This window comes from Pedobacter sp. L105, assembly GCF_009765875.1.
In the GTDB taxonomy this organism is placed as follows: Bacteria; Bacteroidota; Bacteroidia; order Sphingobacteriales; family Sphingobacteriaceae; genus Pedobacter.
The window spans coordinates 230,687-288,357 of sequence record NZ_LMUP01000006.1; the positions used below are offsets into that span (position 1 = coordinate 230,687).

Consider the following 57,671-nt stretch of genomic DNA (forward strand, 5'->3'; position numbering starts at 1 on the left):
ATCCGGATCAGGCCAAATACAGATTATATGCTGCACGTATTTGCTGAAAGAAGTAATGACAGCAGGTTTGATAAAACTTTTCAAACTACCTGGATAGCGAATACAGCTGGTGTGGTTACGCCAAGAGGAGCATTGACCGTTAGTGTGGATACCGCGATATGGACACCGCCATTTGATCCCGGCGCAGCCAAAAGAGCATCTTTTAAGGGTGTTATTTTCCTGCCACCGTCAATTGCGGGTACAACGGCAAATGCCTATACCCCAATCATATTTCCATCGATGAAAAAATATGACGACCCTAACCGGGCTGCTGTGAATGATCCTTCAACACGCCCTTTTGTGCTGGCCAGATTTGCCGATGTATATCTGTTGGCTGCTGAGGCTTACTTTAAGGCTGGTGATTCTCAGAAAGCGGCAGACATGCTCAACATATTACGGTCGAGGGCTGCTTATAAAACAACCAATACTGCGGCCCAGAATACGGCAGCAGTGACGGCGATGCAGGTCAATGCCGGTCAGATAACAATTGATTTTATACTGGATGAGCGTTCTAGGGAAATGTATGAAGAATGTACCCGCTGGTGGGATTTAACACGTACACAATCTTTAGGACACAGATTGCAGTTGTATAATTCGGAAGCTTACCCGGGTTATTCGGCATCTAGTCCACCGGATGCTTATTCGCTTCGGCCAATACCTGTTTCATTGATCAACCTGGTCACCACAGGCCCGGCCTTCCCTCAAAATCCGGGATATTAATAAATTTATAAAACATCAGCAGGTATAAACCTGCTGATGTTTTGTTTTCGTGGTTTAACCTTATAGCTGATTCCTATGAAATCAAATTTTAAAGGTATTGCTTTTTTATGTACAGCTTTTTTATCTATAGTACAGTTTAGCAATACCGGGGGCAGGCTTAATCCAAAAGGGCGAGTCTTTACCATAAGGAGGGGCGTCCGGCCTTATCATTTACAACCGATAATCATTAACCAAATCAGATGAAATATGAAAAAAATCTTTTTCTGTTATCTGCTCTCTTTTCCTATAGCTGCCCTTGCGCAGAACGGAGCAGCCGTATCCGGAAACTATCCGCCGCCAGTTAATTTTACAGCGGCACAAGACCATCAGAACATGATGGATCAATTGGGAATAAAGGCTTTAAGACCTGGTCCTAGTGGTGACAATTCTGCACCAAACCATGCCAATTATGATGAATCTCTGGCTAATCCCTATCCAAATCTGCCTGAAGTACTGATTTTAAAGAATGGTAAAAAGGTAAGTACAGCTGCGGTATGGACCAATCAGCGGCGTCCTGAAATCCTGGAGGATATGGAAAGGGAGATATATGGGCGTATCCCCAAAAATGTGCCCAAAGTAAGCTGGCTGGTTCAAATAAAAGAAAAAGAAATGCTGGGTTTTACACCGGTTATCGCTACCCAGCTGGTTGGACATGTAGATAATTCAGCTTACCCCCTGATCGATGTAAATATAAAGATGACCCTGGTTGTCCCTGCCAATGCAAAAGGCCCTGTTCCGGTATTGATTATGTTTGGACATAGTGCCCTTCCGGCACCGGCGCAACCCACAGAAGAAAACCTGGAGCGGATCAACACGGCAATGAAAGAATTGCTGGTTAAAAATGATCCGGGGTTAAAGGCTGTTTTTGAGCAGTATCCAGCTTACCATCCTATCCCTTTGCAAGTGCCCGCTTTTGGAAGTTTTTCTGCGCCGAAAGGGCCGGCAGGAGATCCGCCATCCACACAGCAGCTGATTGCTGATGGCTGGGGATATGTACTCATTGACCCTGCCAGTATACAGGCCGACAATGGAGCTGGTTTAACCAGGGGGATCATTGGGCTGGTTAAAAAAGGGCAGCCGCGTAAGCCAGACGCCTGGGGGGCTTTGCGTGCCTGGGCATGGGGAGCTGCAAGGGCTTTGGATTATTTGGAAACCGATCCTGCAACAGATGCAAAACATATAGGCATTGAAGGTGTTTCACGTTATGGAAAAGCTGCATTGGTGACGCTTGCTTTTGAACCACGTTTCGCTATGGGCCTTATTGGTTCATCCGGTGAGGGAGGGGCTAAGCTAAACCGGCGTAACTGGGGCGAGGCTTTGGAAACGTTAACGGATTTTGAATATTACTGGATGGATGGTAACTTTATGAAATATGGTGCTTCTGATGCCGTTTTTGGCAGCAGGACGGCTAATGACCTGCCGGTAGATGCGCATGAGCTGATAGCTTTGTGTGCACCACGCCTTACGTTTATCAGTTATGGTTCGCCCGGTAACGGAGATCCCAAATGGCTGGACCATCAGGGAAGTTATATGGCTGCTGTAGCTGCCGGTCCGGTATTTAAATTGCTTGGGGCAAAAGATCTGGGGGTATCCAATGATTACCATACGGAGAAAATGCCTCCCGTAAATGTGGGTTTACTGGATGGTCAGCTGGCGTGGCGGCAACATGATGGCGGACATACCGATGCACCGAATATGAAGTATTTTATCCAATGGGCCGATCAATTTATTGGGCATAAGAAATAGCATGAATTAAAACCTATGAATTTTAAATACCTGATTTTTCCTGTTCTTTTGATTTCTTCCTTCCTCACGAAAGCGCAGGAAACACATGTATTGACCAATCCTGTTCTCTCGGGCTTTTACCCTGATCCCAGCATTTGTAAGACAGGAACTGATTATTATTTAGTGAACTCAACATTTGCTTATTTTCCCGGTATCCCTGTTTTTCATAGTAAAGATCTCAGTCACTGGAAACAGGTGGGCAATGTGATCAGCAGGCCTTCACAAATGAATTTTCTGGGTGACGGTGTGTCTCGCGGATTATTTGCCCCGTCTATCAGTTATGATAAAGGAACTTATTATGTAGTTTGTACACTGGTAGATCACAAGGGGAATTTTGTGGTAACAGCAACAAATCCTGCCGGGCCATGGTCAAATCCGAAATGGATACCAGAAGTAAATGGGATAGACCCTTCCTTGTTTTTTGAGGGCGATAAAGCTTATATCGTTTACAATAGCGACGCTCCCGATCGTAAACCTTTATATGAAGGTCACCGAACCTTGCGGTTATATGAACTTAACCGGAAAACACTGAAAGTTAAAGGTAAAGAGATCTTGCTGGTAAATGGCGGGGTAGATATCACCAAAAAACCGGTATGGATTGAAGGGCCTCATCTTTTTAAACATGAGGGTTATTATTACCTAATCGCTGCAGAAGGAGGAACGGGAATGGATCATTCTGAAGTTGTGTTTAGAAGTAAAAACGTTAAAGGGCCTTTTCTTCCCTATGATAAAAATCCGATCCTTACCCAGCGCGATCTAAGCCCAGGACGTGAGCATCCCGTAACGTCTACCGGTCATGCTGATTTTGTAACCGGGCCTGATGGTAAAACCTATGCCGTTTTCCTGGGGACAAGGCCTTATAAAGGTGATTATTATAACACAGGGCGGGAGACCTTCATTTCACCGGTAAAATGGCTGAATGGATGGCCGGTAATTACTCCTGAACATACCGCTATTAAAGACAGCTATCCGGTTACTTTTCCTGCTGTACCTCAAAAAGGTGCTTTGCCGATGAATGGTAGTTTTGCCTATACCATCTATTTTAAAAAAGTACTGAGTTCTCAGCTACTATTTTTAAGGACCAATAACGAATCCTGGTATAGCTTAGCCGAAAAGAAGAACCAACTTACCATGAAATTATTACCGGCCACCTGCATGGGTACCGGAAACCCTGCATTTATTGGTAAGCGGCAGCAGCACGCCATTGCATCGGCCACTGCGGAAATGGATTTTAAAACGCTTAAAGAAAATGAAAAAGCCGGTTTACTGATCTTTCAAAATGAATATCATTTTTACTACCTCTGCAAATCAATTGATAAGGGGAAAACTGTAATCCAGCTGTACAAAGGAAATGAAGCCGGTAAAAACATGGAATTGATTACACAATCATCATTGAACGGAGGAAAAGATAAAATTGAGTTGCGTATAGATATCAATAAGGACCGCTGCAGTTTCTTTTATGCAGAGCAGCAAGAAGATTGGAAATTGTTAAAACGTAAGCTGGATGGTAAGTATCTGAGCACGAAAGAGGCAGGCGGATTTGTAGGTTCGTTATTTGCACTGTATGCTACATCTTCGGGCGAAACTACCAAAAATAAAGCCGGATTTAGCTGGCTGAAATACAGCGGACAAGACGATTTGTAAAAGTATAATCCATAAAAAAGAACCGTTCTCTATATTAGAAAACGGCCCTTTTTTGTAGTTGTGACTACCAGAATATACTGTAAAGTGCTACAATCACACCTACGATCAATAAAGCACCAACCGCAAAGCCGGGGCTGGTTTTGAACATACTCCTGTCGATTTCCAGTCCTTTAGGGTTAGGGCTGTTTCTGTTTTCAAACAGACTGATCACGATCATCGAAACGATACAGATACCAAACACAAAACCCATCCTGTCAAGGAAAGGTATTTCATATAACATACTCCCATCTTTTTGCTCTACCAATTTAGAAAACCCGGAAGCGCTTAGCCATTGTAAATTGGCAAAAGAAGGCAGGATTTTAAAGCCTACAGACATCAGGAAACCGCCAATTGTAGCAAATAATGCTGCATTTGAAGTTGTTCTTTTCCAGAAGAACCCTAAAATAAACATGGCGAAGATACCCGGCGAAACGAAACCGGTATATTCCTGAATAAACTGGAAACCTCCTTTTTTGTCAATCCCCAGCTGCGGGGCAATAATAATACCCAGGATCATAGCAACAATTACCGTAATCCTTCCCACAATCACCTGTTTGTTTTCGTCCGCATCTTTGTTGATCACTTTTTTATAAACATCCAGCGTAAAGATGGTAGCAATACTATTTGCTTTACCAGCTAATGAAGCTACTATGGCTGCGGTTAAAGCGGCAAAAGAAAGGCCTTTTAAACCGGCCGGCAGTAGGTTCAGCAATACCGGATAAGCCGAATCTGCATTCAGGGAACCATCTTTCATCATATCCAGACGGAAAGAGCCGGCTCCTTCTTTGTACAATACATAAGCGGCAATACCAGGTAAAACAACGATGACAGGCATCAGTAATTTCAATGCGGCGGCGAATAACAAGCCGCCCCTGGCAGTTTTGAGGTCTGCACCCAACGCCCTTTGTGTGATGTACTGGTTACAGCCCCAGTAGTTTAAGTTGACGATCCACATCCCGCCGATCAGTACCGATAATCCGGGAAGATCCATATAATGCGGATTTTCTTTGTGGAAGATCATATGGAAATGGTCTACAGCTTTCTCTTTCAGCAGACCCAAACCATTTAATACACCGGACGAACCAAAGTGCGTGGCCACCAGCTCCAAAGCCAGATAGGTAGTTGCCAATCCTCCAAGGATGAGGAAGAACACCTGGATCACGTCTGTATAACCAATAACTTTCATTCCGCCCAGGGTGATAATTACCGCAAAAACGGATAGGATATACATACAGGCCGTGGTGTTGATTCCTGAAATACTATTGATAGCCAGCGCACCAAGATATAAAATAGAGGTTAGGTTAACCACCACATAAAGCAACAGCCAGAAGATAGCCATGATCATGGCTACCGTGCTGTTGTACCTCTGACCCAAAAACTGGGGCATGGTGTATATCTTATTCTTTATATATACCGGAATGAAAAACGTAGCTACAATGATCAGGGTAGCCGCGGCCATCCATTCGTAAGTAGCAATAGCCAGACCCATGGTAAAACCAGAGCCGCTCATCCCGATAAACTGCTCTGCAGAGATATTGGAAGCGATCAGGGAGGCACCAATGGCCCACCAGGTTAATGAATCTTTTGCCAGGAAGAAATCTTTTGAATTTTCTTTCTGCGCCTGCTTTTTACGGTACACCGTCCAGCCGTAGAGGGCTACGATCAGGAAATAAACCAGGAAAACGACATAGTCATACTTGCCTAATGAATTCATAAGCTAAGGTTTAAATATATCTGTTAACGATGTTTTCCAGAAGTTCCTGTTTGCCGCTTAAAGTTTCAGGCTCACCTTTTTCAATTGCATAATTGGCCAGATCTTCAAGGCTCAATTTACCATTTTCAAAATCTTTACCTGCACCGCTGTCATAAGAAGCATACCTCTCTGTTCTTATTTTTTTATAATCAGATTTCTGCAAAATGTTATCCGCAGTGATCAATGCCCTTGCAAAAGTATCCATACCGCCGATATGTGCATGAAAAAGATCGGCTGCATCGGTTGAGTTTCTTCTGATTTTTGCATCAAAGTTGATCCCACCGCCTTTTAAACCACCGGCTTCTAAAAAGATTAGCATGGTTTCTGCCAGTTCATTGATGTTATTCGGGAACTGGTCGGTATCCCAGCCATTCTGATAATCCCCTCTGTTGGCATCCATAGAACCTAAAAGCCCTGCATCGGCAGCTACCTGTACTTCATGCTGGAAAGTGTGACCAGCCAGTGTAGCATGGTTTACTTCCAGGTTAAGTTTAAAGTCGTCCATCAGATCGTATTTACGCATAAAGCTGATTACTGTGGCTGCATCATAATCGTACTGGTGTTTAGTAGGCTCACATGGTTTTGGTTCAATTAAGAACGTACCTTTAAATCCTTGTTTACGTGCATAATCTTTTGAAGCATGTAAAAATTTTGCCAGGTGTTCCTGCTCGCGTTTCATATCTGTATTCAGCAAGCTCATATAACCTTCACGGCCGCCCCAGAATACGTAATTTTCTCCGCCAAGGGCGATCGTTGCATCTACTGCAAATTTAACCTGTGCAGCACCATGTGCCAGTACGTGGAAATTAGGATTGGTAGAAGCACCATTCATATACCTGCGGTGAGAGAAAAGATTGGCTGTTCCCCATAATAGCTTTACGCCGCTGGCTTCCTGTTTTTGTTTGGCATATTCCACCAAAGTCTGCAGGCGTTTCTCATTATCTTTTACATCATTGGTATAATCTACCACATCTACGTCGTGAAAACAGTAAAAAGGAAGGTTCATCTTAGTTAGAAACTCAAAGGCGGCATCCATTTTATCTTTTGCCCTTTCTATGGCATCAGATTTTTCATTCCATGGGTGGATAATGGTTGGCTCTCCGAAGGGATCTCCTCCTGTAGCCACAAAAGAGTGCCAGTAAGCACCTGCAAAACGCAAGTGGTCTTTTAATGTTTTTCCCGCAACAATTCTGTTCTCATCATACCAGCGGAAAGCCAGTGGATTATCTGAATCTGCACCTTCGAATTTTACTTGTCCGATTCCTTTGAAGAATTCTTTTTCTCCTGTAATTACATTTGTCATATCAGCTATATTATATTTTGGATTAATCTTGTTTGTTTAAAAAACTGAGCCAGTCCTGGTAAACTGTTTCATAGGTTTCTGTATCTGTTGGTTCTACCAATTGCAGGGGTTTGATATTGCTGAAAGCTTCAGCAGGTGTTGAAAATGTTCCGGCACCAATACCAGAACCTAAAGCGGCGCCAACGCTGCCGTCATTCTGATACAATTCTACGGGTACGCCCGTGCTGTTCACAAAAGCTTCCAGGAACAGGTCGCTTAAAAAGAGATTGGCTTTTCCTGCACGGATTACACTGGGGTTAAGACCGTTGGAGCGCATGATGTCAAATCCGTAGCGGAAGGCAAAAGCAATACCTTCCTGTACACCGCGAAAAAGATGCGCTTGCGTATGCAAGTTAAGATCGAGGTTCTGAAAATGGGCGCCAACGATCTTATTGTTGAGCATACGCTCGGCGCCATTGCCAAAAGGCAATACACGCAGGCCTTCGGCTCCTGTTTTTATCTTCCCGGCTTCGGTGTTCATAGCCTCATAGGTCATGGACGAACCAATTAAATTCTTTGTCCAGCGGTTTAGACTGCCCGTTCCATTGATACAGAGCAATACACCGAGGCGTTTCTCTTCTTCTGTATAGTTCACATGCGCAAAGGTGTTAACCCGTGATTGTGGGTCATAAGTCAGCTGATCGCTAACGCCGTAGATCACACCAGATGTGCCTGCTGTTGCGGCAACTTCTCCGGGCTGCAGCACATTTAATGACAGCGCATTATTCGGCTGATCACCTGCTTTATACGTAACGGGTGTTCCCTGCGCCAAACCTGTCAGCTGTGCAACCTGTGCGGTTACCCTGCCATGTTCGGCAAAAACAGGTTTTATTTCCGGAATAATCGCATAGTCAAAACCATAATAGGTCATGAGTTCAGCAGATAAACTGTTGGTCTGGAAATCCCAGAAGATGCCCTCCGACAGTGCAGAAATACTTGTTGTAATAGCAGAAGTTAACTTCATGGCAATGAAATCCCCGGGCAGCATGATCTTGTCGATCTTTGCAAACAGTTCGGGCTCGTTATTTTTTACCCAGGCCAGCTTGGAAGCCGTAAAATTACCGGGTGAATTGAGCAGGTGGGAGAGACAGAAGTCATGTCCCAATATTTCGAAAGCATCATTTCCTAGTTCTACAGCACGGCTGTCACACCAGATAATACTATCTCTCAATAGCTGTTGATCTTTATCTACCAGTACCAATCCATGCATCTGGTAAGCAATGCCTATAGAAGTAATATCATGGGGATTAAAAGTTCCTGTTTTTTTGCAGCGTTCAAATGCGTGCAGCACATGATCCCACCACATCTCTGGTGACTGTTCGGCCCAGCCGGGATGTTTTGCAGTGATCAGGCTTTCTTCGTCGGGATACTGTGCTGAGGTGATTACCTGCTGTGTTTGCGCGTCCACTACAGCTACTTTTATCGAAGAAGTGCCGATGTCTATTCCTAGTAATAACATATTTATTTTTTTTGTTATTGCAATTGTTAAGTTTATACTGGTTATCGGCAACTAATTTAGCTTAATAATTTTAGTATGCAATCGATTGCCTGATTATTTTTTTGCATTTTTGTATTTATAATGAAACGTCAGAAAAGAACTACCATCTACGATATTGCCCAGCGGCTTAATTTAGCGGCCTCATCTGTGTCCAGGGCATTGAGTGACAGCCCCAAAGTTAATGCCGCGACCAAAGCCCTGGTATTAAAAACTGCCCTGGAAATGAACTATCAGCAAAATGCGATGGCTTCAAATTTAAGAAAAGGCAATAATCCAACCATCGGCGTAGTGGTACCGCGTATCAATCAGAATTTTTTTTCCAATATCATTGCCGGGTTGGAAGAGGTGACTTATAAAAAAGGATATAACCTGATCATCTGCCAGTCGAACGAATTGCATGCCCGCGAAGTAGATTGTGTAAACGCACTGATTAACCAGCATGTAAGTTGTATCATTATTTCTATTGCTGCCGAAACAGGAGATCACAACCACCTGCAGCAGGTGCTCGATCATCATATCCGGCTGATCCAGTTTGACAGGGTAGTAGAAGAACTCGATACTTTTAAAGTGATCAATGATAATGAACGTGCTTCTTTTGAAGCCGTTACCCACCTGATAGAACAAGGATACAAAAGAATCGCCTTACTGGAAGGGCCGCAGGATATCAATATCTTTCGCCAGCGTAAAGAAGGATATCTCGCCGCGCTGAAAAATAATGGCTTTCCGATACTGGAAGAACTGATGTGTGAAAATGCCTGGACGAAGGAGTTGGGGGCGGTCGCTACTGTTCAGTTACTGAATTTGCCCGAACCTCCTGATGCCATATTTGCTTCTACTTCTGATTTTTCTGCTTTGGGTGTGCTGGAAGTAGCTACCGATAAGGGGATCTCTGTCCCTGACGCTTTGGGGATCTGCGGTTATTCCAATGAACCTTTCACAGAAATTACCAGTCCTTCTATTACTACGGTAGATCAGTACAGCGTGAGCATGGGTAAAACTATCGCTAATCTTTTCTTCCAGGAAATGGAAGTTTTTGAACACAGCGTAGAACCTAAGATCGTGAGCATAAAACCCAAATTAATTGTTCGTAAGTCTACGCAGAGAAAGATATCGTCCTAATTTTCTAAGACCTGTTATCCGCTGTTTTAAATAATGCAACGGATTGCATTTTATTAAAATTTTACTACTTTAGACCAGTTTAAGGTTTGGCCTACATGAAAACAGATAAAATTATTACGATTTATGATATTGCTGAGAAGCTAAAACTGGCGCCATCAACCATTAGCAGGGGTTTACAGGATAATCCTGCCATTAATCCGAAAACAAGGAAAAAGATATTTGATACTGCAAATGAAATGGGTTACCGTTTCAATACGTTTGCCCGTAACCTGCGCAATCAGAAGACCAATATGATTGGGGTGATCGTGCCGAGATTAAACAGTTATTTTATTTCGGCCATGCTGGCTGGAATAGAAAAAGAGCTGAACAGCGCCGGTTATAACATGCTGATCAGCCAGTCGCTGGAATTGGAAGAAAATGAAGTGAAGTATGCAAAGGCCATGATGCATAACCGGGTAGATGGATTAATTGTTGCCCTGGCAGCAAATACAAGTAACCTGGATCATTTTGATGAATATATCCGTCACCAAATCCCTCTTCTTTTTGTAGACAGGGTGATAGAAAATGAGGATTTCAATAAGGTAGTGATCAATAATTTAAAAGCGGGTTATGATATGACTTCCCACCTTATTGGCCAGGGATGCAAGAGCATTGTCCACCTAACAGGTAACCTGATGCGGAATGTATACCAGGACAGGAAAGCTGGTTATCAGAAAGCCCTTGCAGAACATGAAATTCCTTATGAGGAAAAGCTGGTGCTGGAAACTGACCTGACGGAAGAATCTTCTATTAAAGCGGCTAAGCAGATCTTAAATATGAAAATCAGGCCGGATGCACTTTTTGTAGCCAACGATTTGTCGGCTGTGATTTGTATGAAAGTTTTTAAAGATGCAGGCCTGCAGATTCCACAAGATATTGCGGTAGCTGGGTTTAACAACGATATCAGTTCGCGGATCTCTGAACCTATGCTAACTACAATCAATTATCCCGGTGAAGAAATGGGGAAAATTGCTGCCAGGCACCTGATCTCTCAGATCAATGGAGATAGCGACCTGACATTGACCAATACTATTATTTTGAAATCTCAACTGGTGATCAGGGCATCATCACTAAAAAATAACATTTAATGGATACACAAAAGAAAGTCGCCATTGTTACTGGCGGTGCAGCGGGACTTGGATTGGCTATCACACAAAAGCTAGTGAAAGAGCAGATTCAAACCATCATGATCGGAAGAAATGAGCAACAGCTTCAGGAAGCAGCTTCAACACTAGGTGATTTATGCAGTTATAAGGTGCTTGACCTGCAGCATCTGGCACAGATCCCATCCTGCGTTGAAGAAATTGTCAATGAATTTGGGCAGATCGATATTCTGGTGAATAATGCAGGGATCAATCAGAAGAAAGCTTTTACAGAAGTAACAGATGAAGAGTTTTTACGGGTGATACAAACTAATGTACTCTCTGTATTTTCGTTAAGCAGGGAAGTGAGTAAGGTCATGATTGCCGCAGGCGGTGGGGTGATGGTAAATATAAGTTCTATGGCTGCTCAATATGGCATTCCAAAGGTGATTGCTTATACTGCCGCTAAGTCGGCCATAGAAGGGATGACCAGGGCGATGGCGGTAGAATTATCACCAGTGGGTATCCGGGTAAACTGTGTGGCCCCGGGTTTTATTAAAACGGCTATGTCTTCCAAAGCCTTGGATGATGATCCCGAAAGGAAAAATAAAGTGCTTTCCAGAACCCCAATTGGACATTTAGGATTGCCAGAGGATGTAGCTGATGCGGTATATTACCTGAGTACGGCAGGGGCTAAATATGTAACAGGAATTATTATGCCTGTAGACGGCGGTAATTCAATAGGTTTTTAATTAAAAGACAATCGATTGCAATAGCTTATGATAAACTTTGAACAAAGCATGCGCTGGTTTGGTCCTCATGATCCGGTTAGCTTAAGTGATATCCGCCAGGCGGGCTGCACTGCGGTAGTGACGGCATTACACCATATTCCTGTTGGGGAAATATGGACTATCGAGGAAATTCTGGAAAGGAAAGCGCTGATCAATGATGCAGGAATGTTATGGCATGTGGTGGAGAGCCTGCCCGTGCATGAGTCCATAAAAACGCACAGCGGAAATTACCCCGGGCTCATTTCTAATTATATTTTAAGTCTTGAAAACCTGGCTTCCTGTGGGTTAAAAGTAATAACCTATAATTTTATGCCTGTGCTGGACTGGATGAGGACAGATCCGTTTTATACACTGCCTGATGGGAGCAAAGCTTTACGTTTTGAACGGTCAGCTTTTATCGCTTTTGACCTGTTCCTGCTGCAAAGACCGGGAGCAGAAAAGGAGTACAGCGAAGCAGAGATTGCCCAGGCTAAAGCTAAATTTGAAAGTATGGATAACGCAGAAAGAGATTACCTCTTTAACAGTGTTTTATTGGGATTGCCAGGTGCTGATGACCAGTTTACTCCTGAACAGATCCTGGAAGCCCTGCAAAGTTATGCTGATATTGATGCCGTAATATTAAAAGATAACCTCAGCTTTTTTCTCCGGGAAATTATTCCTGCGGCAGAAAGTGCGGGGATAAAAATGGCCATTCATCCTGATGATCCTCCATATGCTATCTTGGGCTTGCCCCGGATAGTGAGTACCGAAGAGGATCTTGCTTTTATCGCAGCGGCCTGCCCTTCTGTAGCCAATGGGATTTGTTATTGCACCGGTTCTTTAAGCGTAAGGCCAGAAAACGATCTCTGTAATATCATATCCAGGTTTGGAGAACTGATCCACTTTGTGCATTTGCGAAATACACAGAGTGACCAGTATGGCAATTTTTATGAAGCTGCCCATCTTGATGGTGATGTAGATATGTATGCCGTGATGAAAAAGCTGATCCTGCTGATGCAGGAGACAGGAGTTACCTTACCGCTCAGACCAGACCATGGGCACCAGATGCTGGACGACCTGCATAAAAAAACATATCCGGGTTATTTTGCAATTGGACGTCTGAAAGGACTGGCTGAATTGAGAGGCCTCGAAATGGGAATAGCGAGATCTATTTAATTATACAATTTAATCATAACCAAATATGAACAGACTGATGAACAGGGAATTGATCCTGCTGCTAAGCGTGCCCTTATTTTTGCTGGGCGGTTGTAACGGGCAACAAAAAAGCAAAGAGATGGAGACGGTTAAAGCCGATCCTTTTAAGGGGGCTATTTCTAAACCTTTAATTACCAAAATATATACCGCAGATCCGTCTGCGCATGTTTTTGAAGGTAAGCTCTATATTTATCCTTCCCATGATATCGATGCGGGGATACCCGAAAATGATAACGGTGATCATTTTGCCATGAAGGATTACCACATTTTTTCCCTTGACAGTATCGGAGGCCCGGTAACAGATCATGGCGTAGCTTTAACCGTGAAGGATATTCCCTGGGGCGGCCGCCAGTTGTGGGCGCCTGATGCCGCTTTTAAAAATGGAACTTATTACCTGTATTTTCCGCTGAAGGATAAAAAGGATGTGTTTAAGATTGGAGTAGCTACTTCTATATCTCCTTCAGGGCCTTTTGCTGCGGAGAAGGAACCGATAAAAGGAAGTTTTAGTATTGATCCCGCCGTTTTTACGGATACTGATGGCAGTACCTATCTATATTTTGGGGGAATCTGGGGAGGACAGTTGCAGCGATGGAATAAAGGCGTATATGATGCAAATGGTTCCAAGACCGATCTTAAAAACGATACTGCACCGGCATTAACGGCAAAGGTGGCTAAACTGGGTCCTGATATGAAACAGTTTGCAGAGCAAGTTAAAGATGTAGTGATCCTTGATGAAAAAGGAAAGCCTTTGCTGGGAGGAGATCACGACAGGCGCTTTTTTGAAGGTTCATGGATGCATAAGTATAATGGAAAGTATTATTTTTCTTATTCTACAGGTGATACCCATAAACTAGTTTATGCCATTGGTGATACCCCTTATGGGCCATTTACCTATAAAGGGGTCATTATGCTGCCTGTAATGGGCTGGACCACTCATCATTCTATTGTGGAGTATAAAGGAAAGTGGCTCATCTTTTATCATGATACGGAGTTGTCTAAAGGGAAAACCCATTTAAGGAATGTTAAAGTCACTGGGCTGGAACATGAAGCCGACGGCACGATAAAAACTATCCATCCCTATCAACAATAAGTTTTATTATTAAAATACCATTCGGTACATTTGACGTATGGAGAAGGGTATATCTAAAGCAGAACGTACCCGGCAGTTTATTATTGAATCTACTGCCGGGATCTTTAATAAGAAGGGTTATGTAGGTACTTCAATGGCCGATATGACCGAGGCTACCCGCTTGACAAAAGGCAGTATTTACGGGAATTTTGAGAATAAGGAAGAAGTGGCAATCGCTGCATTCGACTACAATTTATCCAAAGTACATCAGGCCGTTGAACAACGCTTTAAAAAAGCAATTACCTATCATGATAAACTAATGGTTTATGCAATGGTGTACCATAGTTTTATGGGAGGCACTTTCCCCGAGGGAGGCTGCCCCATTCTGAATACAGCAATTGAAGCTGATGACACCCATACCCCGCTCAAAGAAAAAGCTGCAGCAGCGGTAATTCAATGGAAAAAGAAGCTGATCACACTGATGGAGGAAGGTGTGAAGGCCGGGGAGTTTAAATCCGTTGTGGATAACGATCAGCTGGCACTTTCTATTATTGCTTTGGTAGAGGGAGGGATGATGATTGCCAAGGTTACGGATAGTCCTGCAAATCTTGATAAAGTATTGAAGACTGTGGAGCTGTTGATTTCGCAGTTAAAGGCTTAATCGTCCTGAGATGATCTAAGTTTAAAAATCGATATACTGTATTCCGGCTGAAACCTTTGTTCGCTGCGCTCTCAAAATTTCTAGGCCGTCATACAGCATATCGATTTTTTGACAGGTTATCCAAAGGGATTTCTCTACAGCAAGCGCTAATACATTCTTCCGGAAAATCTATTGAAAACATCCATTCAGTTGTACAACTCGTTCTCCAAATAGCTTTTTTAGTGATTTTCTTAGACCAATCAGCTACAAAGCCCAGTCAGTAGTAGTACAAATTTTCTGTAAGCCAACTTGTTAGTCATTCTTTAAGGCCGATCAGCTACAAAGCTTAAGCAATGGTGCTACACGTTTTTCTATAAGCAACTCTATTTTCCATCCTGCTATCTGCACCCTGCAATGGATGAACCCCAAAAAAAAGGAGTGTGCTGTTTGATTGCCTAGGACTCTTGCAAGCGTAGCGCAGCAATATTCCAGCAATCAAACAGCACACTCCTTTTTACAGCGAAGCAGGGTGATCTTATATAGCTTTGAAAACTACAATTCCATTATGGCCGCCAAAGCCAAAAGTATTACTCATGGATACTTTAACTTTAGCCTGGATAGCTTCTTTAAAAATAATATTCAGGTTACCCGGAATAGCAGGGTCCAGTTCCTGGGTGTTAATGGTAGGCGCGATTACGCTGTCTCTCATCGATAATAAACAGATAATTGCTTCAATAGCACCGGCAGCACCTAATAAATGGCCTGTCATCGATTTTGTAGCACTAATTTTCATGTTATTTTTTCCTGTGCCCAGTAATTTAATCACAGCATTTACTTCAGAAAGGTCGCCTACTGGCGTAGAGGTAGCATGTGTATTTAAGTAATCTACATCATGAATGCTTAAGCCAGCTTCTTCCAAAGCTTGTTTCATTGCATGTGAAGCACCTAAGCCTTCAGGATGTGTTGCTGTCATATGGTAAGCATCAGCAGTCATTGCTGCGCCGCCAATTTCTCCATAAATATGTGCACCACGTTTTACTGCATGTTCATATTCTTCCAGTACCAGGGCACCGGCACCTTCACCCATTACAAATCCGTCACGGTTTACGTCAAAGGGTTTTGAAGCGGTTTCAGGAGAGTCATTCTGTGCAGACATGGCTTTCATAGCACAAAAACCACCTACAGAAGAAGCCGATATTGGTGCTTCCGAACCACCAGTCACAATGATCTTGGCTTTACCCATACGGATATAAGTGAAGGCATCCATGATGGCTGTATTGGAAGTAGCACAGGCAGAAACAGTAGTATAATTGATCCCCATATAACCATTACGGATGGAAATCATCCCTGAAGCCATATTGGTAATAAGTTTAGGCACAAAGAACGGGCTGTAACGCGGAGTGCCGTTGCCTAAAGCAAATTCAGCGGACTGCTGCTCAAAGGTATCCATTCCGCCTTGTCCCGAACCCCAGATCACACCTACATCAAAAGGATCCATTTTTTCAAATTCAAAACCAGAATCTTTGATGGCTTCATCAGAAGCTACCAGGGCATATTGTGTAAAACGGTCTGTTCTTTTAACATCAGACCTGTCTAAAAATTTAGTAATATCAAAATCCTTGAGTTCGCAGGCAAATTGTGTGCGGAATAGGGTAGCATCGAAGCGGGTGATTTTTGCAGCGCCGCTTTTACCTGCTAAGGTATTGCTCCAGAAAGTATTTACATCATTTCCTAAAGGGGTTAATGCCCCAATCCCAGTGATAACAACTCTTTTTAACATACGTTTTTTTATAATTAATAATTGAGCTTGCTTTTAAGGCAGCTGATTAAAGGGTCAAAAGTAAGATTATATTTAATACCAAATGGTATAATATAGTGATATTTTTGTCAGATCCTTCTATCCGGATGCGAAAATACAAATATTACGGTGCAATTAGCTGAATTCTTGTTCGGCAAGCAGATTGCCTGCTGATATTTTTTCACAGATTGCTGCAAGGGGAAGGTATTTAAGCTGATATGATTATATTTGAAGATTAAAATATTAAAAATAATGTCAGATCAGAAAAAAGAAATATTCGACAGTGTTGCTCAGCGACTCAAAAGTGAAGGTTTTAATGTAGTTAACCGTGATGAGACCCGTCCATGGGGAGGTTTTTTTGTTATCGATGAAGACCAGGCACAACAGTTTGCCAACGTTTATTTTGACGGATTGAATGTAGAAGAACTTAAAATTTCAGGTAAGTTGAGCCCTAAAATTTTAGTTGTAGCCCCTAACACTCGTCTTTCGTGGCAATATCATCACCGTCGTGCCGAAATATGGCGCGTGGTAAGCGGTAACGTAGGTGTAATTACCAGCGATACTGATGAGCAGGGACCTGTTCAGCAATTGGTACCAGGACAAACCATTAAATTGAAACAGGGAGAAAGACATCGCCTGGTAGGTTTGGACGACTGGGGAATTGTTTCCGAAATCTGGCAACATACTGATCCTTCTAATCCATCTGATGAATCTGATATCGTGCGTGTATCAGACGATTTCGGAAGATAATTTATTTTATAGATGTACCCTGCTTAATCCGGGTACATCTATTTTCTCTATTTTTGTGATTTAAACATCCGGGTGGATGTTTTTTTTCGTTTGTATACCCATCATTATGATTATTCTACTATTTTTTCTGTTACACTGGTTTTTATCATTATTCTCACAAACTTTCTTTTTGCACCGCTATGCTTCGCATAAAATGTTTAAAATGAATCGTTTCTGGGAAAAGTTTTTTTATACCATTACCTTTTTATCGCAAGGGTCTTCTTTTTTAAACCCTCGTGCCTATGCTATCCTGCACCGCATGCACCATGCTTTCAGTGATACAGAAAAGGATCCGCATTCACCGCATTTTGTAAAAGATGTATGGGGAATGATGATACAGACAAAAAATATTTATCTGAATTATGCCAAGTACAACGAAGAGCCTGAAGAGCAATTCCGCGATAAATATCCATCCTGGCCAATTGTAGATAAAATTGGGAATTCCTGGATGATGCGTGTTGTATTTATCAGTTTCTATGTATGGTTTTATGTCACTTTTGCCACTGCGTGGTGGATGTTCCTCTTATTGCCGGTACATTTCCTGATGGGGCCATTACATGGTGCTATCGTTAACTGGTGCGGGCATAAATATGGTTATTCCAACCATGATAACAACGACCATAGCAAAAACTCATTGCCGCTGGATTTTCTGATGATGGGGGAACTGTTTCAGAATAATCATCATAAAAAACCTAATAACCCAAATTTTGCATCCCGATGGTTTGAATTTGATCCTACGTATCCCCTGATGAAGGTGATGCACTGGCTCCATATCATTCGGATCAGAAAAGTATAGCCTATGAATAACATCTCATTTTTAAAAATTATATTTTCCCTACTGCTGGTGTGGATGTGCTACAAAGTGATCGGCACCAGTATCGAAAGTAATTTATTTAAAGAATGGGATTTTCTGGGCGGCATTCCATGGATGCGTGCTACACTTTGGGATTTTTATGCCAATATCTTTGTGATCTATCTATGGATCCTCTATAAAGAGCGTTTTATCGGATTAAAAATTATATGGCTGATCTTATTGATCTGCCTTGGCAGCATTGCCACCTGTATATATGTTTTGATACAATTGTTTAAACTAAAACCAGGTGAGGGCATTGCTGAATTAATTGGCCGCAAAAACTAAACGCTTATTTATTATATATGACTCCTTACTGGTTAATATTAATCTGTCTGCTGACTTGCTGCCTGATTATGTCTGCTGTATGGCTTTGGGCCAGGAAAATTGAGAATGCCGGGGTGGTAGATGTTTTTTGGTCGTTCAATTTTCCGGTAATCGCCATTATCATTTTTTTTCTGGGAACAGGTTTGCAAGCGCGTAAGCTGATGATCTGTTCTATGGTCGTGCTGGCAGGTATCAGGCTGGGTGTCCATTTATGGAACCGTGTGATTGGCCATTTGGAAGAAGAGGAGGGCAGATATAAACAGCTGCGTAAAGAATGGGCACCAAAAGCCAATCAGAAGTTCTTCTTTTTCTTTCAGTTCCAGGCGATATCCAATGTAATCCTGGCTGTACCTTTTTTCCTGATCGGACTTAATCCTGCGCCGCAGATCAACGCTTTGGAATATACAGGGCTTGGTTTATGGGTAATTGCAGTTGTAGGGGAGGCCATGGCCGACTGGCAGCTGCAGCAGTTTAAAAAGGATCCGGCAAATAAGGGAGAGGTTTGTGCTGCGGGTTTATGGTATTACTCCCGCCATCCGAATTATTTCTTTCAGTCGCTGATGTGGATTGCTTATTTCGTCTTTGCCTTATCAGCTCCGCTGGGATGGATTGCAATGATTAGTCCCGCTATCATTTTATACTTACTGTTCAATGTAACGGGTATCCCGGCAACCGAAGAACAATCTTTACGGTCGAGAGGAGATAAATACCGTCAATACCAGCAAACTACCAGTGCCTTTTTTCCCTGGTTCAAACTCAAAAAATCCTGATCAACGCTTCATATGTGGTACGATAGCTTAATACAACAAAACAAACTGCCTGATTTTATCCTGAGAAAAGGAGTACGTAATTTGGTAAAACAACGTCTTAATGATGAAATTGCCGGTGATGCTGAAATTCAACAGCAACGATTCAATGCACTGCTGGAGGAATTGAGAAATTCCCCGATTGCGATCAATACAGCAGATGCCAATCAGCAGCATTATGAAGTGCCTACAGAATTTTATCAGTACTGCCTGGGCAAACACCTGAAATATTCTTCAGGATACTGGAAGGATGGAGTAACAGCTATTGATACTTCAGAAGAAGATATGCTGGAGATCACCTGCCAGCGTGCCGATTTGCAAAGCGGGCAAAACGTTTTAGAGCTGGGATGCGGATGGGGTTCGCTGTCATTATATATGTCGGCCAAATACCCTGACAGTAAATTCACTGTAGTATCCAATTCAAGTACCCAAAAAGCCCACATTGATCAGGCTGCTAAAGATAGAAATATTAAAAACCTGACGGTAATCACGGCAGATATGAACACTTTCCAGATCGACCAAACCTTTGACAGGGTGGTTTCTGTAGAAATGTTCGAGCATATGCGTAATTATCAATTGCTGCTTCAAAAAGTAGATGGATTTCTAAAAGCGGACGGTAAACTGTTCGTGCATATTTTTACGCATGAAACCCTGGCCTATAAATTTGAGGTAAAAGATGAAACCGACTGGATGAGCAAGTATTTCTTTACCGGCGGTATCATGCCTTCCAATCATCTGCTGACTTATTTTAATGATGACCTCACGATAGAGAATCTTTGGGTAGTGAATGGAATGCATTATTCCAAAACTTCAGAAGCCTGGTTGAGCAATATGGATCGGCATAAAAAAGAGATCATGCCTATTTTTGAAAAGACTTATGGTAAAGATCAGGCTTTAAAATGGTGGGTATACTGGCGTTTATTTTACATCGCCTGTGCGGAATTATTTGGCTACAGGAATGGTAATGAATGGATGGTATGTCATTATTTATTTAAGAAAAACGCTTAGATGGAAAAAATTGCCATTATAGGAACAGGTATAGCCGGAATGGGCTGCGGACATTTTCTCCATAAAAAGTATGACCTTACTTTTTTTGAAGAACTGAATTATGTGGGTGGCCATACCAATACAGTTACCATAGATGAAAATGGAAAACCGGTTTATATTGATACCGGGTTTATGGTTTTCAATTATCAGACCTACCCAAACCTGTGTGCGCTGTTTGAAGAGATCAAGGCTCCTGTAAAAAAAACAGATATGTCTTTTAGTGTGCAATATTTACCTGCCAAACTGGAATACAGCGGGTCGAGTTTAAATCATCTGTTTGCACAGCGAAGGAATATATTTGATCCGTCCTTTTTAAAGATGCTGATGCAGATTAATCGTTTTAATAAAGAAAGTGTAGAGATCCTTGATCAGCCCAAGTATGCGGATTATTCCATTGGGCGTTATATTGAGGAATTTGGCTACAGCCAGGATATGGTATGGAAATACCTGATCCCGATGAGTTCCGCAGTTTGGTCTACGCCAATGGAAGATATTCTTGATTTTCCTGCAGTTTCTTTGATCCGGTTTTTTAAGAACCATGGTTTTCTGGGTTTGGATACACAACATCAGTGGTATACGCTTCATAATGGTAGTCAGGCTTACCGTAAGTTACTGATTGCACCTTTTCGCGACCGTATTCAGCTGAATAAAAAGATCAAAACAGTGGAACGCCTGGAAGATGGCAAAGTGAAAGTAACAGCTGCTGATGGCACTGAAGGTATATTTGACAAAGTAATTATGGCTTGTCATGCTGATCAGTCTTATCGGATTGTTGCCAACAAAACTGCTGATGAAGAGCGTCTGTTAGCTAAATTTAAATACCAGCCTAACAAAGCTGTTCTGCATACTGACAGGAAACTCATGCCCAAAAAGAAACTGGCATGGAGCAGCTGGAATTACAGGGTAGAAGAGAAAAATGGGAAGTTGATACCAAGTACCATTTATTGGATGAACCAGTTGCAGCAGGTTTCAGATCAGCAGGATTATTTTGTATCTATCAATCCCTCTGCACAGCTGGATCCTGAAAAGATCCTGAAAGAAATTGATTATGAGCACCCCCTGTTTGATGTAGCGGCCATGCAGGCGCAGCAGGAATTGTATCTGCTGAACCAGAAAGGTCCGGTTTACTATTGCGGAAGTTATTTTAAATATGGCTTTCATGAAGATGCTTATGCCAGTGCAGTAGAGCTGTGCCAACTTATTCCCTGATTAGCATGAACTCATCCATTTATACCTGTAAGGTAATGCACAATAGATTGTCGCCCAAAAAGCATAGCTTTTGGTACAATGTATATCTATTTTACCTGGATCTGGATGAAATTCCATTGTTGGCAAAAAAGCATTTTTTCTTTGGTTTTCATCGTTTTAACCTTTTTAATTTCCGGGATAAAGACCATTTGCAGCTACCGCGTGAAAATCCTGATAACACTAAAAGTGTAAGGGAACACCTTACACATTATATCGCTGAACACGGTGTTAGCCTGGGGAGGGGCAAGGTGATGTTGTTGACCAATCTGGCGGTATTGGGTTATAATTTTAATCCTGTATGTTTTTATTTCTGTTATGATGAGGGAGGGGAACCGCTTTGCGCAGTAGTAGAAATTACGAACACTTACCACGAGAAGAAACTGTTTTTCCTCAGTTCTTCGGAGTTGGAAGGGAACAGCTTCAGGCAGCAGGCAGAAAAATATTTTTATGTTTCCCCATTTACGGACCTGGATACAACTTTTGATTTTAACCTTGTCATCCCCGGAGAAAATCTGGATATCAGGATTGATGATTATGATAAGGAAGGAAGGCATTTTTTTATCAGTACGTTAACAGGTAAGCGAAAAGCATTGACTAATATCGCCTTGCTCAGACATTTTTGCTCCATTCCTTTGATCCCTTTATGGGTAATGGGAATGATCCACTGGCAGGCCTTTTTGTTATGGAGAAAAAAGATAGCTTTTCATCCGAAGGCTGCAAACCAGACCTTACAAAAGGACGTATATAAACCAAATAACAAATAAATAGGACTATGCCGGTGCTCTCTGTTGCTCAAAATAAAACTGGATTTTATGAAAATGCAGTGTTGAACCTGATCAGTAAAATGAATAAGGGCAGTCTTTCTTTATCTCTTCCCTGCGGGCAGCAACTGGAGATTGGAGACGGTAAGGGAGGAGTGAAAGCGACTATTATTATCAAGGACCAGGCTTTTTACAAGAACTTGGTATTGTATGGCGATATAGGCTTTGGAGAAGGATTTGTCAATGGACTTTGGGATACAGATAACATCACCAATGTGATCAAATGGGTATTGTTGAACATAGAAAATGCCCCATCAGTTTCCGGAAGCAAGACTAAAACGGTTGCGCTAAATATTTTCAAGTGGTTTAACCGAATTTACCATAACAGCCGGTCTAACACTATTGCCGGTTCTCAGAAAAATATTTCGGAACATTATGATCTGAACAACGATTTCTTTGCCACATTCCTTGATCCTACCATGACCTATTCCAGCGGTTATTTCCTGGATGAAAAAACATCTTTACTGGATTCGCAATATGCCAAATACGAACGTCTGGCTAAACAGATGAATTTGCAGCCTACCGACCATGTACTGGAAATTGGCAGTGGCTGGGGCGGTAATGCGATCTATATGGCTGGTACTTATGGTTGCAAGGTGACTTCAGTTACCATTTCTGTAGAACAGCAAAAGCTGGCTACAGCACGTGTGGCAGCTGCCGGCCTTACTGATAAAGTAGAGGTTATTATCTGCGATTACCGTGATATAGAAGGAGAATTTGATAAGATTGTTTCTATAGAAATGCTGGAGGCTGTAGGGCACAAATACTATGACGAATATTTTGCCAAGTGTAATGAAGTGCTTAAACCTAACGGGATACTGGCTTTCCAGGTGATTACCAGTCCTGATTCGAGATATATGAGTCTGCGTAAAGGGGTAGACTGGATACAAAAACATATTTTTCCGGGTTCGCTATTGCCTTCAGTAGCCAAGCTAAATGAGTCGATCAATAAAACAAGTGATTTGACTATGGTAGACCTGAAAGATATGGGATTGGATTATGCGCGAACACTGAATTTATGGTGTGAACGTTTTAATAAAAACATTACGGAAGTTAAAGCTTTGGGCTTTGATGATACTTTTATCCGTAAGTGGCAGTACTATCTTAATTATTGTGAGGCTGCCTTTGCCATGCGTAATATCAACGTAATGCAAATGGTATATACCAGGCCAAACAATACCAAACGTTAAAACACACACCAATAATTTCTTAGAAAGCTCCCATAGGAGCTTTCTTTGTGTAATAGCCTATGATGCGGTAGGTAGTTTTGCGCATAAAAAAGCCCCGGTTAAAACCAGGGCTCCTATAAATGATTTAAATAGCTATTAATCTGTTTTTGCTTTTGGTCTTGAACCGCTAAATCTTCGGTTACCGCCATTGCCACCACCCGCTGGTTTTCTTGCACCGCTCAGGTTGGGTTTATGTTCGGTTCTCTCCGGGCGTCCGCCTCTCGCAGGTTTAGCTTTTCCCTTTGCTTTTGCAGCTGCTGCGCCAGACATCAGGCTTTGCCAACTCATTGCATAAGGATGGTCTTCCTGAACAGGGATCTTAATGGCGATTAACTTTTCGATATCATCCAGGAATTCCTTTTCTTCTCCATCACAGAAAGAGAAAGATATACCGCTGTTTCCTGCACGGCCGGTACGGCCAATACGGTGAACATAAGTTTCAGGAACGTTAGGTAATTCATAGTTGATAACGTGGGTCAGCTCGTCTACATCAATACCGCGTGCGGCAATGTCAGTAGCTACCAGGATACGCGTAATTTTTGCTTTGAAGTTTGTTAAAGCTCTTTGTCTCGCGTTTTGCGATTTATTTCCGTGGATAGCTTCTGCTTTCACGCCAACTTTAATCAGGTCTTTAACAATACGGTCTGCACCATGTTTAGTACGGGTAAATACAAGTGCTGTAGCAATTGATTTATCTTTTAAAATGTGCAGCAGCAGATTTTTCTTATCGTTTTTATCTACATAATAGATAGACTGCTCAATTTTTTCTGCGGTCGAAGAAACAGGAGTTACTTCAACTTTTAAAGGATTGGTTAAGATCGTATCTGCCAGTTTCTGAATTTCTGCAGGCATTGTTGCCGAGAAAAACAAGGTCTGTCTTTTAGAAGGCAGTTTAGCGATAGTTTTCTTTACGTCATGGATAAAGCCCATGTCCAGCATCCTGTCGGCTTCATCCAATACAAAGATTTCTACGTCTTTCAGGTTGATAAAGCCCTGGTTCATCAGGTCTAATAGTCTTCCCGGAGTAGCGATCAGGATATCTACACCGCGGTGCAGGGCATCAGTTTGTGCTTTCTGACCAACACCACCAAATATAACCAGGTGACGAAGGGAAAGGTTTTTGCCATATGCCTTGAAACTTTCTTCAATTTGTATGGCAAGCTCACGTGTTGGCGTTAATACCAAAGCTTTGATTGGTCTTGGGCCTTTAACATTTTGGTGCTCGTTGTTCAACAGTTGAAGCATAGGAATTGCAAATGCCGCCGTTTTACCGGTTCCGGTTTGTGCACAACCTAATAAATCTCTTTTCGTTAATATAGTTGGAATAGACTGTTCTTGTATAGGGGTTGGGTTAGTGTAACCCTCTGCTTGCAGCGCTTTTAAAATAGGCTCAATCAGGTTTAAATCTTCGAATAACAATGTGTATGAATTTTAGTGAATATAATCATGAAGAAACGCTAACAATCAGCAGGTGTTTAGTTTAACGGATTGTATTTTGTACAAACAATTACGTTTCGCTACAAATATACACATAAGTTCTGTAAAATTATTCTTCTTTAAAACGGCTGAAGAACAGCAATGCCAGTATACAGAGTACGAAACCAACAACGCCGTTCAAACGCAGCCCGAAGTCATTCCCAGGATCTTTTCCATAAATAGTAAGCATGGCAAATACAGCAATACCTACTGTTTGGCCTAGTTTTACAAATAAATATTTAACTGCAAAGAACATCCCTTCGTGGTTTTCTCCCGTTTCCAGGGTGTCATTTTGGGCAATATCGGCCAATATAGCATTGGGCAATATACCCAGTGCGGCAAGCGGAAAAGAAGCGCAAACCACCAGGATAAACATTTGCATGATAGGCGTAAAGGGAAGGTGCCCCAGGAAATAAATGGTTACAAAGATGAGGCTCAGTACCGCAAAGGCGGCTAAAACCAGTGGTTTCCGTCCAAAACGTTTTGCCCCGTAATTGATAAAAGGATAAAAAAACAAGGAAAGTACCACCATGATTCCCATAAACATACCCCCGTTGGATTCGGGAAGATGGAGCAGGACAGTAACAAAGTAAAGCAGTCCGCTGGAGATAATGCTTAATGCGGTGTAATAAGAAAAATCTGAGATCAGGTAATATTTAAAGTTTGTATTCCTGAAGGTATTTCGGATAGCGGGCAGTAGTGCAATATGCGTTGGTTTCCCTTCGCTGTAATCCTTCTCACGGATAAACAGTATAGGCATGATCATTACAAATCCGGAAAAAATAGCTAATCCATAAATGGCATCCTGAAGCGCTTCCATTCGGTTAAGGATATGAAAATTGCGCTGGATGAGGTCTGCGAAATTATTGGTGAGCGCAGAGAGGATCATTCCCATTACAAAACCTACCTGCTGGAAAGTAGATAATTTTACTTTTTTTTCTGTAGTATGGGCCATTTCGGCCAGCAGTGCATTATAAGGAATAATATAGGTAGTTACTGACATGAAAAAACCGATCAGCATAAAGGTAAGCCACCATGCATTGGCCGTTGATTCTGAATGTTTGAGGGGATGAAAGATCAGTCCGCAAAAGATAACCGCGGGAATAATCGCATACCGCATAATTGGAATCCTTCTTCCATTGGGATTTTCACTGGCGTCACTTATCGAAGCAATAAAGGGATCATAAAAAGCATCGAACAACCTTCCTGATGCCGCTATTAGGGAAAGAATATTAAATGCCCCAAAGACAAGTAATTGCGGGACAAGAGGAGTTAAGCCAGAGTTGTTGGGCGGCAAATAAAAATAGGGAAGCATTACAATAATGGTGTTGGTCATGATACTCCATCCCATCATCCCTGCGGCATAAGCAATCTCCTTTCTTAACGGCAATTCTTTAACTGGCATCGGCTATTGTTTCTTTTTTGTTGAATAACGTTGAAATAAAATAAATCAGGATAAATGCAGCAAAAATATACAAGCCGTTTAGTGCTGCGGTTGGATCTTCCTGATAGATACTGGCACCTACAAAAAGGAAGAAGGAGATAAACAGGATCGGGATCAAAGGATACCATTTTACGGTGTAAATACTATTTTTATCAATATGAGCGGTGGTTTTCCGAAGGATGAAGATAGTTGCAGCAGAACTTGCTGTTCCGATACATTCCAGAATGATCGTATAATTCAATATTTTGTCGAAGGTCTGTGCGAAGAACAGGGTAATGAGCACCAATGCTGTAAAAGTAGTAAGGCTCACTACCATCACATCGGTTTTTTTATTTTTCCTGGCAAATACAGCGGGTAATGCTTTTTCTTCGCCCATGGCATACATTGCCCTGGGGTTACTGAGCAGGTTTACATTGACATAACCCAGTACGGAGAGAAAGATTACTGCCGAGAGGACCGTGTAACCGGCGGGGCCAAATATTTTTCCCGCTAATATAGATGCAATACTCTGGGCAGTTTTGAGCTGTTCAAAGCCTATCACTTTAACATACGCATAATTGATCAGCAGATAAAGGGTAATGATGATGAACAGACCTAGTTTTATCCCTTTGGGGATAATCTTTTTTGCATCCTTCACTTCGCCGCCCAGGTTAATGGTTTGCGTATATCCTGCAAAAGAAAAGGTAATGGCAATCAGGCATAATCCAAGTGCTTTTCCATAATCTGCCCATGTAGGAAGGCTTCCGGAAGCTGTTTTAAACACAGGCGTTTGTGCAGAAGCGTGGCCTCCAAAGAATATGGCACAGATTAGCGTTAGTATTAAGGTGATTTTGATAATGGTCAGTACGTTTTGCGTTTTCGAACTGGCTCTTAAGCCGAGCAGGTTAATGCCATAAAAGATCAGAACCGTTATACCGGCTATCAGCAAACGGGAAAGATCTGTTTGCATTGCTGGTGGAAAAATAACGCTGCTCAGGTATTCAGATCCGATCAGGGTGACTCCCGCCATAGATCCTGCATTGGTGAGTACCACGATACCATTGATGGCAAAAGCGATGGAAGGATGATAACAGGCGGAGAAGATTTTGTAATATCCGCCGGTTACGGGGAATCGGGAGCCGATTTCTGCGTAGATTAATGCGCCACAATAAGCAACTACACCGCCAATAATCCAGGCTAAAAAGAAGAGTTCGGGGATTTGGGCCTTAGCAGCAACATTGACCGGAGTACGAAAGATGCCCATGCCGATCACCAGGCTAACAACGATCATAGATAGGTCAAAAAGAGAGAGCTGTTTTTTAGACTGCATGCATTTCAGTAATATTTCAGTAAGGTAGTCAAAATGTATATTTGTTGAAAACAGGATCGCAATAAAGAAGGGTATTTAACTATTTTTGTGATATTAGTGACAATCAGAGGCATCGCCAATGTCGTTTTAGTGATTCAATAATATCACTTTTTCTTATTATCTGGTATCGTAAATTTCTTTAATAGTTTTCAAGTTTTTTATTCTCTTTTAAAATATGATTTTAAATAAAATAAGTTTTGTTTTAAGATAATTTATGGTTTTAATGGCTATCTTTGTGTTGTGGCAGGTGGTTGAAACGCTGCTATCGACAGAGATAATTTAAACTAGTAAAACTAAGGTTATGAATGTTACACTTGAAAGTATTGGGGAACTATTAGATGTTAAACTGGAACCCATTAAAAAAGATATTGAGAGTCTAAAGAACGACATGGTATCTGTAAAGAATGATGTTGCTTCTTTGAAAAACGATGTTGAGAGTCTAAAGAATGACATGGTATTAGTAAAGAACGATGTTGCATCTTTGAAAAACGATGTTGAGTGCTTAAAGAATGATGTTGCGTCTTTGAAGAACGATGTTGAGGGATTAAAGAAAGATGTTGCATCTTTGAAAAATGATGTTGAGGGTCTAAAGAAAGATGTTGAGGGACTAAAGAAAGATGTTGTATCTTTGAAAAATGATGTTGAGGGTCTAAAGAAAGATGTTGAGGGACTAAAGAAAGATGTTGCATCTTTGAAAAATGATGTTGAGGGTCTAAAGAAAGATGTTGAGGGACTAAAGAATGACATGATATCTGTAAAGAAAGACATTATCTCTCTTAAGGACGAGGTTGAGTCTGTTAAAAAAGATATATCGGGAGTGAAAGGGCATATACGTCACCTTGAAAAGGTATTTGTTGGTAAATTGGACTGTATTAAAAATGATATCTCGGCCATAAGATTAGATTTACATGCTACCAGACTCCATGTAGAATCAATTAATAACAGATTATTCAAAATAGAAGACAGAATGATCAACGTAGAGTTAAAGGTTGATCAGGCCAATAAAAAGAGTGACCTGGTTTTACATTCTTATTTAGCAACTGCGATATAGTTGCTAAATAAGTTCATTTTGCTGAACACAGACTGTCTGTCCTCGTTGTTTAATTGTTGATAATTCTATCGCGAAAAACACACATATTTAGCTAAATTTGTGATATTACTAAGAATTATGGCAGAACCTATTTATAACGATGACAGTATACGGTCACTCGACTGGAAAGAACACATCAGGTTACGTCCCGGAATGTACATCGGGAAATTGGGCGATGGCTCTGCACAGGATGACGGGATCTATGTACTGCTGAAAGAAATCATGGACAACTCTATTGATGAGTTTGTTATGGGTGCCGGACGTACTATTGATATTACTGTTTCTGATTCTAAAGTGAATGTACGTGATTACGGACGCGGTATTCCGTTAGGAAAAGTGATTGACTGTGTATCCAAGATCAATACCGGTGGTAAATACGATAGTAATGCCTTTCAGAAATCCGTAGGATTGAATGGGGTAGGTACAAAAGCGGTAAACGCATTATCTACTAATTTTGTGGTACAGTCATATCGTGATGGAAAAACTAAAAAGGTAGAATTTTCAAGAGGAGAGATTGTTTTGGATCATCCTATTATCGATACTACACAACGTAACGGAACAGCCATTACATTTTATCCGGATGAAAGCATTTTCAGAAACTACCATTATATTCCTGACTTTGCTGAAAGCATGATCTGGAATTATGTATTCCTGAACACGGGTTTAACTATAAACTTTAATAACCAGAAATATCTTTCTGAACGAGGATTATATGATCTGCTGCATAAAGTAGCCGATGTAGAAAATATTCGTTACCCTATCATTCACCTGAAGGGAAATGATATCGAGATTGCAATGACCCACGGGCAGCAGTATGGAGAAGATTACCATTCTTTTGTGAATGGCCAGCATACTACCCAGGGTGGTACCCATCAGGCTTCTTTCAGGGAAGCAGTGGTGAAAACTATTCGTGAGTTCTATAAAAAAGAATATGAAGCTTCGGATATCCGGGCTTCGATTATAGCGGCCATTTCGGTACGTGTGCAGGAGCCGGTATTTGAGTCACAGACCAAGACTAAGCTGGGTTCACAGAATATGGGACCTGAAGGGCCATCTGTAAGAACTTTCATTAACGATTTCGTAAAGAAAGAACTGGATGATTACCTGCATAAACATACCGATGTAGCTGATGCATTATTGAAACGTATTTTACAATCGGAACGTGAACGTAAAGACATTGCCGGGATTAAAAAACTGGCTAATGACCGCGCTAAAAAAGCATCCCTGCACAATAAGAAACTGAGGGACTGTAAAGTACATTTTAATACTACACACGATAAACGATATGAAACTACTTTGTTTATCACTGAGGGAGATTCTGCATCAGGTTCTATTACCAAATCAAGAGATGTAGATTGCCAGGCTGTATTTAGTTTAAAAGGTAAACCTTTGAACTGTTATGAGCTGACCAAGAAGGTGGTTTATGAAAATGAGGAATTTAATTTATTGCAGCATGCGCTGAATATTGAGGATGGATTGGATGGATTGCATTATAACAATATTGTAATTGCTACCGATGCGGATGTAGATGGAATGCACATCAGATTGCTAATGATGACTTTCTTCCTGCAGTTCTTTCCTGATCTGGTAAGGGCCGGGCACGTATATATTTTACAGACACCTTTATTCAGGGTACGTAATAAAAAGGAAACCATCTATTGTTACAGTGATGAGGAACGCAGGGCTGCTATTGCTAAATTGGGCAGCAAACCTGAGATCACCCGATTTAAAGGGCTGGGAGAGATTTCTCCTGACGAATTTGGATTGTTTATCGGAAAAGATATCCGCCTCGATCCGGTAATTCTAAAAGACCAGACCATTAAAAACCTGCTTGAATATTATATGGGTAAAAATACTCCCGACAGGCAACAGCATATTATCCGTAATTTAAGGATAGAAAAGGATACGATAGAAGAACTGATCTCTGCTGACGCAGATGCAGCCACGGCTGCAGTTTCTGAAGATATTGTAGAAATCGCTGAATCGGCTTAAGCCGGTTCAGCTTTTGTTTGTTCCGGATGCTGGGGAGGCAGTATGTCTACTTTCTCTTCCACCACAGTGATTTGTGTATGTACGGCATACTTGCTCGGCCGTATTCCCCCATCATATTTCTCGGCATAGGCCTGTGTAAATTCTGCACCAAAATATAAGATAATAGAGGTGTAGTAGATCCATAACAGGATCACAATGATAGAACTGGCTGCACCAAATGCGGAAGCCGGGTTACCTTTTTCTATATAGATCCCTATCAGGTATTTTCCAAGGATAAATAGCAATGCCGTAAATAATGACCCCATCAATGCCGATTTCCATCTCAGGTTAACATCAGGTAATACTTTAAATATGATCGTGAATACTGAGGTAACGGCAGCTATAGTAATGGCATTGTTCAGCACATAAATCAATAGGGTAGTCGTGGTACTCGCTAAGGGGATCATATGACCTACTTTGGTGTGGGTAATGATATAGCCAAGCTTAGAGCCCAAGCTGATCACTACACTGTTAATCACCAGCGAAACCAGTAAGAGAAATCCCATAGAAACGATTAGTGAAAAAGATAAGAGCCTATTGGTAATCATTTTTACCCATCCTTGTTTGGGAATAGCCTTTACTTTCCAGATCATGTTGATACTGTCCTGTATCTCAATAAAAATGGCTGTCGCACCAACGATTAGCGTGACTACACCAATAATTAAACCAAAAGTACTTTTTCCGCTTAAGTTGGCATTCTGCACAAAACCCTGTAATTGTTTGGCTGCATCAGTGCCAACCATATCGCTGATCTGGGAAAAAAGTTCCGTACCCGGATTGATCTTATTGCCGAAAAATATACTCGCAGCTGATATGATAATGATGATCAAGGGGGTTAAAGCAAATATGGTATAGTAAGCTAATGCCGCACTTAATTTCATAATCCTATCTTCTATAAAGCCTTTTCCGGCTGCTACAAACAGATGGTAAAGTGCAATAAAGAAATGCTTGATTTTATGTAATGCTACTGATTTCATGCTGCTGATTAAAATGGATATCCAATCCCTATGTTATAAACTAAATTGTTACTTCTCCAGCTGGAACTGCCAAAGTCGATCTTGTCAATCACCCATCTTTGTCCTTCAGGCTGGTAAGGTTCCCTGATCGGGAAGGCTACATCCAAACGGATTACGAAAATTTTAGCGTCGACCCTTAAACCCGCGCCAGTACCTACGGCCATCTGGCTGAGTGCCTTATTAAATTCAAAACCAGAACCCGGTCTAAGCGGATCTTCTTTCCTTAACCAAATATTACCAGCATCGGCAAACACCGCACCGTAGAGAATGCTGACAATTTTGAAGCGAAGCTCTGTATTGAGCATGATCTTGATGTCACCACTTTCGTCTGCAATTGATGAAGTATCGCGATATGTTCCGGGACCTAATGATCTTGCAGCAAATGCACGGATATCATTACTTCCGCCGGCGAAAAACTGTCTTACAAATGGAAGAGAAGTACTGTTTCCATAGGCATATCCGTAACCCAGGTCAATCCTGTTGGCCCAGATCGTATTTCGTGTAATCTTATAATAATCTCTAAAATCTGCTTCTAATCTTACAAATTGCGTGAGTGGAGTACTTAAAAGACTTTTATCGCCATTCGCATCTTTGGATACAAATAAACCCCATAAATTACCGCCAGTCTGCACATTTCCATTGAAATAAATATTATTTCTACGGTAGTCTTCCATTTGGTTGGTATATGTAAAGGTGTAGTTACTACCAATGATGAATTGTTTTTGCAGGGAATTTCTCAAACCAGGAATAGCCCTGAATAAACTATCTTGTTTGATCTGATTTACATCAGGCTTAACGTAGGTTATTGAAATAGGGTTAAAAGTATGTTCCTTGTGAATATTCTCTTTCCAGTTATAGCCATATTCTCCGGTAAATGAACTTAAAGCATACAATGAGCCTCTGTCTACCAATTGATAGGAAAGAGAGGTTACTGTTTTTGGAATAAATGCAGTTGTACTGGATGGTTTATAAAAAGGTACAATGAACTGCGGGAAAGTTAACTTGGCCTGTGTAGTGAAAGAATAAGAATTTAAGTTCTGTGCCTGTCCGCTCACCTGAGTTTCAAAACCACCACTTGCACTCACATCCAGTTGCTCTGCACCATGAAACAAGTTCCTGGTTGTTTGTGTAACCTTTACTTCTGATCCTACAAAGTTGTTCGATTTACTGGTTCCTGTAACACTAAAGGTGAGTGAGTTTTTCTTAAGGGGTGTAAGGTAAATATTCAGGTCCAGCTGATCATTTTTAAAACTGTCCAGAGGAAGAAACTCGGCTCTAATGTCTTGAAAGGCATTGATGTTAACCAATCGGTTTAGCGTTAAACTATGATCTGCACGGTTATAAGTTTCATCTTTTTTAAAGAAGATCAATCTGTCAAATAAACGGGGTTTAAATGTTTTTCTATCATCATAGATTCTAAAATCATGATATTCCAAAGGAGTTAATTTTCTCAGCGTACTATCTCTTCTTAAAGAATAGGCAGGATAGACATTGATATCTTTTATTGTATAAGGTTTTAACGCGGCATCAGGCGCAATGTCTTTTATCTTTACTGTAACATTGACCAGGTTTTTTCCAATGGTGCTATCTACCTGTAAAAGGATATAATCAGGATTAAAATAGAAATAACCCTTTTCCTTAAGGTCGTTATCTATACGTACCCTTTCATTGATAAATACATCCAGATTATAGAAGTTACCCACTTTCAATAGAGATTTGTCTTTATTGTCATTGATGATCTTGGTGAGTGCGCCAGTGTCTTTAGGAAAGGTGATCTTACTGATCTTATATCTTATCCCTGTATTTGCTTTATAAACTACTTTGGCGGTCTTATTTTTAATTAAAGAATCCCCGATTACCTTAGATTGTAAATATCCCTGGCTGATCAGGTAACTGGTGAGTACATCATCATTGTATTTAATTTTTACCTGGCTTAGCAATACAGGAGGTTCGCCTACTTTAGTTCTAATCCAATGACGGATGCCTTTAGGTTTTTTGGGTTCACCGGCCAGATTATAAATGTATAGTTTGGGTCTTAAACCAAGGATGGATTTATTAGGCCTGGGACGTGTTTTAGTTTCCAGCGTGCTTTTAACATCCTTTTGATTTTCTATTCTAACTGAAGAGTCGGGATTAATCAATACCTCAGCACCTGTGTACAATTTCTGACCAGGTTTTAAATATTTAGTATTGCTGCAGGCAGCCCATATTAAACATATAAATACAAATAAGCTGAGGTTAATTAGTCTTTTCATCCTTTGGTTTCTGTTCTTTTTTTACTTTATTCTTTTTTCTGTGAAGGATTTCCCTGAATTTATTATAGTCTACCACAAGGGCAAAGCCAAGGCCTGTTTCAATTACTTGTCCCTCGATTACTTCATCAGTTTGGTTACGTCGGTAAGCACGCAGGCGGTACCTTCCATCAGCAGAGAGGGCATATTGTATATTTACGTCGCCTGCAATATTAGTAGAGCTCTGTCCTGCAGGCTGCGGGCCTTCCAAACCAAATGAGCTACCAACGGTAACCGTAAGCCTGTCATTCAATAGTTTTTTGGATAAGCCGACCTCCAAATCTGTTTTTTGCTGTAGTGAACCAGTTGAATAATCTTCTGAACTGTTCACGCCGAAATTGATATCCACACCCTTGATGAGATCTGATGCAAGATTGTTTAATTGTTCTGTTAACAAATTACTCACACTTGATCTCGCCAGGGTAGAGGCGCCACCACCACCACCTACTAAACTTTGGAATGGATTATCAGCGATAAATCTATTCAGGGCCAGTAAAGCAAAAACCTGTTTGTTTAGTTCCGCTTCGTCCCGGTTCACGTTCAGTACCTTGGTGTAAACCGTTCCGCTTAAAGCATCGCGATCTGCTTCCGGAAGATCCAGACGGAAAGATATTGTTGGCTTTAATAATTCGCCTTTCATCATCAGGTAAACCTGGAACGGCAGTTTAGTCTTGGCTTCAATATTATCCGCTTCGTTTAACAAATCGATCGGCGCAGCTTTAACTTCATATAAAGCAGTTAAATCTACATTGGCAGACATCGGATCTCCTGTCCATACGATAGTACTTCCATTCACCAGTTTGAAAGTCTTTTTACCTATAGCACTGATAGTTAAATTATAGGAACCATCAGATATTTGATAACGGCCTGTTAAACTTGTTCTTCCGCTTGGGTCCATGGTAGCCGTCAGGTCTGCATAACCTCTAACCTTCAGCGCATCGCCATTGGCAGGGTCAACAATCACGTTCATCTCAGCGGCAGAATCGATCTCCACTTTAGCCGTCAGGTTAATTCCTTTGATCGGAGATTTTTTTACGACATCTTGCTTAAGTGCTTTTTGTCCATTATAAGGCGCTGCGTCGGCATCAATAAACTCCACAATACCTTTTTGGTTAATTACTGTTGGGTCATCAGCCGGCAGGGCAAAGAAGAATTTAGTTCCTTTCTCCACCTTGACGTTCATGGTTACGTTAGGCTGGTTCATGTCACCTCTAACCTTGATATTACTACTTAGGAATACTGTTCCATAGATCATATCGTTATCGGCAGCGGTAGAATGAATAGCACGGAAATTATCTGTCTTGATATCCATATTAAATTTGAAATTCTGGAAATCAGTGGTCAGGATTCCCCCATTAATGGTGGCCTGTTTATTTAAAGAATCGATGACGGTGAAATTGTTAAAATTGATACCCTGATCGGTAAAGCTGATCGTTTCATTTGGCATTCTGAAATAAGATCCCACATAGGTTGCTGTAAATGCTGCCTGGTTAAATTTAACATCTCCCAGAACTTTCGGTGCACTGGTTGATCCTTTAATGGTCATCTGTGCGGTAATAGTGCCTGATCCATTTTTTATCTGTCCCATGGAAACACTCTCCAATGATTTTAAATCAATCTTATCTATGTTTAAATTGAAATCCAGCGCGTTTTCCGTATTGGTATAATAGAATCCGTCCAAACGTACTTCATGTACACCTGTTAAGGCTATATTGGTTTCAAAAGCATTTGGTGTATTGTTATTTACTGCAATGCGAAGTGTGCCCAGCTGATCTTTCTGATAACGCAGTTTTTCAACGGTCAGGTTAGCCGTAAATTTAGGGCTGGCCGTAAGATCTTTTACATCTACTGTACCATTGATCAGCCCACCTGCCATAGCTGAATCCTGCTCTGCAAATTTGGCCAATGTTTCTATTCTGAAATCTTTAAATTCTACTTTTATTGGAGAATTAGGGGTTGCATTCACGCTATTCACACTCAATAACTGTGTTCCCTGGCTCAGGTTAAACTGATTGGCCAGTATACCCGAAGCCCCAAACTGGATATAGTTTTGCGGGGAAACAGCCCATCGCTGATAATCCAGTAATATCCTGGTAGGGTCGAAGCTAAACCTATAGTCTTTGTTGATAGATTGAAAGGAACCTCCTAATACATATCTGTCATTTAGCTTACTATCTCTTAAAATAATATCTATTCCTAATTTATTGTTAGCTACAATCCCACTTACTTCAGGGCTGAATAAACTTAAGGAAGGACTGCCAACGTGTTTAACCAATAACTTATAGAATAGCCGCTTATCAGCATTGTTAACCGTTAATCTGGTGCTATCTACCCGGTAATCGCCATATACAATCTGCGGAAACCAGGCATTCATCACCAGGCTATCTTTTTTTGTATCAATCAGGCCGCTCATTTGTGAAGGAGCGAAAGTGGTTAACTGAGGCACGATATTCTGAATGAACTTAGGATTATAAATATTTAAAGAGAACCTGAAACGCTGATCGGGAACGGTGGTTACCTGTCCGAAAGCGTAATACTTGTTGATCTGATTGATGATGGCTCCACTGATATTGGTGAGCTGGTATTTACCATCAATACGGGCACTCATCAATTCTGATTTGAGGGTAAGCAGGTTATGATCTGCCGTGGCTTCAGAATGAACATCAATGGTGTCTAAGTTAAACTTCTGACCTTCTTTTACTACCTGCAGGCTCCTGATGCTTACGTCTCCGTTCAGGTAATTGGGGTCGGCAGTTTTAATATCTGCTTTTACCAGCCCCGCTACTTTAAATCCTGTCGTGCTAAAGTTTAATTTCTGAAGATCCACCTGTTTCAGATTAAGATCTGCTTTGACTGCAGGATACTTTCCGGCCATGTTTACAAAAGCAGTTAAGCTGAAGTTCAGGTTACTATCGACCATTTCACTCTTGATATTCAGTTTCTTTTGGGAATATGTTCCGCTTAGCAATAAGTTTTTGTAAGTATATTTATTATAAGAAGCACTTATTAGTTGTCCGTTTAATTTGGCAGCAGCAGTTTTTGCATCCAATCCGGTACCTGTTACATTCGCTTTAACGGTGATCCTGCCCAGCGTTTTCTGCATCTTTAATAAGCGGCCAACGTTAAAGTTATTGAGGCTGAGGTTTGCGGTATAACTTTCTTTGCCCTTAGGTCCCTTCATAGTGGCCATTAGTTTTGCAGATCCCATATCGGTGTTGATATTAAAACCTGTGTTAAAATTGGTCATGGAGCCTTTGAATTTTCCGTTGGCAACAATCTTATTAGGTAGTTCGATATTGGTTGGTAAAGTCTTTTTAGGAATAACTACGAGTAAATCGCTTTTTGTCAAAGAGAACTGTTTGATATTCAGGTCGAGGAAGGTTTTATTCACGTCAGGTAAACCTTTCACTGTTCCGGTGACATCAATATGGGTACTTTTTAAGCCATTAATCTGTAACTGGGGGATGGAAAGATTATTCATATAACCATTAACTTTTGCGGTTACCCTGATCTTTTCGTTCCTGTAGTTAGCGGGGATAGCATCACTGAAATAAGTTCCGTCTTTCAAACCCAGTGTAGAGTTTTTGACTTGCAGGGCAAGCTTTACTCTTTCAGGATGTTTGGTCAGATCATCCATGGAAGTGAAATTCAGTTCCGTGTTGTTCTCTATTTTGGTATTGGGCGTTTTAAAGATAAAATTGCTGAGTTTAATCTGTTTGTCATTATAGACCACATCTCCCTGCAATTTGGATAACTCAAATCCGCTTTTTTCTTTTAGCGTGCCGCTTTTGACATTTACCTTAATACCGGCGGCACTATAAGAAAGATTTTCAGCACCTAAACCAAGACTTTTGATTTTAAGGTGGTTAAAGTCCATTCCTTTGGCTGTAGGTTTTACCGCAAGATTATCAAATTGTATCGTGTTATCAGCCAGGTTTAACTGGTTAACCAATACCGCCATTGCAGACGCTTTGGCCAGGACGGTATCTGTTGTTTTTGACGTTTTAACTTGTGCCGCAGGTTTAAAAGCAAACAAAATATTTGATTTATTCAGTGTGGCTTCATCCAGTTTATAATTGCTTTTATTGAGGTCGGCAAATAATTTGGTCAGCGTTAATTCATTCAAGTTCAGATCTGCATGTGTGTCTGCGATCATATCGTCGTAATTGAGCTTCACATTGTTGAAAGCAATATCCTGCACCTCTACAGTAGGAAGTGCCCCTGTTACTGTTTTGGTAGAGTCAATGCTTTTTTGTACCTGTGCAACCAATTGATTAAGCGGCTTCTGTTGTAAATATTTTAAGGTGGTGTTTTTTAAGGACAGATTTTTAATCACATAATGCTGGTGGTCCATATCAAAATCTTTGATATTGGTTTCAAATTCTCCTAACCTTATACTTACATCATTGCCGGCTACATCATCACGGTAAACGATACCGATATCCTTTAGGCTGACCTTATTGATAGAGAACTTCATGGTAGATGTAGTGTCTTTATCTACTTCTGTATCAGGCTTTTTTTGTTCAGACATAAAAGCATCCAGAAGGAAGGAGAAGTTAAAAGTGGTATCCGGATTGATCCGGGTTACATTAGCCCTGATCTTATCCATTTCAATATTATTGATCTCCACTTTTTTGTGGATCAGTTTGAGAAGGCTGATGTCAACGGCTAGTTTTTCAGCGTATAATAAAGTGTCTCCTTTTTTATCAGCCATGTAAAACTTATTCAGTACCACATCTTTAGGTAAGGCAATTTTTATGCTTTCCAGACTAACTTCTGTGTGGGTTTTATTTTTCAGGTAGTTGATTGCTTTGTCTTTAACAGAGTTCTGAACAGAAGGTATGTTTAAAGCGACAGCAATGAGCACAACCAGCATGATCACGCTGGCGATTACCCATAAAACTACTTTTAAACTGATGCGTATGTATTTATTCAATGGAGGATGATTTGAGAGATTTACATTATTTAGACAATCACCAAAACCATGCCATAGGTATTATCTGAGATACATTACAATATACTTTATAGTTTGTTTAGAGAATTTAAAGTTTAAAATATTTTTGTGTGTGTGGTTATATTTTTTGCTTTTGAGGTTATTCTGATCAGATGATTTACGCTGATGGTTTTTGATAGTTTCTTCCAGGATTAGTTTTGTTTTGCAAAGGGATTGAGTAAGCATTGGGTAGGCATTGAGTAGGGGTTGCTATAGCCCCTGGTTATAGAAATGCCTTCCCAATACTATAGCAAGGCCGGTTCAGAATTAGTTTAATCTGCTCTTAAACTAGCAGCAAACTCGAAGCGCATAGCTATACCAGTAAAATCGTTGAATCAGTAGTGAAAGTCGCCATTAGTCATGTAATAAATGATAATATTATAGTATATTTATATCCCTCAGTTGATAAATCGGCTGATTGGCTTCCCTAATTAGCTATTACATGATAAATAAATTAAGTTTTTCCATTTCTTACGAAGCATATGATCATCTGCAGGAATTATCTGCTGAGGACCAGTCTTTATGTTTGAAGGCAGAAGAGGCGCTAAGTACTTCCTATTCTCCTTATTCTAATTTTAAGGTAGCGGCTGCCGTTCTTTTAAGTGATGGAAAAATTATAACAGGCAGTAACCAGGAAAACATGGCTTACCCTTCCGGACTCTGTGCAGAGCGCGTTGCCTTATTTACTGTTGGCGCCACACATCCTGATGCAATTATAGCAAGTATAGTGATCACCGCACATACTCCTAATTTTAAAATTGAACAGCCCATTACCTGCTGCGGTGCCTGTTTGCAGGTGATGTCAGAATTTGAGCGTAAGCAAAATAAAGAGCTGACGGTTATATTTTATTGTCTTGACGGTCAGATCTTAAAAATAAAAGGAATGCGCAATTTGTTGCCTTTTGGTTTTGTAGAAGACAGGCTACTGGCTGATCCGGTACGTTTAAAACAATTATAGGGAATTTCTAAAATTGTTAGCAATTTGTATTCCCGAAATATAAGCGGATGCATTATCTTTACGGCACCCAATCCCTTTTTTAATGAGCGACGAATTAGATAATAATATAAACGAAGAGACAAAACATACCGTAATCCCTATCAACGGACTTTACGAAAACTGGTTCCTCGATTATGCTTCTTATGTAATTTTAGACCGGGCGGTGCCCCATATTAATGATGGTTTAAAACCTGTACAGCGGAGGATCATGCATTCGCTGAAGGAAATGGACGACGGACGTTTTAATAAAGCGGCCAACGTTATTGGAAATACCATGAAGTACCACCCCCATGGTGATGCTTCGATTGGGGATGCAATGGTACAGATTGGGCAGAAAGACCTGCTGATTGATTGCCAGGGAAACTGGGGAGATCCGGTAACCGGCGATAGTGCTGCTGCACCCCGTTATATAGAAGCCCGCTTATCTAAATTTGCAAATGAAGTAGTGTTCAACTCGGATACTACCATCTGGCAGTTAAGTTATGATGGACGTAACAACGAACCACTTACTTTACCTGTTAAATTCCCTTTGCTGCTGGCACAGGGTGCAGAAGGTATTGCAGTAGGTTTGGCCACTAAAGTAATGCCGCATAATTTTATCGAACTGCTTGATGCTTCGATAGATATTTTACAGGGTGGCAGGCCGAATATCCTTCCCGATTTTTTTACCGGTGGAATGGCAGATTTCTCTGCTTATAATGAAGGTATGCGCGGCGGAAAAGTTCGTGTGCGTGCAAAGATCACAGAGAAGGACAAGAAAACCCTGGTGATTACCGAAATCCCTTACAGCACGACTACAGGATCGGTGATCGACAGTATTCTTTCGGCAAATGATAAAGGAAAGATCAAGATCAAAAAGATCGAAGACAATACTGCGGCTAACGTAGAGATTGTGATCCAGCTTGCACCTGGGATTTCACCTGATGTAACGATAGATGCCTTATATGCTTTTACATCCTGCGAAGTTTCTATTTCTCCCAATACCTGTATTATTAAAGATGATAAACCACAGTTTTTAAGTGTAAATGCTATTCTTACCGAGAATACGCAAAATACCAAAGATCTGCTGAAACAGGAATTGGAGATTAAACTGCATGAACTTCAGGAGAAGATCTTTTTTAGTTCTTTACTGAAGATCTTTATACAGGAAGGAATGTATAAGAATGCCGACTACGAAAATTCAAATAATTTTGATATGGTAGTAGGTGTATTGAATAAATTATTTGCCCCTTTCAGGGAACAATTATACCGGGATATTTTACCTGAAGATTTCAAAAAGCTGATCGATAAACCAATGAGCAGCATCACCCGCTTTGACGTTAAAAAAGCGGACGATCAGATGAAAGCATTGTCGGATGAAATCAAAGTGGTGAAAAATCACTTAAAACACTTGACAGATTATGCAATTGCCTGGTATCAGCGGTTAAAAGATAAATATGGCAAAGGCAGGGAACGTAAAACAGAGATCCGCCTGTTCGATAGGGTGGAGGCTTCTAAAGTTGCACTGGCCAATGTTAAGTTGTACCTGAACCGTGAAGATGGTTTTATCGGTACAGGATTAAAAAAAGATGAGTTTGTTGCCGACTGTTCTGATCTGGACGAGATTATCGTTTTCAGGGAAGATGGTAAGTGTATCATCACTAAGGTCGCTGATAAAACCTTTGTAGGTAAGGGAATCATTTACGCACACGTATTCAAAAAGAATGATGAGCGTACAATTTATAATCTGATCTATAAAGATGGCGCAAGCGGCGTTTCTTATATCAAACGTTTTGCTGTAATGGGCGTTACGCGAGATAAGGAATATGACCTGACCAAAGGCAGTAAAGGTTCTAAAATATTGTATTTCACGCCAAATCCTAATGGAGAAGCTGAAATCATTACGATCATGTTAAAGCCCCATACCAAACTGAAGAAATTGCAGTTTGATGTAGACTTTGCTGATATCGCTATTAAAGGCCGTGCTTCGCAAGGAAATATCGTTTCCAAATACCCGGTGAAAAAGATTCTGCTGAAAAGCAAAGGGATATCTACTTTATCAGGATTGAAAATCTGGTATGACGATTTGCTGAGACGCCTGAATGTTGATGGCAGGGGCAAGTACTTGGGTGAGTTTGATGGAGACGATAAGATCCTGCAGGTACATAAAGATGGCTGGTACGAGCTGAGTTCTTTTGAATTGAGCAATCACTTTGATGCTGATCTGCTGCTGATACAGAAGTTTGATCCGGAGAAACCTTTTGCTGTAGTTCAGTTTGAAGGAAAAGCCAAGAATTATTTTGTGAAGCGGTTTGTTTTTGAACCTATTGCGGTAGGTAAAAAACAAAGCCTGATCAGTGAGGAAACAGGTTCTAAATTTCTTTATCTAACCAGTAACCCGGCAGCCACTTTAACCGTAGATATTTTAAAAGGTAAAACACAGATCCCGGAAACAATAGCAATTTTATTGGCTGAGTTTATAGATCTGAAAGGTATCAAAGCAAATGGTAACAGGTTGAGTCAGCATGACGTGAAACAGGTTACAATTAGCAACCATGAAGAGATTGAATCCGGGCCAGAGGAGCCTTCAAAAGAGGATGAAATTGTCCAGGATGATGAGGCTGTAGAAAATATCGACGGTGAAGTAACCAGTGAGGCTGAACTGGCCGACGAAGAAGAAAGTGATGTGTTTGAGCCAGAAGTTTCCAGTAAGGATGATTCATTAACTTCATTTGATGAAGAGGGAGAAGAAGAGTCCTTTCAGGAAGAATCTGATGTTTCAGCAGATCAACCTGAACCTTTAGAAGAGGAACTTGAAGTAGTGGAAGAGGAAGTAATACCTGGTAACCCTGTTGAAGAGCCTGCAGCAGATGATTTGCCTGCTGAAGTTCCGGAGGAAGAAGTAACGCCTGCTAAAAAAGAAAAGGATGTTATCGGTGGAAAAACTGTTGACAAAGCTGAAAAGCCTGCTAAGCAAAAGAAGGCTGATGATGCAAAAAGCAAGGTAACAAAAGAGACGAAAACTAGTCAGGATATTAAGCTGGAAATCACTAATCCTGATGATGTGGACATAGATGACAAAGGACAGCTCGGATTGTTTTAATTATTTTTAATTATTTTTTGGAATAGTATGAATAGTATATAAAAAGCTATATATTAGATCTCCTAACCAAATATAAATCATCATGATCGCAATCGTATTAGCTTCAGTTGCCCTGACAATTTTACTAACCCGTTATCAACATAGTAACATTAATAAGGACCATTAAAATTTTAACCTCTGTCTTTAAGATGGGGGTTTTTTTATGTGTTTTAGCTAAATAAATTAGGCCATCTTTCGGCAGCCATCACTAGTGAAATTCCGAAGATTGCGGAAGACAAAAAGAAAGTCCAATCCCATTTTTTGACTTTAAAAAGGTTGATCAGTATAAAGGAGATCAACAGTGTTACCAGGACAATGATTACCTGGCCAAATTCCAGGCCTATGTTGAAAGCGAAAAGTTGCGCTACAATGCTTTTGCTCTTGCCCAGTAAGGCATTCAGGTAGTTGGAAAAGCCTAATCCATGGATCAATCCGAAGAATAAAGCCAGCAGGTATTTGAAGTTGATATTCCGGGGTCTTGATTTTCCGGCGAGGATGTTTGATGCTGCAGTGATCAGGATGGTGACCGGGATGAGAAATTCAACGAGATCGGTTTTAATGTGAATGATCTTTAATACGCTTAATGCAAGGGTGATGCTGTGACCGATTGTAAACGCAGTAACGAGTACCAAGACCCTTCGCCAATCTGCTAACATATAAGTGCCGCATAAGACCATTACGAAGAGAATGTGGTCATATCCCCTCCAGTTCAATATATGTTGCCAGCCCAGTTCAAAGTATAAGGAGAAATCCTGCATCGGGCTAAATTATTTAATTTTTATGGATTAGCCCAATCGCCAGACAAATATTACTCAATAGTCAGGCTTTTGATTTCCTCTAAGTATCCTTTAGCTGTTTTGGCAACAGCTCCATCTATATGATAACTTCTATACCTTGCATTATAACATTCTTTGAACAGCCAATTGTATTTAGAAGAGATGACAAATAAATATTCAAATACCAGATCTTTAGTGACCGTATGCTTTGGCAATTCCTGCTCTGGATATTGATTGTTATAATAAGAATCAAAAGTTTTGTACATCCTTCTGAATACCAGTAGTGGAAAAAGGTGATGGTGAACAAGATGAAGAGCAGAATAAAAGGCCGTAGTAACTACCCAATCGTTAAATTCTCCATCGCCTGATTGGATGAGCAATTCACAAGCCTTGCTGTTATGAAGTCCATGAAGTTTTTTATTGTACATGTAGCATTTTACTTTTGAATTTATAACCATCAGAATTTAAGCATTCGAGATCCAGATGTTCATCTCCATGCATAAAACTCAAATCAATAGTGTAATTTTTAGTTCTGGTTTCTTTTTCTGTATGATTAACCCAATCATATGCTTTTAGCAATTGGCTGGAGATATAATCCTCAAGGCCAACTGTGACAATAATGCTATAGCTGTATATATTGTCTATTTTTAAGTAAGCAGCTATTGGCTGGATATTTAGTTCTTTTAAATATGCCAATAGTTTCTCAGTGATCTGGTTAGTCTGTAATATATTCATATCGAAGATTACTCTTAATTTAGATTTTGTTTCTTCATCCTTAGCGTCATAACCGCTCTTATAACTTTCGTCTATAAATTTTTCCACTTCTGAAAGGGAGAACCAGGAATCTTTCAAGGTCTCTTCCCAATTTTCTGAATCTATTGCTCTGTTTAAAACGTTCATATTGTTTAATATTTGGGTTAATACTAAGACGGCTTTAATGTTGTTTTTAATTAATTATAAAACAAATATAGTATTTAAAAATATAAATCCAAATAAATTATTAATTTAAAATATAAATTCAACCGTTTAAAGATTTTTAATCGGTTGTTCGATATGAAGTTTTTAATTTCTTTTTACCAATCAAAGAGTCCTGATGGTAAATCCCTGTAAACGAAAGAAGCCGCTCATCGAAATGAAGCGGCTTCTCGTTGGCTTTAGCCATTTATATTTATACTATTGATATTGTATGTAGATCGGGGCAGGTTTTAATTTCATCAACTCTTCAGGTGTCATCATACGGTGAGGAGCTTTTTTAATATCATTTTTGTAGAACAGTTTGAAACCGGTAAACTGAACAGGTTCATTTTGTATAAAGTAACGATAAGTACCAATTTTAAGATCCGGCTCACCCCATCCGTCCATGTGCATCACTAATTGTACTTCTGGATGTAATTTGATGTTCTGGTAATTCGTTACCATTTTTTTAGTGAAACGGTGGACAGTGAAGATTTTTGGAGGCAGGTTGTATTTCTTAACCAGGTTAACCAGGTATTGCGAGCAGTAGTTGATATCATCAGCATCGTAAGTTCCGATCTTGGTACCAGGCCTTGCTCCGTTTTTCATAGAGAACTCAGGGTCGATACCTAAATTCACGTTAGGCATGATCAGGTATTTTTCTATTCTTGGCAATTCAGCCCTGATGGTACTTAAGGCTACCTGAAGATCTAAGAATACAATACCGTTGTGCATTTTTGCAATCTTGATCACAGAGTCGATTTGTTTATCGGGCATTCTGTTGATATATTTTCCGTCTTTTCCCGGTGTTCCGCTTGCTACAGCAGCAATATAATGTACACCAGCTTTAACAGGGGTAGTTGGGTCTACCTTTTCCCATTTCTTTACTTCAACATTTAAGCGTGCCCACATTTCTTTTGGAGGATATTCTCCAAGGGCACCCATTTTTTTAGAGTGTAAGTTTCCGTAATAAACAACCACACGATAAAAAGGAAGAATAGCACCAGCTAATGGATAAGGCTGTTTTTTTACCGGCCATCTCCCCGTAGTATCACCATTGGCCAGTTTTTTCATTCCGGCATTATATTTTGCGGTATCTAAAGGTTTGCGGGTAGTATCAACAGGAGCAACTGTAGTGGAATCACCGGATGCACTTGCTATTGTTTTTGTTTTTGAGTCGCTTTTTTTTGCGTTGGATGAACAATCTGCAAATAAGGCGATGGAAGTAAATGCAATTAATAGTGTTCCTGCTAGTTGAGGTATTTTCATAGGTTAGGATAAATGTTTGAACGTAGATTTAATGTTCTGCAAAACTACACATTCAGCAGACAAATCTTTGTACAAGTATAAGATTCTTCGAAGTAATAAAATTTTATTTATCGTTTTTATCAGTCAATCTATGATTCAGGAATTGAATTTTTGTATAATTCATGTACAGGAGTATTATCTTTACAGATAATAAGGCGTTCTGCTAAACGTTTCAGAGATTAGCACTAATTAACTGAACATGTTGAAAGGCTTTAGAAAGTTGTATTACCTTGTTAAAGGACAATAATGAATGAAAAACAAATGAGAAATATAGGTAAGTATGTTGTAGGAGCTGTTTTATGTTATCTATGCTTTTCTTTTTTAGGCTGTTCGAAAGATTCGTATCATTTTAACGATGTTGCCGCTTCTGTTGGAGATACAACTACTTTATTAGGGGTTTATAATACAGAGAGAGGGGATAGTGCATATAATAGTGTATTCTTACATTTGAGTACAAATACACAAACTACAGTTTTGAGAACTGCCTGGGATTTAGGTTTATATTCTGGTGCTGATAATAAGGTCATTATTAATCATTCTACTGGAGCTACTGTTATAGATGCTGGTAAAACGGATTGGTTAGACAATAGTCTTACTGTTGATCAAGATTCAACTCGTAGTCCTACTAATATTGCTACTTTACTACTAAATAATTCTGATGGGCTGACTTCTGCACCTTTAACTGCTGTTGATCCGGTAGTTGGTAATAGTACTACCTATTTAAGTGGAACAGTAATTAAACTTGGTGAAGTTTACATTTTGAATCGCGGGACGATGACAAATTTAGGTAAGCGTAAGTGGATGAAGATAAAAGTTACCGCAATAACGAATGGATATAATGTTGAATATGGAGCGTTATCAGATCCGGTCTCTAATACTGTTCAGGTAGTTAAGAATGCTTCTTATAATTTTAATTATATATCTTTTTCAAGTTCAACGGTTACTGTTGAACCAGGATCTGCATATTGGGATTTGGAATATACAACAACAACATACTTAAACCCTGCTGATAATACGAAGCCAATCGGCACCACCGATTTTATGATGATTAACTTTATGGGCGGGGTTACAGCAGCACAGGTTAATGCTACTTCAACACTTAGTTATGCAAATTGTAAATTACAGGATACTGCAGGAGTTACGTTTTTAGGCACGAGAGATATAATAGGGACAAACTGGAGAGCCATTGTTCCAAACAGTCCTTCTTATATAAATATTAATAATAATTATTTTTATATGATTAAGGATAAGACAGGGAACATATATAAAGTGAGTTTTGCTGGGGGAGGGTCACGTGGTAAACCAATTATTGAATATACACTCTTAAATCATATCACGGTTATTCATCCAGTAAGGTAAGTTTAATACGTTCGCTTCTTAAGAAGCGAACGTATTAAACTTACCAAATACCCCTAAAGGCAATTTTATCCCAGAAGTAGCCTGCAAATAAAGTTCTCCTGTTTCCAGGTTTTGTACCTGTGGAAAAGAAGTTTTAATCAGGTTCTCTACAATTACAGAAGAGAACCCTAATGAATAAGTATTCAGAATCAGGAAATGTTCTTCCTCATCCAGTAACTGTACCACATCCTGCATCATTTCCTGAATATGGTCTTCCAGTTTCCATTTCTCACCATTCGGGCCATGTCCAAATGCAGGAGGATCTAAAATAATACCATTATATTTCTTACCACGTTTCAATTCGCGCTTTACAAACTTTAGCGCATCCTCAACTACCCACCTTACATCTTTCAATCCGGAAAGCTCCTGGTTCTCGTTTGCCCAGTTCACTACCTGTTTAATCGAATCCACATGGGTAGTATCTGCGCCTGATGCCTGAGCGATCAGTGATGCAGCACCGGTATAAGCAAAAAGGTTAAGTACCTTAGGTTTCGGTGTTTTAAATTTTTTGATCGAAGAAGATATATAATCCCAGTTTACTGCCTGCTCAGGGAAAACGCCAACATGTTTAAAAGAAGTTAAGCCTAAGCGCAGGCTGATCTTCACATCATCATTTTTATACTCCACATTCCAGCGATCTGGTAAATGTGCTGATGATTTGATCCATTCTCCGGAATTTGCAGAACGTCCTTTAAAGCGGATATGCGTCATTTTCTTCCATTCCTGTTCAGGAAGCGTTTTTTTCCATACGGCCTGGGGCTCTGGTCTCGATAAAATCAGGTTACCAAAGCGTTCCAGTTTTTCAAAATCGCCACAGTCAATCAACTCATAATCTTTCCAGTGTGTGGGCGTTAATAGGCTTATCATAAAATGGGGGTTGTACTAATTTATTAAAAGTTTTTCCTGGCAGCTTTCATAAAGCGGCTGGCAAAAACGAAATCATTCAATTCTTCAATATCTGTATGGGCAATTTCCTTATTAGAACCTTCCCAGAACTTCTTGCCTTCATGTAAAAAGAGGATATAATCACCAATTCCCATTACAGAGTTCATATCGTGGGTAACCACGATGGTAGTCGTTTTATACTCTTCCGTGATCTCTTTGATCAGTTCATCAATGACAATAGATGTTTTTGGGTCGAGACCGGAGTTGGGTTCATCACAAAAAAGATATTTCGGATTCATGGCTATCGCCCTGGCAATACCCACACGTTTTTTCATCCCTCCGGAAAGTTCTGTAGGGAAGAGTTTATTCTTACCTTCCAGGTTTACCCGTTTCAGACAAAAATTAGCACGATCCAGTTTCTCTTCATGCGACTGGTCGGTAAACATGTTCAAAGGAAACATGATATTATCTTCCACAGTCATTGAATCAAACAGGGCAGAACCTTGAAAAAGCATACCTATTTCTTTACGTACCTCAATGCGTTCATCAAAATTCATTTCCAGGAACTCTCTTCCATCGTACAGTACACTTCCTTTTTCAGGTATTTGCAAACCCACCATACATTTGAGCAGGGTAGTTTTTCCTGAGCCCGAGCCGCCGATGATCAGATTGGTTACACCCTCTTCAAATTTAGCGGATATACCTTTAAGTACAATGTTTGATCCGAAAGCCTTTTCGATATCTTTAATCTCGATCATAGTAATAACTGGGTTATAATGTAATCACAGGCAAGGATGCTGATACAAGCTATTACTACAGCCCTTGTACTGGCCTGTGCAACTTCCAGTGCGCCACCTTTAACGTAAAAACCTTCGTAAGCAGGAACAGTAGTAATGATAAAGCCAAACACAAAAGCTTTAACCAGGGCTACGGTAATAGTATAGGGATTAAAATCAGTAGTAATACCCTGAATATATTCAGCAGGAGAAACGGCTCCGGATAAAGTACCGCCCAGGAAACCTCCTGTGATGCTTAAAAACATTGAGCAGATTACCAGTACGGGAACCATAGTAATACCTGCAATTAGTTTAGGCAGGATCAGGTAACCCGGAGAATTGATCCCCATAATCTCAAGGGCATCAATCTGTTCACTCACCCTCATGGTACCGATCTCTGAAGATATAGCAGAGCCGATTTTACCAGCCAGTACAATAGCTGTAATGGTTGGGCTCAGTTCAAGGATACTGGAGTCGCGATTTACAGAACCGATAATAGTTTTAGGGATGAAATCACTAACCAGCTGGAAGGCGATCTGTAAGGTCATTACTGCGCCAATAAAGGTAGAAATAATGGCAATTAACCCAAGAGAGCCAACTCCGATAAAATCCATCTGCTGAAAGATGGCCTTCATATATATTTTAATTTTTTCGGGCTTTCTGAAAACTGCTTTTAACAGCAACAGGTACTTACCAAAATTGGTGAAATTCATTCAGTGAGAAATTAGCTAATGTATCAATACCTTAATAATACAAAGAAACAATAAAAATTGTTGTGCCTTTCTTTATTTATTAAAAATATTCTGCCATTTAGAAGGAAACAGGATTTTTGTCCTGTAAATTTTGAGTGACTTTATTCATATTTATGTATGTTCAGCCGCTGAAAATTATCCCAAAAAAATGCTTGCAATTTTGGTGTAACTAAATCAGCTTTGCGAAGTCTATATCATATACATTGCAAAAGAGATATCAAAATTGATAACTGCTGAACTTAAGCAGCAGCTGAATGTTAAAGAGATTAATTTTAAGGCCTTTGTATATTTTAACGCTAAATAATAGGAGAGAGATATTATGGAAAATAGATTATTAAGAAACGAACACGACAAAGTAATTGCTGGCGTTTCATCGGGGTTAGCAACCTATATGCAGGTTGACGTAACGATTATCAGGTTATTGTTTGTATTGTCGACCATCTTTTTGGTAGGTACCGGTATATTGGTTTATTTGGTGATGTGGATTGTTGTACCTGTAAATAGAGATCCTGCAGCACGGTTTTCACAATTCAACGATTACTTCAAAAAACAGGGTGGCAATCCGGGATTCACCTCCCCGCCGCCTTTTTCACAGCCGAACCCTTTTACTGCAGAGCCAAATGCGGAGACAAAAACAAACACTACTGGCGACTGGCAGAATCCGGTAGATTTTAAAACCCTGCCTAAGAATAGTGATACCGGAAGAACAATAGGCGGTTTATTTCTGCTGGTGATAGGATTGTACTTCCTGATGAATGAGTTTGATATTATACCTTACTGGTTCAGGTTAAGTAAATTATGGCCATTGGTATTTGTAGCGATCGGGTTAAGCTTTATCCTTAAAGCTAAACGTAAAAATAACTGGGAAGATTGGAAAAATCAGCAGGAAGCAAGTGCTCCTTTTACAGAGAAAACACCAGCCGATTTTACTGAAGAAGCTAAAGAAGTACCCAAAGATCAGTTGTAATCGTATAAATGAAATAAGGGAAGCCTGCGGATGGTATTTAATCCGACTGGCATCACGAATTAAAAGAAATTGTTATGAAACTAAATAGAGTAATGTGGGGCGTTATCCTACTGTTTGTAGGACTGGTCCTGTTGTTGGAAAACTTCAATGTAATTGATTTTTACTGGAGAAATGTATGGGCCTTCTGGCCGGTATTCCTGATCATCTCGGGCGTGAACATCCTGTTCAACAGAAATAAATCACAAACCGGAAACATGATCATTATTGGGGTACTGGTAGTGATGCTGGGGATGGTGTTCTACAAAGGACAACAGCCTCCCGTAAATAAAAACTGGATAGGCGATAATTTTCCCAAAGGTTTTGACAAAGGCTTTGATGTGGATATCGATGACGATAATGACGATGACGTACAGAAAATGAGTTTCTCTGAGCCTTTGGCTGCAGGTGATGCCGAGAAAAAAACGGTATTGAATATCTCAGGAGGGGGTACTTCGTTTAAACTAAAAGGTGAAACGGATAGTTTGATTGTCGCTAATGTGGAACGCAGGAAAGGCAATTTCATCCTCCAAAAAGAAAGTACAGATTCGGTAACTACGCTTACCTTTAAAATGAAAGACCAGAAAAATAAATGGTCGATGGGTGATGGTGGAAATGATGTAGATCTGAGCCTGAACAAAAAAACGGAATGGACAGTGAACATGAATATGGGTGCAGGTGAAGTGAATTTCGATTTCTCAGACTATAAAGTAAGGACATTTAAATTTGATGGTGGTGCAGCTGCACTGGATATCAGGATAGGGCAGTTGCTGCCGATCACGGATGTAGTAGTTAAAACCGGAGTAGCAGATGTAAAACTGAGCATTCCTCAGGGATCTGGCTGCAGGATTGTAACCAAAACAGGCTTATCTGCCCGTGATTTTACAGGTTTCATTAAAATTGATAATACCAATTATGAAACACCTAATTATAAAACAGCATCAAAAAAGGTTTTTATCAATCTGGATGGCGGATTGAGTAACTTTGAAGTAAACAGATATTAATTACTTGGAAGATCAATCAGCCGCTATATATACAATTGTAATCAATGGAAAGCCGGAAGGCCCCTATACTATAGCCTATTTAAAAAACATCAATGTGCAGCCGGGCACATTTATCAGAAAGCCCGGTATGGACGATTATAAAGAAGCGCACGAGTTCCCTGAACTCCGTGCGCTTTTTGGTTTTAGTTATGAGCAAACTGCTCCACAATATTTTGCTTCTTTTGATCAACGCCTGCTGGCAGCTGTTATCGATTATTTTATACTAACATTGGTTTATATTGCTGTACTGCTTGTCGGTTTTATGTTTATTACCGATAAAGAACAACGGCTGCTGATCGGGGTGTCATTTATTCCATTGATTCCTGTGTTTAAATTGATCTATGGATCTTTTGCTGATGCTACCACCCATCAGGGGAGTGTTGGAAAGCGGTTATTGAGTATAAGGGTGACCGATCAGAAAGGTCAGCGCATTAGCTTCTCCATTTCATTGCTAAGGAATGTGGCTAAAATTCTTTCTGTATTGCCTTTGTTTTTTGGCTACCTCTACATCTTTCTCAATAAAAAAAGCCAAAGCTGGCACGATATTGCAGCAAATACATTAGTTATTAAAGATAGATTGATTTAATCTTTATCTTTGCAGAGCATGGAAAACGTATCAGCACAAAAGGATTTAGCCGGGAAATACTGTGATAATTTAAACCAGTATTCAAGGTTCTTAACGCGGGAAGTTCATATAGGGGATATTCCTATGGGTGGGTTCAATCCAATCAGGATTCAGTCGATGACAACTACTGATACGATGGACACCAAAGGCACCGTAGAACAGACCATCAGAATGGTAGAATCTGGGTGTGAATATGTGCGGATCACCGCCCCGAGTATGAAGGAAGCGGAAAATCTTGCACAGATTAAAAAAGAACTGCGGCTGCGCGGTTATACTGTTCCCCTGGTTGCTGATATCCATTTTACCCCTAACGCTGCCGAAGCAGCAGCCCGTATCGTTGAAAAAGTAAGGATCAATCCGGGTAATTATGCCGATAAGAAACGCTTTGAAAATATAGAATATACCCATCTGGCTTACCAGGCTGAGCTGGAAAGGATCAACAAAAAGTTTTCGCCCCTGGTGAAAATTTGTAAAGAATATGGTACCGCTATGCGTATCGGTACAAACCATGGTTCTTTATCAGATCGTATCATGAGCCAGTACGGAGATACCCCCCGCGGAATGGTAGAGTCTGCCATGGAGTTTATCCGCATGTGTGAAGACCTGAATTATTATAACCTGGTGATTTCCATGAAAGCGAGTAATACGCAGGTAATGGTACAGGCCTATCGTTTATTAGTGGAAACGATGGTAAAAGAGGGGATGAACTATCCGTTACACCTGGGTGTAACGGAAGCCGGTGATGGTGACGATGGAAGGATTAAATCTGCTGTTGGGATTGGTACTTTGCTGGAAGACGGGCTGGGTGATACGATCAGGGTTTCCCTGACTGAAGATCCTGAGTTTGAAGCGCCGGTAGCAAAAGCTTTGGCCGACCGCTATTCAAAACGTAGTACTGTTGGTATCCCGGAAATTGAGCAGATCAATGTGAAAACGCTGCCTTATGATCCTTATGTTTATAACCGCAGGGTTACGCAACCGGTACAGCAAATCGGCGGACATCATCCTCCGATAGTAATGATGGATGTTTCTTCAAAAAATCTAAAAGACCCTTATTTCTTAATGGAAGCAGGTTATCAATATAGTGCCGGTTTAGATAAGTATAATATAGCTGATCAGGCATGTGACCTGGTTTACCTTGGTGATGCTTTGCCTTCTTTTTCTTTCCCCGGAAATCTGCGTCAGATCTATAACCATGCAACCTGGCTGGGGCTGAAAGATAAAAGTAATTGCCATCCGCTGTTCAAACTGGAAGATTATCCTGCTGTTGCAGTAAAAGATCATGTATTGAACCTGATCAGTGTAAATGCAAAAAACTATGATATTTCTTTGTTGAAGTCGCTGGATCAAACTTCAGTTTTGGTACTGGAAACTGTTGCAGAACATGGCATGGCAGAACAACGTGCATTTTTTGTGGCACTGCTGGAAAATGATATTCAACTACCGGTAATTATTAAAAGAACATATACCGATATCAACACTGACGATTTAACATTATTCGCGGCAACCGATCTGGGAGCTTTATTAACAGATGGTTTTGGTGATGGCGTGTGGATAGATGCACCAAAAAATGTAGAGCTTCCTGCATTGAATTCAATGAGTTTTATTATTCTTCAGGCCACGCGAACAAGGATTTCTAAAGCGGAATACATCTCTTGCCCAAGCTGCGGAAGAACACTGTTCGATTTGCAGGAAACCACGCAATTGATACGGTCAAGGACAGATCACCTGAAAGGGATCAAGATTGCCATTATGGGTTGTATTGTAAATGGCCCGGGTGAAATGGCCGATGCTGATTACGGATATGTAGGTGCCGGCCCTGATAAGATCACTTTGTACCGCGGTAAGGAAGTAGTGAAAAAGAATTTGAGTGCTACTTTTGCATTGGATGAACTGATCGAACTGATCAGGGAAGACGGTAACTGGACAGAAGTTAAATAACATAAAAGGCTTTGAGGTTGTTAGGAATGACATCAAAGCCTTTTTTATATTATTCTTTTAAAAAATCTAATGTTTTATTAAAAACATCCTGTAAATGCGCAGGCAGGGCTGTTTCCGTATAAGGATGTGTAGCTCCATATACATGATTGGCACCTGGTATTTTCTGTAATTTAGCTCTGGGCTGTGCCTGCGCCAATTGCTGTGCAACACTAAACTGTACATTTACATCATCATCTCCATGAAGAATTAACCAGGGAATTGGAATAGCCGATGCGGCAGCCAGGATATTAAATTCTTCAAGATGTGCATTATAGTCTTCCAGTAATGTAACATCTAAAGGCATCTTCTCCTTTGTCCTTGCGTTTTCAACAAAGATGCGCCCGTTGCTTAACCATTCCTCTTCCTGCTCTTTCTTCCATAAAGAACTGAAATCCGCAATGGCCGACCAGGTAACAATTTTATTAACCCGTTCGTCATAAGCACCTTTGATAATGGTTAGTCCGCCTCCTTTACTGTGTCCTATCAGGTAAAGTGGACTTAAAGGATAGGTATGGACAATATAATTGATCACGGTATCCAGATCTTTTAACTCCATACTTACTGTGTTGGCCGCAAAGGCATCCAGATCGGTAACCTCATTTGGATGTGCTGCGGTAACTCCGTTATGACTCAGGTTAAATTTAAAATACCGGTATCCTGCACTGGCAAAATTAGAAGCCACTAAATTGTGCGCACCCCAGTCCTTAAAACCTTTAAAACCATGGACAAACAGGATGTTGGGCTGGTTTGTATAAGTTTCGTCATATGTAACGTCACCGGAAATTGTTTTATCCCCTGAACCGGATAAAATAAATTGCTCGTTTTTTATCATATCTGTGTCTGTATAGGTTCTTTAGCTATATAAACAAACATCAGGCCTGCTTGTTTAGTGTATTTCCTGTTTAATTTAAAACCGTTCTAAATTGCTCTTAATTACAGCATAATGACAGACAATAATAGCTGGCTTGTTACTTTTGTTGGCACTGAAAAATTAACTAACCCACATTGGAATATTTAAAGATACTCGCTTTCACACATAAACAGATTGACCTGAAATCATTAGGGAAATTGGTGATATGCGATGAGACTCTGGATGACAGAATGAAGAATATCCAAAAGGAACTTGATGTAAAAGAGATCTTTTACATTGGAACCTGTAACCGTGTTGAATTTGTTTTCACAACGGGAAAGGAGTTAGACCGTGAGTTTATCCTTCGCTTTCTTACCGTTCTCAATATGGGACTGCCTGAAGAGTACATGGATAAGTTCATTGAGAATGTTTCCGTGTATGAACAAGTAGAAGCTTTTAATCACTTGCTGCGCACTTCCTGTTCGCTGGAAAGCCTGGTAGTTGGAGAAAAAGAAATCCTTGCTCAGGTGAGAAGGGCTTATGAAGCTTGTCGCCATTCAGGTTTTACCGCAGATTATATGCGGATGATCATGAACCGCGTAGTTAAAACAGCAAAAGAAGTTTATACCCATACCAATATCTCCAAAAATCCTGTTTCTGTTGTTTCCTTAGCTTATCGCAAGTTACGGGACCTAACGATCACTGCCAATTCTAGGTTATTGATCATTGGTGCAGGTGAAACCAATAAAAATCTAGCCCAGTATCTTAAAAAACATAAGTATTCTAATTTTTCTATTTTCAACAGAACGGTAGAAAATGCAGAAAGCCTGGCAAAAGACCTGAATGGTATCGCTTACCCTCTTTCGGAGCTGGAAAACTTTAACAAGGGTTTTGATGTGATCATCACTTGTACAGGCGCTACAGAACCTATTATCACTGAAGAACTTTACCGTAAGTTACTGAATGGTGATACCGGTAAAAAAGTGATTGTCGATCTGGCTATACCTAATGACGTTGCCCCATCTGTCATTAAAAATTTCCCCGTTCATTATATTGAGGTAGAATCCTTAAAGGAAATCGCCCGTAAAAATATCCAGGAGCGTTATGATGAACTGATCAATGCAGAACAGATCATCGATCAGAATATCAAAGAATTTGACCTCGATCTTCGTCAGCGCAAGATAGAGATCGCCATGAGTGAGGTTCCTCAAAAGATAAAAGCCATTAAAAGCAAAGCGCTGGATATTGTTTTTGCCGAAGAGATCAACACGCTTGACGAAAATTCAAGACTGGTACTGGAACGCGTAATGGATTATATGGAGAAAAAATATATCAGCGTGCCTATGGTTATGGCCAAAGAGATTCTCGTTAACAACAGCTAAGCTTTCCGCTTAGTTTAGTCACTATAAATACATTATTTGTTTATTCTTTAAGACTATAACTCTTTTAGGTTAAATTTGCGCAAATCTAAATACGCGATACCTGCATGAAAAAACTTATTATCGGCACAAGAGGAAGTGATCTGGCATTATGGCAAGCTAATTACACCAAGGATAAACTGGCTGAAATCGGCGTTGAATCTGAACTAAAGATCATCAAGACACAAGGGGATAAAATTCTTAACTTAAGGCTGGATAAGCTGGAAGGAAAAGGTTTTTTTACTAAGGAGCTGGAAGAAGAGTTATTAAGCGGCGGTATCGATATTGCTGTCCATTCCCATAAAGATCTGCCTACAACACATCCTGCAGGTCTAATTATTGCCGCGGTTTCTGATAGGGAAGACCCATCAGAGTTATTGCTGATTTT

At 40.4% G+C, this 57,671-nt stretch carries 46 protein-coding genes (2 of these 46 running past the window's edge); 28 read left to right on the top strand and 18 right to left on the bottom strand.

Annotation, left to right across the window (positions count from 1 at the left end):
• The 3 genes from GSQ84_RS13190 to GSQ84_RS13200 form a co-directional block, all read left to right on the top strand.
• Positions 1-759 carry the final stretch of a RagB/SusD family nutrient uptake outer membrane protein gene (locus GSQ84_RS13190; RefSeq protein WP_158797739.1) on the top strand. The gene continues 993 nt to the left of window position 1, outside the view, so the window shows 759 of its 1,752 coding nt (coding positions 994-1,752); the start codon falls outside the window, past its left edge; it ends in the stop codon at positions 757-759.
• A gap of 246 nt (positions 760-1,005) precedes the next feature.
• On the top strand, positions 1,006-2,544 hold the full coding sequence (locus tag GSQ84_RS13195) for an acetylxylan esterase (RefSeq protein WP_158797740.1): 1,539 nt from the start codon (positions 1,006-1,008) through the stop codon (positions 2,542-2,544).
• A 15-nt stretch (positions 2,545-2,559) separates the two neighbouring features.
• Positions 2,560-4,227 (top strand): glycoside hydrolase family 43 protein, encoded by a 1,668-nt coding sequence (locus GSQ84_RS13200; protein ID WP_158797741.1) that lies wholly within the window; start codon positions 2,560-2,562, stop codon positions 4,225-4,227.
• Positions 4,228-4,291: 64 nt separating this feature from the next.
• Here GSQ84_RS13200 and GSQ84_RS13205 read toward each other — a convergent pair whose 3' ends face one another.
• From GSQ84_RS13205 to GSQ84_RS13215, 3 genes are read right to left on the bottom strand one after another with little or no spacing between them, the layout of a single operon-like run.
• Positions 4,292-5,980 carry a sodium/sugar symporter gene (locus GSQ84_RS13205; protein WP_158797742.1) on the bottom strand — a complete coding sequence of 563 codons (1,689 nt, stop codon included), beginning with the start codon at positions 5,978-5,980 and terminating at the stop codon, positions 4,292-4,294.
• A gap of 10 nt (positions 5,981-5,990) precedes the next feature.
• Positions 5,991-7,322, bottom strand: a complete 1,332-nt coding sequence (gene xylA, locus GSQ84_RS13210) for a xylose isomerase (RefSeq protein WP_158797743.1) — start codon at positions 7,320-7,322, stop codon at positions 5,991-5,993.
• Between the two features lie 22 nt (positions 7,323-7,344).
• A complete protein-coding gene (locus tag GSQ84_RS13215; RefSeq protein WP_158797744.1) occupies positions 7,345-8,820 on the bottom strand; it encodes a xylulokinase in 1,476 nt (491 codons plus the stop codon).
• 120 nt (positions 8,821-8,940) lie between these two features.
• Here GSQ84_RS13215 and GSQ84_RS13220 point away from each other — a divergent pair, with 120 nt between their 5' ends.
• The 6 genes from GSQ84_RS13220 (at position 8,941) to GSQ84_RS13245 (ending at position 14,814) form a co-directional block, all read left to right on the top strand.
• Positions 8,941-9,978: a LacI family DNA-binding transcriptional regulator gene (locus tag GSQ84_RS13220; protein ID WP_158797745.1), complete on the top strand. Its 1,038-nt coding sequence runs from the start codon at positions 8,941-8,943 to the stop codon at positions 9,976-9,978.
• A 95-nt stretch (positions 9,979-10,073) separates the two neighbouring features.
• The gene (locus tag GSQ84_RS13225; protein WP_158797746.1) at positions 10,074-11,105 is read left to right on the top strand and encodes a LacI family DNA-binding transcriptional regulator; all 1,032 of its coding nucleotides are present in this window, start codon (positions 10,074-10,076) and stop codon (positions 11,103-11,105) included.
• Positions 11,105-11,851, top strand: a complete 747-nt coding sequence (locus GSQ84_RS13230; RefSeq protein WP_158797747.1) for an SDR family NAD(P)-dependent oxidoreductase — start codon at positions 11,105-11,107, stop codon at positions 11,849-11,851. The genes GSQ84_RS13225 and GSQ84_RS13230 overlap by 1 nt, the downstream gene beginning before the upstream one ends.
• A gap of 27 nt (positions 11,852-11,878) precedes the next feature.
• The gene (gene uxuA, locus GSQ84_RS13235) at positions 11,879-13,045 is read left to right on the top strand and encodes a mannonate dehydratase (protein WP_158797748.1); all 1,167 of its coding nucleotides are present in this window, start codon (positions 11,879-11,881) and stop codon (positions 13,043-13,045) included.
• Between the two features lie 25 nt (positions 13,046-13,070).
• Positions 13,071-14,174: a glycoside hydrolase family 43 protein gene (locus tag GSQ84_RS13240; RefSeq protein WP_371416368.1), complete on the top strand. Its 1,104-nt coding sequence runs from the start codon at positions 13,071-13,073 to the stop codon at positions 14,172-14,174.
• A 37-nt stretch (positions 14,175-14,211) separates the two neighbouring features.
• Positions 14,212-14,814, top strand: coding sequence for a TetR/AcrR family transcriptional regulator (locus GSQ84_RS13245; RefSeq protein ID WP_158797749.1), 603 nt, complete (start codon positions 14,212-14,214; stop codon positions 14,812-14,814).
• A 514-nt stretch (positions 14,815-15,328) separates the two neighbouring features.
• On the opposite strand, the gene fabF is transcribed toward GSQ84_RS13245, so the two are convergent.
• Complete coding sequence (gene fabF / locus GSQ84_RS13250; RefSeq protein ID WP_158797750.1) at positions 15,329-16,573, bottom strand: beta-ketoacyl-ACP synthase II; 1,245 nt, start codon at positions 16,571-16,573, stop codon at positions 15,329-15,331.
• A gap of 270 nt (positions 16,574-16,843) precedes the next feature.
• Between fabF and GSQ84_RS13255 the strand changes: the two genes are divergently transcribed.
• The 8 genes from GSQ84_RS13255 (at position 16,844) to GSQ84_RS13290 (ending at position 23,669) form a co-directional block, all read left to right on the top strand.
• Positions 16,844-17,341: a phosphoheptose isomerase gene (locus tag GSQ84_RS13255; RefSeq protein ID WP_158797751.1), complete on the top strand. Its 498-nt coding sequence runs from the start codon at positions 16,844-16,846 to the stop codon at positions 17,339-17,341.
• A gap of 106 nt (positions 17,342-17,447) precedes the next feature.
• Positions 17,448-18,176: an acyl-CoA desaturase gene (locus tag GSQ84_RS13260; protein WP_158797752.1), complete on the top strand. Its 729-nt coding sequence runs from the start codon at positions 17,448-17,450 to the stop codon at positions 18,174-18,176.
• 3 nt (positions 18,177-18,179) lie between these two features.
• Positions 18,180-18,518, top strand: a complete 339-nt coding sequence (locus GSQ84_RS13265; RefSeq protein ID WP_158797753.1) for a DUF1475 family protein — start codon at positions 18,180-18,182, stop codon at positions 18,516-18,518.
• Between the two features lie 68 nt (positions 18,519-18,586).
• Positions 18,587-19,327, top strand: a complete 741-nt coding sequence (locus tag GSQ84_RS13270; RefSeq protein ID WP_158797754.1) for a DUF1295 domain-containing protein — start codon at positions 18,587-18,589, stop codon at positions 19,325-19,327.
• Between the two features lie 12 nt (positions 19,328-19,339).
• Positions 19,340-20,371 (top strand): cyclopropane-fatty-acyl-phospholipid synthase family protein, encoded by a 1,032-nt coding sequence (locus GSQ84_RS13275; protein ID WP_158797755.1) that lies wholly within the window; start codon positions 19,340-19,342, stop codon positions 20,369-20,371.
• Entirely contained in the window at positions 20,372-21,619 is a 1,248-nt protein-coding gene (locus GSQ84_RS13280; RefSeq protein WP_158797756.1) for an NAD(P)/FAD-dependent oxidoreductase, read from the top strand.
• A 5-nt stretch (positions 21,620-21,624) separates the two neighbouring features.
• Positions 21,625-22,422 (top strand): DUF1365 domain-containing protein, encoded by a 798-nt coding sequence (locus GSQ84_RS13285; protein WP_158797757.1) that lies wholly within the window; start codon positions 21,625-21,627, stop codon positions 22,420-22,422.
• An 8-nt stretch (positions 22,423-22,430) separates the two neighbouring features.
• Positions 22,431-23,669 carry a cyclopropane-fatty-acyl-phospholipid synthase family protein gene (locus tag GSQ84_RS13290; protein ID WP_158797758.1) on the top strand — a complete coding sequence of 413 codons (1,239 nt, stop codon included), beginning with the start codon at positions 22,431-22,433 and terminating at the stop codon, positions 23,667-23,669.
• A 135-nt stretch (positions 23,670-23,804) separates the two neighbouring features.
• Here GSQ84_RS13290 and GSQ84_RS13295 read toward each other — a convergent pair whose 3' ends face one another.
• The 3 genes from GSQ84_RS13295 to GSQ84_RS13305 form a co-directional block, all read right to left on the bottom strand.
• Complete coding sequence (locus tag GSQ84_RS13295) at positions 23,805-25,127, bottom strand: DEAD/DEAH box helicase (protein ID WP_158797759.1); 1,323 nt, start codon at positions 25,125-25,127, stop codon at positions 23,805-23,807.
• Positions 25,128-25,254: 127 nt separating this feature from the next.
• Positions 25,255-26,589, bottom strand: coding sequence for an MFS transporter (locus GSQ84_RS13300; RefSeq protein WP_158797760.1), 1,335 nt, complete (start codon positions 26,587-26,589; stop codon positions 25,255-25,257).
• Positions 26,579-27,937, bottom strand: coding sequence for an APC family permease (locus tag GSQ84_RS13305; RefSeq protein ID WP_158797761.1), 1,359 nt, complete (start codon positions 27,935-27,937; stop codon positions 26,579-26,581). Before GSQ84_RS13305 ends, GSQ84_RS13300 begins: the two co-directional genes overlap by 11 nt.
• 340 nt (positions 27,938-28,277) lie before the next feature.
• Here GSQ84_RS13305 and GSQ84_RS13310 point away from each other — a divergent pair, with 340 nt between their 5' ends.
• Both GSQ84_RS13310 and GSQ84_RS13315 read left to right on the top strand, forming a co-directional pair.
• Positions 28,278-29,027 carry a hypothetical protein gene (locus GSQ84_RS13310; RefSeq protein ID WP_158797762.1) on the top strand — a complete coding sequence of 250 codons (750 nt, stop codon included), beginning with the start codon at positions 28,278-28,280 and terminating at the stop codon, positions 29,025-29,027.
• A 117-nt stretch (positions 29,028-29,144) separates the two neighbouring features.
• A complete protein-coding gene (locus GSQ84_RS13315; RefSeq protein WP_158797763.1) occupies positions 29,145-31,058 on the top strand; it encodes a DNA topoisomerase IV subunit B in 1,914 nt (637 codons plus the stop codon).
• On the opposite strand, the gene GSQ84_RS13320 is transcribed toward GSQ84_RS13315, so the two are convergent.
• From GSQ84_RS13320 to GSQ84_RS13330, 3 genes are read right to left on the bottom strand one after another with little or no spacing between them, the layout of a single operon-like run.
• The gene (locus GSQ84_RS13320) at positions 31,055-32,074 is read right to left on the bottom strand and encodes a YihY/virulence factor BrkB family protein (RefSeq protein ID WP_158797764.1); all 1,020 of its coding nucleotides are present in this window, start codon (positions 32,072-32,074) and stop codon (positions 31,055-31,057) included. The genes GSQ84_RS13315 and GSQ84_RS13320 overlap by 4 nt on opposite strands.
• An 8-nt stretch (positions 32,075-32,082) precedes the next feature.
• Positions 32,083-34,368 carry a BamA/TamA family outer membrane protein gene (locus GSQ84_RS13325; protein WP_158797765.1) on the bottom strand — a complete coding sequence of 762 codons (2,286 nt, stop codon included), beginning with the start codon at positions 34,366-34,368 and terminating at the stop codon, positions 32,083-32,085.
• Positions 34,352-39,340 (bottom strand): translocation/assembly module TamB, encoded by a 4,989-nt coding sequence (locus tag GSQ84_RS13330; RefSeq protein WP_158797766.1) that lies wholly within the window; start codon positions 39,338-39,340, stop codon positions 34,352-34,354. Before GSQ84_RS13330 ends, GSQ84_RS13325 begins: the two co-directional genes overlap by 17 nt.
• A gap of 499 nt (positions 39,341-39,839) precedes the next feature.
• On the opposite strand from GSQ84_RS13330, the gene GSQ84_RS13335 reads away from it, so the two are divergent.
• Both GSQ84_RS13335 and GSQ84_RS13340 read left to right on the top strand, forming a co-directional pair.
• The gene (locus tag GSQ84_RS13335; protein WP_158797767.1) at positions 39,840-40,355 is read left to right on the top strand and encodes a cytidine deaminase; all 516 of its coding nucleotides are present in this window, start codon (positions 39,840-39,842) and stop codon (positions 40,353-40,355) included.
• Between the two features lie 82 nt (positions 40,356-40,437).
• Positions 40,438-43,476 (top strand): DNA gyrase/topoisomerase IV subunit A, encoded by a 3,039-nt coding sequence (locus GSQ84_RS13340; RefSeq protein ID WP_158797768.1) that lies wholly within the window; start codon positions 40,438-40,440, stop codon positions 43,474-43,476.
• A 209-nt stretch (positions 43,477-43,685) separates the two neighbouring features.
• On the opposite strand, the gene GSQ84_RS13345 is transcribed toward GSQ84_RS13340, so the two are convergent.
• The 4 genes from GSQ84_RS13345 to GSQ84_RS13360 form a co-directional block, all read right to left on the bottom strand.
• Complete coding sequence (locus tag GSQ84_RS13345) at positions 43,686-44,273, bottom strand: HupE/UreJ family protein (RefSeq protein ID WP_158797769.1); 588 nt, start codon at positions 44,271-44,273, stop codon at positions 43,686-43,688.
• A 50-nt stretch (positions 44,274-44,323) separates the two neighbouring features.
• Positions 44,324-44,719, bottom strand: coding sequence for a hypothetical protein (locus tag GSQ84_RS13350; RefSeq protein WP_158797770.1), 396 nt, complete (start codon positions 44,717-44,719; stop codon positions 44,324-44,326).
• The gene (locus GSQ84_RS13355; protein WP_158797771.1) at positions 44,709-45,191 is read right to left on the bottom strand and encodes a hypothetical protein; all 483 of its coding nucleotides are present in this window, start codon (positions 45,189-45,191) and stop codon (positions 44,709-44,711) included. Before GSQ84_RS13355 ends, GSQ84_RS13350 begins: the two co-directional genes overlap by 11 nt.
• Positions 45,192-45,464: 273 nt before the next feature.
• On the bottom strand, positions 45,465-46,514 hold the full coding sequence (locus GSQ84_RS13360; protein ID WP_158797772.1) for a hypothetical protein: 1,050 nt from the start codon (positions 46,512-46,514) through the stop codon (positions 45,465-45,467).
• A 285-nt stretch (positions 46,515-46,799) separates the two neighbouring features.
• Here GSQ84_RS13360 and GSQ84_RS13365 point away from each other — a divergent pair, with 285 nt between their 5' ends.
• Positions 46,800-47,912 carry an HmuY family protein gene (locus GSQ84_RS13365; RefSeq protein WP_158797773.1) on the top strand — a complete coding sequence of 371 codons (1,113 nt, stop codon included), beginning with the start codon at positions 46,800-46,802 and terminating at the stop codon, positions 47,910-47,912.
• Between the two features lie 18 nt (positions 47,913-47,930).
• Here the strand turns inward: GSQ84_RS13365 and GSQ84_RS13370 are convergent, their stop codons facing one another.
• Genes GSQ84_RS13370 through GSQ84_RS13380 form a run of 3 tightly spaced genes read right to left on the bottom strand, consistent with a single transcriptional unit; the run spans position 47,931 to position 50,325 of the window.
• Complete coding sequence (locus tag GSQ84_RS13370) at positions 47,931-48,818, bottom strand: class I SAM-dependent methyltransferase (protein ID WP_158797774.1); 888 nt, start codon at positions 48,816-48,818, stop codon at positions 47,931-47,933.
• 23 nt (positions 48,819-48,841) lie between these two features.
• Positions 48,842-49,594, bottom strand: coding sequence for an ABC transporter ATP-binding protein (locus GSQ84_RS13375; RefSeq protein ID WP_158797775.1), 753 nt, complete (start codon positions 49,592-49,594; stop codon positions 48,842-48,844).
• Complete coding sequence (locus GSQ84_RS13380) at positions 49,591-50,325, bottom strand: ABC transporter permease (RefSeq protein WP_158797776.1); 735 nt, start codon at positions 50,323-50,325, stop codon at positions 49,591-49,593. The genes GSQ84_RS13375 and GSQ84_RS13380 overlap by 4 nt, the downstream gene beginning before the upstream one ends.
• A 358-nt stretch (positions 50,326-50,683) precedes the next feature.
• Between GSQ84_RS13380 and GSQ84_RS13385 the strand changes: the two genes are divergently transcribed.
• The 4 genes from GSQ84_RS13385 to ispG all read left to right on the top strand — a co-directional run bounded on the left by GSQ84_RS13385 (position 50,684) and on the right by ispG (position 54,976).
• Positions 50,684-51,331: a PspC domain-containing protein gene (locus GSQ84_RS13385; protein ID WP_158797777.1), complete on the top strand. Its 648-nt coding sequence runs from the start codon at positions 50,684-50,686 to the stop codon at positions 51,329-51,331.
• A 74-nt stretch (positions 51,332-51,405) separates the two neighbouring features.
• The gene (locus GSQ84_RS13390; protein ID WP_158797778.1) at positions 51,406-52,371 is read left to right on the top strand and encodes a LiaI-LiaF-like domain-containing protein; all 966 of its coding nucleotides are present in this window, start codon (positions 51,406-51,408) and stop codon (positions 52,369-52,371) included.
• Between the two features lie 4 nt (positions 52,372-52,375).
• Positions 52,376-52,996, top strand: coding sequence for an RDD family protein (locus GSQ84_RS13395; protein WP_158797779.1), 621 nt, complete (start codon positions 52,376-52,378; stop codon positions 52,994-52,996).
• Positions 52,997-53,014: 18 nt separating this feature from the next.
• The gene (gene ispG, locus GSQ84_RS13400; protein WP_158797780.1) at positions 53,015-54,976 is read left to right on the top strand and encodes a (E)-4-hydroxy-3-methylbut-2-enyl-diphosphate synthase; all 1,962 of its coding nucleotides are present in this window, start codon (positions 53,015-53,017) and stop codon (positions 54,974-54,976) included.
• 49 nt (positions 54,977-55,025) lie between these two features.
• Here the strand turns inward: ispG and GSQ84_RS13405 are convergent, their stop codons facing one another.
• Positions 55,026-55,847 (bottom strand): S9 family peptidase, encoded by an 822-nt coding sequence (locus GSQ84_RS13405; protein ID WP_158797781.1) that lies wholly within the window; start codon positions 55,845-55,847, stop codon positions 55,026-55,028.
• Positions 55,848-56,020: 173 nt separating this feature from the next.
• On the opposite strand from GSQ84_RS13405, the gene hemA reads away from it, so the two are divergent.
• Positions 56,021-57,247 carry a glutamyl-tRNA reductase gene (gene hemA / locus GSQ84_RS13410; protein ID WP_158797782.1) on the top strand — a complete coding sequence of 409 codons (1,227 nt, stop codon included), beginning with the start codon at positions 56,021-56,023 and terminating at the stop codon, positions 57,245-57,247.
• Between the two features lie 104 nt (positions 57,248-57,351).
• A protein-coding gene (gene hemC, locus GSQ84_RS13415) for a hydroxymethylbilane synthase (protein WP_158797783.1) crosses the window boundary here: on the top strand, positions 57,352-57,671 show its 5' end (the start). It continues 1,261 nt past the right edge of the window; 320 of the gene's 1,581 nt are visible here — the first part of the coding sequence; its start codon is at positions 57,352-57,354; its stop codon lies beyond the right edge, outside the window.

Bases quoted from the DNA above. Each gene is read 5' to 3' on its own strand.
- GSQ84_RS13195 (WP_158797740.1), top strand. From the start codon at position 1,006: ATGAAAAAAATCTTTTTCTGTTATCTGCTCTCTTTTCCTATAGCTGCC.
- GSQ84_RS13200 (WP_158797741.1), top strand. From the start codon at position 2,560: ATGAATTTTAAATACCTGATTTTTCCTGTTCTTTTGATTTCTTCCTTC.
- GSQ84_RS13205 (WP_158797742.1), bottom strand. From the start codon at position 5,980: ATGAATTCATTAGGCAAGTATGACTATGTCGTTTTCCTGGTTTATTTC.
- xylA (WP_158797743.1), bottom strand. From the start codon at position 7,322: ATGACAAATGTAATTACAGGAGAAAAAGAATTCTTCAAAGGAATCGGA.
- GSQ84_RS13215 (WP_158797744.1), bottom strand. From the start codon at position 8,820: ATGTTATTACTAGGAATAGACATCGGCACTTCTTCGATAAAAGTAGCT.
- GSQ84_RS13220 (WP_158797745.1), top strand. From the start codon at position 8,941: ATGAAACGTCAGAAAAGAACTACCATCTACGATATTGCCCAGCGGCTT.
- GSQ84_RS13225 (WP_158797746.1), top strand. From the start codon at position 10,074: ATGAAAACAGATAAAATTATTACGATTTATGATATTGCTGAGAAGCTA.
- GSQ84_RS13230 (WP_158797747.1), top strand. From the start codon at position 11,105: ATGGATACACAAAAGAAAGTCGCCATTGTTACTGGCGGTGCAGCGGGA.
- uxuA (WP_158797748.1), top strand. From the start codon at position 11,879: ATGATAAACTTTGAACAAAGCATGCGCTGGTTTGGTCCTCATGATCCG.
- GSQ84_RS13240 (WP_371416368.1), top strand. From the start codon at position 13,071: ATGAACAGACTGATGAACAGGGAATTGATCCTGCTGCTAAGCGTGCCC.
- GSQ84_RS13245 (WP_158797749.1), top strand. From the start codon at position 14,212: ATGGAGAAGGGTATATCTAAAGCAGAACGTACCCGGCAGTTTATTATT.
- fabF (WP_158797750.1), bottom strand. From the start codon at position 16,573: ATGTTAAAAAGAGTTGTTATCACTGGGATTGGGGCATTAACCCCTTTA.
- GSQ84_RS13255 (WP_158797751.1), top strand. From the start codon at position 16,844: ATGTCAGATCAGAAAAAAGAAATATTCGACAGTGTTGCTCAGCGACTC.
- GSQ84_RS13260 (WP_158797752.1), top strand. From the start codon at position 17,448: ATGATTATTCTACTATTTTTTCTGTTACACTGGTTTTTATCATTATTC.
- GSQ84_RS13265 (WP_158797753.1), top strand. From the start codon at position 18,180: ATGAATAACATCTCATTTTTAAAAATTATATTTTCCCTACTGCTGGTG.
- GSQ84_RS13270 (WP_158797754.1), top strand. From the start codon at position 18,587: ATGTCTGCTGTATGGCTTTGGGCCAGGAAAATTGAGAATGCCGGGGTG.
- GSQ84_RS13275 (WP_158797755.1), top strand. From the start codon at position 19,340: ATGTGGTACGATAGCTTAATACAACAAAACAAACTGCCTGATTTTATC.
- GSQ84_RS13280 (WP_158797756.1), top strand. From the start codon at position 20,372: ATGGAAAAAATTGCCATTATAGGAACAGGTATAGCCGGAATGGGCTGC.
- GSQ84_RS13285 (WP_158797757.1), top strand. From the start codon at position 21,625: ATGAACTCATCCATTTATACCTGTAAGGTAATGCACAATAGATTGTCG.
- GSQ84_RS13290 (WP_158797758.1), top strand. From the start codon at position 22,431: ATGCCGGTGCTCTCTGTTGCTCAAAATAAAACTGGATTTTATGAAAAT.
- GSQ84_RS13300 (WP_158797760.1), bottom strand. From the start codon at position 26,589: ATGCCAGTTAAAGAATTGCCGTTAAGAAAGGAGATTGCTTATGCCGCA.
- GSQ84_RS13305 (WP_158797761.1), bottom strand. From the start codon at position 27,937: ATGCAGTCTAAAAAACAGCTCTCTCTTTTTGACCTATCTATGATCGTT.
- GSQ84_RS13310 (WP_158797762.1), top strand. From the start codon at position 28,278: ATGAATGTTACACTTGAAAGTATTGGGGAACTATTAGATGTTAAACTG.
- GSQ84_RS13315 (WP_158797763.1), top strand. From the start codon at position 29,145: ATGGCAGAACCTATTTATAACGATGACAGTATACGGTCACTCGACTGG.
- GSQ84_RS13320 (WP_158797764.1), bottom strand. From the start codon at position 32,074: ATGAAATCAGTAGCATTACATAAAATCAAGCATTTCTTTATTGCACTT.
- GSQ84_RS13325 (WP_158797765.1), bottom strand. From the start codon at position 34,368: ATGAAAAGACTAATTAACCTCAGCTTATTTGTATTTATATGTTTAATA.
- GSQ84_RS13335 (WP_158797767.1), top strand. From the start codon at position 39,840: ATGATAAATAAATTAAGTTTTTCCATTTCTTACGAAGCATATGATCAT.
- GSQ84_RS13340 (WP_158797768.1), top strand. From the start codon at position 40,438: ATGAGCGACGAATTAGATAATAATATAAACGAAGAGACAAAACATACC.
- GSQ84_RS13345 (WP_158797769.1), bottom strand. From the start codon at position 44,273: ATGCAGGATTTCTCCTTATACTTTGAACTGGGCTGGCAACATATATTG.
- GSQ84_RS13350 (WP_158797770.1), bottom strand. From the start codon at position 44,719: ATGTACAATAAAAAACTTCATGGACTTCATAACAGCAAGGCTTGTGAA.
- GSQ84_RS13355 (WP_158797771.1), bottom strand. From the start codon at position 45,191: ATGAACGTTTTAAACAGAGCAATAGATTCAGAAAATTGGGAAGAGACC.
- GSQ84_RS13360 (WP_158797772.1), bottom strand. From the start codon at position 46,514: ATGAAAATACCTCAACTAGCAGGAACACTATTAATTGCATTTACTTCC.
- GSQ84_RS13365 (WP_158797773.1), top strand. From the start codon at position 46,800: ATGAATGAAAAACAAATGAGAAATATAGGTAAGTATGTTGTAGGAGCT.
- GSQ84_RS13370 (WP_158797774.1), bottom strand. From the start codon at position 48,818: ATGATAAGCCTATTAACGCCCACACACTGGAAAGATTATGAGTTGATT.
- GSQ84_RS13375 (WP_158797775.1), bottom strand. From the start codon at position 49,594: ATGATCGAGATTAAAGATATCGAAAAGGCTTTCGGATCAAACATTGTA.
- GSQ84_RS13380 (WP_158797776.1), bottom strand. From the start codon at position 50,325: ATGAATTTCACCAATTTTGGTAAGTACCTGTTGCTGTTAAAAGCAGTT.
- GSQ84_RS13385 (WP_158797777.1), top strand. From the start codon at position 50,684: ATGGAAAATAGATTATTAAGAAACGAACACGACAAAGTAATTGCTGGC.
- GSQ84_RS13390 (WP_158797778.1), top strand. From the start codon at position 51,406: ATGAAACTAAATAGAGTAATGTGGGGCGTTATCCTACTGTTTGTAGGA.
- ispG (WP_158797780.1), top strand. From the start codon at position 53,015: ATGGAAAACGTATCAGCACAAAAGGATTTAGCCGGGAAATACTGTGAT.
- GSQ84_RS13405 (WP_158797781.1), bottom strand. From the start codon at position 55,847: ATGATAAAAAACGAGCAATTTATTTTATCCGGTTCAGGGGATAAAACA.